We start from the raw sequence: 57,267 nt of genomic DNA, 5'->3' as shown, positions 1-57,267 counted from the left end.
TCTCAGCTCGCTGCGGGCAGACCCGCATTACAGCCGGCGGCTCAGGCTTGAGACGCTGGTGCGGCTGCGCTGGCTGGCGGTCGGCGGCCAGGTGATCACGGTTGCGGCGGTAAAGGTCGTTTTCGGCTTCCCGATGATGCTCGCCCCCTGCCTGCTCTTGGTGGGATTGCTGGCGGTTGCCAATATTCTCCTGACGCTTCTTTTCCCGCCGACGCTCCGGCTCGCGCCGGCCGCGACCTCTTGCCTGCTGGCGCTGGATCTGGTGCAGCTTTCGGCACTGCTCTTTATCACCGGCGGCCTTGCCAATCCCTTCTCCGTGCTGATCTGCGTGCCGGTCACTATATCCTTCGCGTCACAGCCCATACGCCAAAGCCTTATCCTCATTTCCATCGCCCTGGTCAGCGTTACAGCGCTCGCCTTTTCGCCCTTTGCGCTGCCTTGGTACCCGGATCACGCCTTCACCCTGGATTCCGTGATGCGTCTCGGCATCTGGTGCGCCATCGTATCCACCATGGGCTTCGCCGCCTTTTATGCCTATCGCGTTTCCCTTGAAGCTACCCAGCTGGCAGATGCACTGGCGGCGACAGAACTCGTTCTTCAACGCCAGAAACACCTCAGCCAGCTGGATGGCCTGGCAGCCGCGGCGGCCCATGAGCTTGGAACGCCACTCGCAACCATCAGCGTGGTGGCCAAGGAAATGGAGCGGGAACTCGGCAAGGATCCGCATTTTGGCGAAGACGTCCAGCTTCTGCGCAGCCAGAGCGAGCGATGCCGCGATATTCTCAGACGGCTGACGACCCTATCCGCTGAAGAAGAAGCCCATATGCGGCGCCTGCCGCTGTCATCCCTGATCGAGGAGGTGCTGGCGCCTCATCGCCATCCGGGCGTGGACATAAGGGTGGTGGACAAATCCGGGCGGACAGGAGAACCGGTCGGCGTCCGCAATGCCGGCATCATATACGGTCTCGGCAACCTCATCGAAAATGCGGTCGATTACGCCCGGAGCGAGGTCGTCATTACCGTCGAGCACACGACTGACAAGGTGACTCTTGTGATCGAGGATGACGGACCTGGCTATGCGCCCGATATCCTCAGCCGAATCGGGGAGCCTTACGTGACGCACCGGCAGAGGGACGACAGTGCCGGTGGCCTTGGGCTCGGTCTTTTCATCGCAAAGACACTGCTTGAACGTTCCGGAGCGAAAATTACCTTTAATAACAGAAATGACCGGCGAAGCGGGGCGCAGATTGCCGTTACCTGGCGCAGGGATGTGATGGATGCGCTAAACTGACGCCTTTACCCGCTGCAATCCAGCCGTCATACATAACAATTGCCAGGTGACGCCTGGGGAGAAAGCCGCCAATGACACCGAAAAGCACCGCCGCCGACCATTCATCCGCCCCTTCCGGCATCGACCCGGTCGACCCCTCGCTCTTGATCGTGGACGATGACGGGCCATTCCTGCGGCGGCTGGCCCGGGCGATGGAAACCCGTGGTTTCCAGGTGGAGATAGCAGAATCGGTTGCCGAAGGGGTTGCGAAAGCCCGGGCGCATCCGCCCAAATATGCGGTCGTCGATCTGAGACTGGGAGATGGCAACGGTCTCGACGTGATTGAGTCGATCCGTCAGAAGCGGGAAGATACCCATATTATCGTGCTGACCGGCTATGGAAACATCGCCACAGCGGTGACGGCGGTGAAACTCGGCGCCATCGACTATCTGGCCAAGCCTGCGGATGCGGACGATGTGTTTGCCGCGTTGACCCGCCAGCCGGGCGAGCGGGCGGAAGTGCCGGAAAATCCCATGTCGGCAGATCGGGTCCGTTGGGAGCATATCCAGCGGGTCTACGAGATGTGCGAACGCAACGTTTCGGAAACTGCGCGCAGGCTCAACATGCATCGACGGACGCTTCAACGCATATTGGCGAAGCGGGCGCCCAAATAATCCCCTAATCCTTTTCCCCGGGTGCCGGCGGCAGGGTTCCCAACATCCGCTCGGCATGTGTCAGGCGTGCCGTGGCAAGCCTTGCGACGGCGAGCGTCAGTGCCTTGCGCGTCGCCGGGGCGAGCTTGTGCTCTGGTGCTTCCCGCAGCAGATGGGCGCCGTAGCCGTCACTGATGAACAGTCCCGCATCGTCAGGAAAGATCTCGGACGGCACGTCCGTGTGGGTGGCAAAGAAGAGCCGGTCGCAATGGGCACGGTAATCTGGCCATTTCCGGTCCACCCTGAAATCCTCGATCGAGGATTTTATTTCGATGATCCAGATCTCTCCTTTCTCGGAAAGGGTCAGGAGATCCGCCCTGCGGCCACTCGAAAGGGAGACTTCCGGCAGCGCGACATGCCGCAAATCCGTCAGCAGCGCCTGCATTCCGCGCCGCACAAGCAGCGCCTTTTCCGACTGCCTGCCATCGACAAGTGGATTTGTTGCATGAAGAGAGAGAAGAGTCATGGATATCCCCGGATTCCGGGCCTTTGCCTTGTTGCAAAAAAGCAATGGAGAGGTAATTTGCGCGGCCTGACGGGTCTGTTGCTCCGCAACAACTTGCGCACCCGCAATTAATAGAAAATAAACCATGTTCGAAGATGGTGCAAACCATCTGCGAATCCCCTCTGAAAAATCAAGAGCCACCCATGCGCTTCCGCATTGCACTGACCGCACTCGGTTTGACGGCCCTTCTGGCCGCTGCCGGTTGTTCGACCGTATCTTCTTCCTCCCCCGAGGCGACCAAGGTCTCCAAGGTGGAGATCTTCGACAAGGCCTATGAACCGGTGACCGATGCCGGATTTGCGCTGCCGGCCATTCCGATCAACAAGGTGAAGCCGGAATTTCGTCGGCAGATCGTGTCCTACAGTGGCGACGAGCGCCCGGGCACCATTGTCGTGAAGACGCGGGAGCGGCATCTCTATTACGTGCTGCCGGGCGGCAAGGCTGTGCGGTACGGCATCGGCGTGGGCAAGCAGGGATTCGCATGGGGTGGTGAGGCCTATATCGCCTGGAAACAAGCCTGGCCGACCTGGCATCCCCCCAAGGAAATGGCGGAGCGCAAGCCGGAAGTGGCCAAATATGTCGAAAAGGGCATGAACCCCGGCATTACCAATCCGCTTGGCGCCCGTGCCATGTATCTCTTCAACGACAAGGGCCAGGACACGCTGTTCCGCCTGCATGGCACGCCGGAATGGGCGTCCATCGGCACCGCCGCCTCCTCTGGCTGCATTCGGCTGATGAACCAGGACATCATCGATCTCTATGATCGCGTCCGTCCGGGCAAGTCTGCCCGCGTCGTGGTTATTCAGTAAAAGCAGATCGTGATAACAAAGAGGCCGCCGGGCGTGATCCCGGCGGCCTCTTTTTTTGTCCACGGCAAACCTGTTTATCGCCCAAAGCGGGCTTTCGCCTCCTGGCGACGGCGGTGGAGCACCGGTTCCGTATAGCCATTGGGCTGCTCACGGCCGCGGAGCACCAGCTCAAGAGCCGCCTGAAAGGCAACAGAGCCCTCATAGTCCGCCGACATGGGGCGATACAGGGTATCGCCTTCGTTCTGTGCATCGACCACCTTGGCCATGCGCTTCATGGTTTCCAGGACCTGAGCCTCGGTGACGATGCCGTGGTGCAGCCAATTGGCCATGTGCTGGGAGGAAATGCGTAGCGTCGCACGGTCCTCCATAAGACCGACATTGTTGATGTCAGGGACCTTGGAACACCCCACGCCCTGCTCGACCCAGCGGACGACATAACCGAGGATGCCTTGCGCATTGTTATCGAGTTCGCGCTGGATTTCGTCAGGCGTCCAGTTCGGCCGCGGTGCGACCGGAACAGTCAGGATATCGCGAAGGGCGGCTCTTGGGCGGCTCTTCAGCTTGGCCTGAACAGCGGCGACATCCACCTGATGATAATGGGTGGCATGCAGCGTCGCACCCGTGGGCGAAGGCACCCAGGCCGTATTCGCTCCGGCCCTTGGATGGGCGATCTTCTGCTCGAGCATGGCAGCCATCAGGTCAGGCATGGCCCACATGCCCTTGCCGATCTGGGCCCGGCCACCCAGGCCGCACAACAGCCCCACATCCACGTTTGCATTTTCATAGGCGCCAATCCAGGTCGCCTGCTTCATGTCGCCCTTCCGGATCATGGGACCCGCTTCCATCGACGTATGGATCTCGTCGCCGGTGCGGTCGAGGAAACCGGTATTGATGAAGACGACGCGCGCGGCGGCAGCGCGAATCGATTCCTTGAGATTGACGGTCGTGCGCCGTTCCTCGTCCATGATCCCCATTTTGATCGTGTTCGGGGCGAGACCAATAAGCTTTTCGACCCGGGCAAAGATTTCGGAAGCGAAGGCAACCTCTTCCGGACCGTGCATCTTCGGCTTGACCACATACAGGGAGCCCGCCCTCGAATTGGCTCTCCGCCCCTTCGGTCCGATATCGTGGAGCGCAATAAGCCCGGTGATGACGGCATCCATGATACCCTCGGGAATCTCGTGGCCATCCCGGGTAAGAATGGCCGGATTGGTCATGAGATGACCCACATTCCGGACGAGCATGAGGGCCCGGCCGGGAAGGCTGAAAGTGGCGCCATCCGGCGCCGTGAAGGCGGGATCGGCATTGAGACGGCGCGTCACGGTGCGGCCGTTCTTGGACAGCTCTTCCGTCAGATCGCCCTTCATAAGGCCGAGCCAATTGCGATAGACCAGAACCTTGTCTTCCGTATCAACAGCGGCAACCGAATCCTCGCAATCCATGATCGCAGTCAGGGCCGATTCCACGACCACATCCGAAATTCCGGCCGGGTCCAAGGACCCTACCGCAGTTGAAGGATCGACAAGGATCTGAATATGAAGGCCATGGTGCCGAAGAAGGATGCGGGAGGGCGTTTCCGGGGTCCCGGTATAGCCGGCCAGGCATGATGCGTCCCGCAAGGCGGCGGTTCCCACGCCGGTGGTCAACGCCAGCCGGCCATCCCGAACGGCAAAACCGGTGACGTCGCGCCAGTTTGCCCCCTCCAGAGGTAGAATGTCGTCGAAAAATGCCTTTACCCACTCAGCCGCGGCGCGGCAGCGAACCGGATTGAAGGCACCACCGCGCTCGGCGCCGCCGCTTTCGGGAAGAGCATCCGTCCCGTAGAGCGAATCATACAGAGAACCCCAGCGGGCATTGGCAGCATTCAGGGCGTAGCGGGCATTCATGATCGGAACGACCAGTTGGGGACCGGCAATGGACGCAATCTCCGGGTCGACATTTTCAGTCGTGACCGAAAAGTCCGGGCCTTCCGGCAGCAGATAGCCAATGCTTCTCAGGAAGGCTTCGTAGACCCCAGGATCGGAAATGGCGCCGTTTTCCCGATGCCATGCATCGATCTTTGCCTGCATTTCATCGCGAACCGCAAGAAGCGCACGGTTGCGCGGCGCAAGCTCCCCTACGATCGCAGCAAAGCCACGGAAAAAGGCATCCGGATCCACGCCCGTGTCGGGGAGGGCCTCCTGAAGGAGGAAATCGTGCAATGGCCCCTCGATGAAAAGGCCGTCCCGTTCGATGCGCGTCATGTCGTACTCCACTTTGCCGTCGTCGCAGAGTGGATACTGTCAGAGGCCCCCTGCCAGTCAATTGGGCAAAAGTGTAAAGGATTTATTCCGGTCTGGAACAAATCACTCCTCGGCTATGCGGGGTCTGCCGGATGCGGTCGCGATGAAGCGCGCTTCGATCAGTTTGCGGCTTCCCTCCACCTCTGGCGCGTCTACCTCTTCCCGGAGGTCAACGACGGGATCGTCGGCGCCATTTTGCCGGGCTTGCGACAACGCCGCCGTTTCGGCTCGCGCCCGCGCCAGCGCGAAGCTTTCTGCCTCATCTGTCAGGCGCACGCTCGGTCCTGCGCCATTGACGACAAAAATACCTTCATCGGGCGACGTGACAAAGACGGTTACAGAAGCCCGTACCTGACCGACGACGGCACCGATGGCGTTGGCGACATCCGCGTCTGCGGGAACGGAGCAGGTGGCCGATACCATTTCGGCAATGGCTGGATAATAGACGGGAGCCGACGCACCCAGGCCGACAAGCGGGCGATCCAGACCGATGCCGAAGCGGACGATTCCCGGCTTCCGACGAAGGGCCCTGTCGATCTCGATGGAATCCTGCGGGCTGATCCCGGACACCCCGTCATCCATCAGGCAGGCGCCGAGAATGACTTCACAGGACTGCCGTGTCAGCTGGTTCACGATCTTCTCGGCCAGATCCTCTGGGGTCTGTGCGAGCAAACGGCCGGCTCCGTCCTTGCCGCGAGCGGCAAGGGCAAGGCCCATCCGAGCCGCATCGGCATTCCATTGACCCTGGCGTCCGAGGACATGCATGGCATCGGAAGGGGTGATGCCCGAAATATGCACCAGACCGCGCGCCACCAGCCTGTCGAGCGTAGCCTTTTGCGGCGTGGAGACGAGCAGCTGATCGAGGGGAACGGGCGTGGTTCCGATTTTGTCGAACAAAGCCTGTTCCTGAGGCTGGAGACCACTGGCAAGCCGGTCCGGCACTCCGGTCCTCACGGCAAAACGGCCGTCATGACGCCCCACATGGGCTGTCCTCAGCTGGCGCTCGAGCGCAGCGATCACCATCTCGCCATGGCTGTGCGCCAGAAGGCTGAGAGGCAGGAAGCGGCGAGGACCCAAGGTGAACTTCGCCTCCAGACCCCGATCGTTGATCCGCACCTCGGAGTCTCCCCCGAGCCCGAAGGTGCGCATGGCCACCGCTTCCACCATGGTACGATAGCCGCCGACAACAGCGCCCTCGGCGTCCAGACGGGGCCGCCCGTCATCCAGCACGGCGACATCGGTCGTCGTGCCGCCGATATCGGAAACCACGGCATTGTCGAGCCCGGTGAGATAGCGGGCGCCGACCAGACTGGCTGCCGGTCCGGACAGGATGGTTTCAATAGGGCGAATCTTCGCTTCGGCAGCCGAAATAAGCGCTCCGTCCCCCCGCACCACCATCATCGGTGCGCGGATACCGCGCTCCTCGAGAAATCGCTCGCAGGAACCGACCAGGCGGTCGATCATGGAAACCAGACGCGAGTTCAAAAGCGTGGTCAGCGCACGCCGGGGGCCGCCGAGCTTCGAAGAGAGTTCATGGCTGCAGGTGATCGGTAGATGGCTGTTTTCGAGAATATAGTCCCGCACGCGAATTTCATGGGCGGGGTTGCGGACCGCGAAATAGCCGGCAACGGCAAAGGAGGACACGGACTGAGACAGAGCCGGAAGCGCTTCTTCCAGCGCCTCCAGCTGCAAGGGTGTTTCGCTGCCATGCACGTTATGGCCACCCGGCAGGAAGATGACCGGATCTGAGCCAAGGGCCGTTTCAAGACCGTCCCGCTTGAGGTCTTCGGGGCCGAAGCCGATCATGATCAGGCCCGACCTTCCCCCCTGCCCTTCGACCAGCGCATTGGTGGCAAGGGTGGTGGACAGGGAGACCAGACTGATGGCGCTGACCGGAATGCCTGCACGCGCGATCACCGCGTCCACGGCACCGGCAATACCGACGGCGAGATCATGACGGGTCGTGAGAGACTTGGCTTTCGCAACCACACCCTTTTCATCGTCGAAAAGAGCTGCATCCGTATAGGTCCCGCCGGTATCAATGCCGAGAAGATAATGGGTCGCCAAGATCGATCCGCTCCAGATGTGGATGAAGATAGGTTTATGCCCGAAGTGCCGTGCCGCCGCTTGCTGACAAACGGCACGTTTCGGGCGCGAAAAGACCGTTTGAAGACAGGACTGTCAAGCGTCCTTATCCGGTCTTCGCAAACCGCGCGGAACGATCTTCATGGGAAGCCCCCCTTGCGGTTGTGTGGTGAGTTTCTGCACGGGCCACACGGAGACGCCCTCAATCGGTTCGAAGCGGTAGTCCCGCATCAGCATGGCAAGCGCGATCACCGCTTCCTGGAGGGCAAATGTTGCCCCGATGCAGATGCGCGGCCCTGCTCCAAAGGGCAGATACTGGAATCGGCCGATTTTTTCCCGCTCTCCGGGCAGGAAGCGTTCCGGCTTGTATAGTCGGGGGCTATCCCAGTGCAGATGATGCCGATGCAGCGTCCAGGGCATGACGAGGATCGTGGTTCCGGGCCGGATCTCGACGCTGTTTCCCGCCTGATCGGACCACCGGTCAGGCTCTATGGCCTCCCGGTTTATCGACGGAGCCGGCGGATAGAGCCGAAGCGCCTCCTCGAAGGAGGCCCGGACATGGGGCATGCGATCCAGCCACTCGACGGGTGGCGCATCCGTGGCGAGGACCGCGTCGATTTCCGCCTCCATGGTTTCTCGCCAATGCGGCAGGTGGGCAATACAATAAAGCGTCCATGCCAGGGCGCGGGCTGTGGTTTCGTGTCCCGCACCGATAAAGGTCAGAATATTGTCCTCGATTTCCTCCATCGAGAGACCGCCGTCCGGCCCCTCGGCTTCAAGCAGAAGCGTCAGAAAATCGTCCGGGGCAGATGTCCGGTCGGACTGGAGTTTCCTCTTCCTTTGTCCGATGGTTTCTGCAACGACCGCCCGGAACTTGTCCAGCACGCGACGGCCACCGAAACGGGTCAATCGGGGAATCCAGGGGGGTGCCCGCAACAGATCCATGGGGTCCACGCGCCCCATGCGATGCAACAAGGCGTCGACGTCACCGGCAAAGTCGTCCGTTGCCGTGGCAATCTCGCCGGAGAACAGCGTCTGCGAGAGGATCTCGAAGGTGAGCTCCGTCATGTCGACCGCCACATCCCGTCTTTCGCCCGCAGCAGGAATATGACGGTAACGTTCGACAAAATGCTCGGAACAGGTTTTCATCTGGTCGGCAAACCCCCGGGCATGGCGGGGCGTGAAGACAGGCGCCATGGCCTTGCGCGATCGTTTCCAGACCTCGCCCTCTGCGGTCAGCAATCCGTCTCGCAGAATGGGTCGAAGAATGAGTTGCCGGATCACCGCCATCCGGTAATTGGCAGCATTATCGACCAGCACATGACGGATGAGCCCGGGATCGTTTACGATCAGGGTCCGTTCGCCGAAAAAGACCGTATCGATCCACGGTAGCGTATAGGAAGGCTCGCCCCACAATTCCAACGGGTTGCGAAACACCGTCCGCATCACGGTCAGCCACGAGGGCGGCACGGTTCGGGGGATCGGCGCGGGTGCCTCGAAGGATTCGGAATGTATCGCCATGGGTTTCCCGGGAAAGGACATCCCTGGAAACCTAGTGCGCGGTCCCGACTAGAACAATGCCTTCAGCTCATCCAGCTTGTCGTTTATCAGCCAGCCATAATAGTTTTCTTCGGGCAGCACAGTTCCGCCGCCACGATTGCGGGCTGCCAGCGCTTGCGCCCTCTGAAGCGTGTTGCCGAGATTGTAGAGCGTGGCCGTGAGCCCGGGATTGCCGGAGATATCCATTCCGGCGATCTCCTTGTAATCGTCTATGGATTGGCGGATGGCGGCCCCCACGAAGGCGAGCGACTTGTCCGGGTCCATGATGGCATCGTAAACACCGGCAGCGTCGTTCTCGTCGAGCTTCTCGACGCCGGAACGACGGCTCACGAGATCGGAAAGCTTGAGCGCGGTCAGCGGATTGACCTGACCGAGACCAAAGGTCTGGCCGGCATAGAAGGGCTGAAAGAAGACTGCGCTGAAACGATTGTTCGGATAGGAATTGCCCCCCACCGTCTTGCCCCGGAACTTGTCGTCCCACACCGTCTCGCGGCATGTCCACAAATGATAGGAGTCCCGGTACTTGGCACAGGTGGAGAACTCGGGCCGTGCCACGAAATCATCGACCTTTTCGTCTTCATAGGCAAACTGGAAACTATTGCCCGCGTAAGCCGCAGCCTTCACATAGTAGGATTGCAGGCGGTCATAGGCATCGACATTGTAAGTATGCTCCCCCACCAGGGCGCCTGCGATATGGATGGGGTCAATGCCGTAGGCCCGCGCGGTTTCCCTGATCTTCGATCGCAAAGCTTCGTCGTTGGCCAGCAGATCGCGTATCTTTTCGTACTTGTCGTCGAAGGTCGTCTTTCCGGCCTTTGTCCGTCGCATGGAGGCACCGGGAATCGGCGGCTGTTCCGCATGCCGGTTACCCGGCGGGACCCGCGTCATGGCGGCAGCCGGTTCGATTGAGCACCACATGCACAGTGCCGCGCCAAGGGTAGCCAGAATAGTCCGCACGCCGAAATCCTGTTCCTGATATCGATTGTTCCGCCTGTCTGTGCCGACAGAATTTGGCCAGAAGACGCCCGAATCCGCGATAATTCGCTCTTTTGCCTCCTTTAGAAGGCGAACAGGCCGCTGTCGAGCCAGGAAGAGGCCGCCCCCGCCGGGAGCGGACCCAAATCAGAGATTGCGATGCAGGCCGGTCACAGGATGAAGCGGGACAGATCCGTGTTGCCGGCGAGTTCCCCGACATGCTCGCGCACATAGCCGGAATCGATCGTGACGGCGGTGCCGCCTCTGTCCGGTGCATGGAAGGAAATCTCGTCCAGGACCCTTTCCATCACCGTCTGCAAACGACGGGCACCGATATTTTCCACAGAGCTGTTCAATTGGACCGCAACGTCAGCCAGGGCGTCGATCGCATCCTCGGTGAAATCGAGCGCAAGCTCTTCCGTTTCCATCAAGGCCTTGTACTGGCGGATCAGAGACGCTTCCGGTTCCGTCAGAATGCGCCGGAAATCCTCCTTGGTCAGTGGCTTCAGCTCTACGCGGATCGGCAGCCGGCCCTGCAGCTCGGGCAGGAGATCGGAGGGCTTCGAAACATGGAAGGCGCCAGATGCAATGAAAAGCACGTGATCGGTCTTCACCGGTCCATACTTGGTCGATACCGTGGTGCCTTCCACCAGAGGCAGAAGATCCCGTTGCACGCCTTCGCGCGACACGCCTGCTCCCATGCCGCCATCCCGGGCAGCGATCTTGTCGATCTCGTCCAGGAAGACGATGCCATTGTTCTCGACGGCATGGACCGCCTCGCGCTGAATCTGTTCATTGTCGACGAGTTTGTCGGACTCGTCGCGGATCAGCTCCTCGTAGGATTGCTTGACCGTTGTCTTCACCTTCTTTGTCCGGTTGCCCATGGCCTTGCCGAACATGTCGGACAAATTGAGCACACCGATATTGGCTCCGGGCATCCCGGGGATTTCAAAGCCGGGCATGCCGGAACCCGTATCCGCCACATCGATCTCGATTTCCTTGTCGTCGAGTTCGTTGTTACGCAGCTTCTTGCGGAAGCTCTCGCGCGTGGCGGGAGAGGCGGTCGAACCGACAAGGGCGTCGAGGACCCGCTCTTCCGCATTCATGTGAGCGGCAGCCTGAACCTCGGTGCGCTTCTTTTCACGGACCAGACCGATGCCGATCTCCACGAGGTCGCGAATGATCTGCTCCACATCGCGCCCGACATAGCCGACTTCGGTGAACTTCGTCGCCTCGACCTTGATGAACGGGGCGCCCGCGAGCTTGGCCAGACGGCGGGAGATTTCCGTTTTGCCGACACCGGTCGGTCCGATCATCAGGATGTTCTTCGGCATGACCTCGTCTCGCAGGTCGTCCGGAAGCTGCTGGCGCCTCCAGCGGTTTCTGAGGGCGATCGCGACGGCCCGCTTTGCTTCCTGCTGACCGACAATATGCCGGTCGAGTTCGGATACGATTTCACGGGGAGAAAAATTGGACATATCGTTTGCCTCTCTTCAGGGCTTGAATTGCATGATCAGCACGCCGTCTCCGCGGCCTTCCAACTCGGGAACGGTGCGGAAGCCGGCTTTTTCGTAAGCTCGCACGGCGCGCCGGTTTTCGGGATCAGGATCGATGATGATGGTTCCGTAGCCGGAGTCGTAGAGCCTCTCGGCGAAGAGACGGACTGCCGCCGACCCGATGCCGCGGCCGACAAGGCCGGGCTCGCCAATGGAGAGGTCGATGCCGATCGAATCGGCCGGAAAGACGGAGAGCCACGGATGATCTTCCAGCCATTCCGCCGTCTGGTGTTCGCCCACGAACCAGTACTGGATATAGCCGATGGATTGGCCGTCGAGCTGGATGAGAAAAGGCCGGGTCGTGTCACGGCCCTCGACCATATCCCGCACGAGCGCCACCTCCTCGTCAGGCTCGCCCCACCATTCCTGCATGTGCGGTTCGCCGAACCATTGCAGCAAAAGCGGCAGGTCGCCCTTCGTGACCGGCTTGAAATCGATCCTTTCCTCAATGGGCTTCAAGTTTTTCCACCACGATGTTGTGATTGGTATAAACGCAGATATCCGCGGCAATCTGCATGGCGCGCCGGGCAATTTCTTCCGCCGGCTTGTCGCTGTCCATCAGGGCGCGGGCTGCCGCATAGGCGTAATGACCACCGGATCCGATGGCCATGGTGCCATGCTCCGGTTCCAGCACATCGCCGTTGCCGGTGATTGCCAATGTGATTGTCTTGTCGGCGACCAGCATCATGGCTTCGAGATTGCGAAGATATTTGTCCGTGCGCCAGTCTTTCGCGAGTTCGACGGCAGCGCGCATCAACTGCCCCGGATACTGGTCGAGCTTCTTTTCGAGACGCTCGAGCAGGGTGAAGGCATCAGCCGTCGCCCCTGCAAAGCCGGCAATCACATCACCGCCCTTGCCGATGCGGCGAACCTTGCGGGCATTGCCCTTCATGACCGTCTGGCCAAGACTGACCTGGCCATCGCCGGCGATCACGATCTCGTTGCCCTTGCGCACCGTGATAATGGTGGTTGCATGCATGGTGCCGAATGGATTGTGTTCCGTCATTCGTTCGTCTTTCCGATTGGGGCCCTGCGCGAGACAGTTGGACAATAGGCGCAGACCCGAGGCTTGTTGATGGATATGTAAGCAGCCCGCACAGGTTTGCAATCGGTCCCCTCACCCGGCGCCGAAAGCCTGCTTCTCATACGAATTAAGAGCATGGAGCTTCTGGATATTTTGTGTTGCGCCTGTTAAGGAGCGCCTCATGGTTCCCCTGCAGCCGACAGGAAAGACGAGATGGCAGAGACCGCAGGCCGCATAGCGACTGTTTCGCGCACCACCAACGAGACCTCCATCTCGGTAACCGTCAATATAGACGGTACCGGCAAGGCGAAGATTTCGACGGGTGTCGGCTTCTTTGACCACATGCTGGACCAGCTTTGCCGCCATTCGCTGATCGACATGGACATTGCTGCAGAGGGTGACCTGCATATCGACGATCACCATACCGTGGAGGATACGGGGATCGCCCTCGGGCAGGCTCTTTCCAAGGCACTGGGTGACCGCAAGGGCATCACGCGCTATGCTTCCCTCGATCTCGTTATGGATGAGACCATGACAAAAGCCGGTATCGACATTTCGGGACGGCCCTTTCTCGTTTGGAACGTGAATTTCAGCGCGCCGAAGATCGGATCTTTCGACACGGAGCTGGTCCGGGAATTCTTCCAGGCCCTCTCCCAGCATACAGGCATGACCCTGCACGTATTGAACCATTACGGCGCCAACAACCACCATATCGCCGAAACCTGCTTCAAGGCGGTTGCGCGCGTCTTGCGCACCGCGACGGAAATCGACCCTCGGCAGGCGGGGCGCGTACCCTCCACCAAGGGGACTCTGGTTTAAGGGCCTGGAACCCCGCCGGCCCTCACTGCTTGCAGTCCGGCATCTCCCCGAAGGGAAGCCTGGAAAGATCGGGAGCGATATATGGCAAGCTATCTGGTTATGACCCCCCCTCATAGAGCCGATGAGCCGGATTCCGCCCGCTTCATCCGTGACGGATTTTCCTTCCTGGCCTTCGCCTTTCCCCTCTTCTGGATGCTCTGGCACCGGATGTGGCTATACGCTCTCATCTTCTTTCTGATTATCGCTTTTATCGCGGCGCTTGCGGAAGATCTCGATGCACCTGGTGCGATCGTGATGGTTCAACTGGCGCTTTCGCTTCTCGTCGGGCTGGAAGGCGGCGCTCTTCGCGAATGGCATCTGCGTTCAAAGGGATGGACGCTGAAAGCCGCCTTTTTCGCCCTATCGCTCGATCAGGCAGAAGAGATCTATTTTTCATCGGCCGTTGCGCCGTCTACCCAACCGGCTCCGGCAACGGGCTTGGCCTCTGCTCGCGCACCGGCAGGCGGACCGGTTCTCGGCCTCTTTGACTATGGCAAGGGACATTGAACATGCGTGTGGCGATCATCGATTATGGGTCCGGAAACCTGCGCTCGGCCGTCAAGGCCTTCGAACGGGCTGCCCGCGACCATCACATCGATGCGGAGATCGTGCTTACCGATCGTCCCGAAGTGGTGGCGGCTGCCGACCGTGTCGTTTTGCCCGGCGTGGGCGCCTATGCCGACTGCCGGGCCGGTCTCAAGGCCGTGGCCGGTATGGATGAGGCGCTGCGCGACGTGGTCGACAACCATGCTCGTCCGTTCCTCGGCATCTGTGTCGGCATGCAGCTCATGTCCTCTCGCGGGCTCGAAAAGACCGTGACCGAGGGCTTTGGCTGGATTGCAGGAGACGTGGTGGAAATGACGCCCTCCGACCCCGGGTTGAAAATCCCCCAAATCGGCTGGAACACGCTGACGCTCAATCGGCCGCATGCGCTTTTCGATGGCATTGCGACCGGACCGAAAGGCCTGCATGCCTATTTCGTTCATTCCTACCATCTTGCCGCCACCCATGCGGACGACGTGATTGCGGTCACCGACTACGGAGGCCCGATGACCGCGTTCGTGGGACACGGCAACAAGGTAGGTGCACAGTTTCACCCCGAGAAGAGCCAGGCACTGGGCCTTGCCCTTCTCGCCAATTTCCTGCGCTGGAAGCCCTGAGGGCTCGCGCTTATTCCAAGAACGGACTGACTGATGATTCTCTTTCCCGCAATAGACCTCAAGGACGGGCAATGCGTCCGGCTCAAGCTCGGTGATATGGCGCAGGCCACCGTCTACAACCCCGATCCCGCCGCGCAGGCTCTGGCCTTTGAAAATCAAGGGTTCGAATGGCTGCATGTGGTTGACCTCAACGGTGCTTTTGCCGGTTCGAGTGTGAACGGTGCGGCCGTGGAAGCAATCCTGAAGGCAACGAAGAATCCGGTTCAGCTCGGCGGCGGCATCCGCACGCTGGCGCATATCGAAGCCTGGCTGGAGAAGGGCCTCGCCCGCGTTATCCTCGGTACGATCGCGGTGCGCGATCCCGCGCTCGTCAAGGAAGCCTGCCGCCTGTTCCCGGGCAAGGTTGCTGTCGGCATCGATGCCAAGGGCGGCAAGGTCGCCGTCGAGGGCTGGGCAGAAGCCTCGGAACTCGGGATCGTCGAGCTTGCCCGAAAATTCGAGGGCGCGGGCGTTGCGGCCATTATCTATACCGATATCGACCGGGATGGCATTCTGACCGGGATCAACTGGGAATCGACACTCGCCCTCGCCAAAACGGTGAACATCCCGATCATCGCGTCCGGCGGTCTTGCCTCGCTCGCGGATATTGAACGATTGCTGCAGCCAGACGCGCAAAAGCTGGAAGGAGCGATCTCGGGCCGGGCTCTCTATGACGGACGGATCGATCCGGCAGAGGCACTTGCTCTCATCAAGGCCGCCCGAAAGGAACGCGCATGACCCTTAAGGCCCGTGTCATTCCCTGTCTCGACGTCAAAGACGGCCGTGTGGTCAAAGGCGTCAATTTCGTCGACCTCATCGATGCCGGCGACCCGGTGGAAGCCGCAAAGGCCTATGATGCGGCCGGTGCAGACGAGCTGTGCTTTCTGGACATTACCGCCTCATCGGATAATCGCGACACCATCTTCGACGTGGTGGCGCGCACGGCCGATCACTGCTTCATGCCGGTTACCGTAGGCGGTGGCGTCCGCAGTGTGGGCGACATCCGCAAGCTGTTGCTCTGCGGGGCCGACAAGGTGTCGATCAATTCGGCGGCGGTGAACAATCCGGAATTCGTGACCGAAGCGGCCGACAAGTTCGGAAATCAATGCATCGTCGTCTCCATCGACGCCAAGCGGGTATCCGCAGAGGGCGAGATCCCGCGCTGGGAAATCTTTACCCATGGCGGGCGCAAGCCGACGGGAATCGACGCGGTCGATTTTGCCGTGCGCATGGCCGAGCGCGGCGCGGGAGAACTTCTCGTGACATCGATGGACCGGGATGGAACCAAGAGCGGCTATGACATCGCGCTTACCCGTTCTATCGCGGATTCGGTTCGGGTTCCCGTCATTGCATCCGGGGGCGTGGGAACGCTGGACGATCTGGTGGCGGGGATCCGCGATGCCCATGCAACGGCTGTGCTTGCTGCATCGATCTTTCACTTCGGGACCTATTCCATCGGCGAAGCCAAGCGTTGTATGGCAGAGCATGGCATTGCCATGCGGATTGACTGAGGGGGCGCGCATGGCCGGTTTCACTCTTGCCGATCTGGAAACGATCGTCGCGCGCCGCGCAGCGGCCTCGCCGGAGGAGTCCTGGACAGCCAAGCTTGTCGCTGCTGGCCAAGCCAAGGCCGCCAAGAAACTGGGTGAAGAGGCCATCGAGGCGGTCATGGCAGCGGTCACCGGTGATCGCGAGAACCTGATCTACGAAAGCGCCGACCTGCTTTTTCACCTGCTTGTCGTGCTGAAGATTGCGGATGTACCGGTGGCGGACGTCATGGCGGAGCTTCAACGTCGCACGGGGCAGAGCGGGCTGGCCGAAAAGGCGGCCCGGAAGGACCCATGATGTCGGACCAAGGGGATATCTTGAAAACCGCCAAGCCTGCCGCCCCGGAAGCCTCGATGGAGGGTCCGGGGCCATTCCAGCGCGATCTCTATTCGCCCTACCATGTCTTCACGTCGGCGGAATGGGCGCATTTTCGGGCGGATACGCCACTGACCCTCAGCGAAAGCGAAGTCAAGCGGCTCCGGTCTCTCGATGACCCCATTGATCTGGAGGAGGTGCGCCGGATCTACCTTTCGCTCTCCCGTCTGCTTTCCGCCCATGTGGAATCCTCGCAAATGCTCTTCAAGCAGCGGGATCGCTTCCTGAGCCTTGCCGGCAGTTCGAAGACCCCGTTCGTCATCGGAATTGCCGGATCTGTGGCGGTTGGCAAATCCACGACCGCTCGTATTCTCAAGGAATTGCTGGCCCGCTGGCCCTCAAGCCCGAAGGTGGATCTGGTGACCACCGACGGGTTCCTTTATCCGAATGCCGTTTTGCAACGGGAAAATCTCATGCAACGCAAGGGTTTTCCGGAGAGCTACGACATCGGTGCGCTCCTGCGTTTCCTTTCGGAAATCAAGGCGGGGCGGCCGGACGTGAAGGCGCCCTGCTATTCGCACCTGACCTATGACGTCATTCCCGACAAATTCACGCCCATAGACCGGCCCGATATCCTGATTTTCGAGGGCATTAACGTGCTGCAGTCGCGCGACCTGCCCGCCGATGGCAAGGTTGTGCCGATGGTTTCGGATTTCTTCGATTTCTCGATTTATATCGATGCGGACGAGAGACTGATTCACAAATGGTACGTGGATCGGTTCATGAAACTTCGGCAAACGGCATTTCGGGATCCCAGTTCCTATTTTAACCGTTATGCCCAGGTGAGCGAAAAGGATGCGCTTCAGATTGCAGAAGGGCTTTGGGCGAACATCAATCTGAAGAATCTTCGCCAGAATATCCTGCCAACACGCCCGCGCGCGGACCTGATCCTGCAAAAAGGCAACAATCATTTCATCGAAAAGGTTGCCCTGCGCAAACTCTGATCAGGCCTGCCTTGGCACGGCGAAGCGGTCTCGCAACACGAGACCGAGGTGAAGGGCTGTATAGCCGATCACGACCACAATACCGGCACCGAAACCGCGCAGCGCCAATGCAGGCACAAAGAGCGGGAACAGCCATGCAAGTCCATGGACGGCCAGCGGTATCCTCTTCTCTTCGAGGAACAGGAACGCGACCGCCACGCTGAGCGGCACGCTGTCATAGACATAGCCATAGGGCGTGGCCAGGAGGGCGAGAAGTCCCGTCAGAACAACTCTTTTTTCGTGCGAAACAGGGGCCGCGCCAGGCAACCATAGCCACAGGGCCGACGCCATCGCCGCCAGACTGACGACAGCCTGCAAGAGGTAGCTCGCCGGAAGACCCCATCCGAAGGAACGGCCGGCAGAGAAAGCCGTCAGTGCCAGGGTATGGTAACTCTGCGGATAGGGAGCTTCCAGAATGGCCGCCATCAAGGGTGCGGTGACGGTCCGGAAGGAAATCCAGACGGAAGGGCCGAAAAACAGAGCCGTCACACCGACAAGCAACAGGGTGGTGACCACGGCCGAACCAATCGCCTTCCAGTTACGGCTTGCCAAGAGGCAGAGAGGGATCAGCAGTCCCAGATGGGGCTTCATGGTCAAAAGGCCGAACAGGATTCCAGCCAGTATCGGCCGCCGCGGCGCCAGAAAGAGACCGCCCAACAGAAGCGCCGCCGTGAAGGCCCCGTTCTGTCCCACCACCACATTCATCACGACGCCGGGCGACAGAAGGGCAACGACATGCGCGTAGCGGGGCAAGTGGAGCGGTTTCAGTGCCAGATGCAGCAGAGCGAGGGTGCCGAGGGTCCAGACCCCGTAGGCCGGCAAGACCGGAAGCAAGGCCAGCGGTCCTGCAAGAAGCAGCATGGAGGGCGGATAGCTCCATTCCTGGTCGGTCAAGAGCGGCGTATAGAGGGCACGAAGGGCCGCCCGATAGGCTTCCGGCTCAAAAAGAAGGTGGGTCTTGCCGTCCAGCACGAGAACACCAGCCGCCCACAGATTGCTGAAATCCCAGATCGGTAATTTTTGATTGAGCTGGGAGAGGCCATTCTCGTCAAGGGTCCAGAGCGAAACCAGCATGAACAGCGACAGAATGAAGCCGAAGAGAACGATATTGCCTGCAATCAGGGTTTTCAGACGAGCCCTATCCATGGATGCTCCCTGCTTCCTCATGAAGCTCTATTCAACCAGCGGGCGTTACTCGTCGCAGCGTCAGATTGATACGCCCGCCACTCTTAAGAAGTTCTGATGTGTTGGGGTAAATTCGATCGACGCCATGAAAATTCAGCCGTGAAGCCCCGCCAATCAGGACGATATCGCCGCTCTCCAGCCGAAAGGATTGGGTGCGGTCGCTTCTGTTCGGGCCGCCGATCCGGAAGAGGCAACTGTTGCCCAAGGAAATGGAGAGAACCGGCGCGCTGAACTCGGCTTCGTCGCGATCCTGATGCAGGCCCATTTTCGCGGTATCGCTGTAGAAATTCACCAGGCAGGCCTCGGGGTCGTAGGGCAGTTTTGTCAGGTCGCGCCAGAGCGTGAGGATTTGCTCCGGGATTGCCGGCCATTTCACGCCTGTCTCTGGATGGGTCGATTGATACCGGTAGCCTTTTTCCTTGTCGGTCACCCAGCCAAGCGGTCCGCAATTGGTCATGCGGACAGACATGGGCTGTCCAGTACGCGGCATTTGCGGAATGAACAGGGGCGCTTGCCGGACAACCTCCCGTATATCCCCCACCAGAGCTTCCTGCGCCGGGCGGTCCAGATATTGTGGCAGGTGGCGGATGCCTTTCGGAAGTTCGAGCATTTTTCGTTCCCTCAATCTCCCAGTGGCTTGCCGCGCATCTTTTTCACATCCGCACGCCCTGCCTTCTCCTTCAGACGCCGCTCTACGGCTCCCTTGGAAGGTTTCGTCTTGCGGCGCGGTGGCGGCGGCGGCGCGGCCGCCTCGATAATCAACGCCTTCAACCGATCGCGCGCATCCTCGCGATTGCGCTCCTGGCTGCGAAAGCGGCTGGCTTCGATCATCAGCACGCCCTCTTTGGAGGCACGGCGGCCAGCAAGCTTCAGCGCGTTGTCCTTGACGCGCTCGGAAAGGGACGGAGAGTTCCGAATGTCGAAAAACAGCTGCACCGCGGTGGAAACCTTGTTGACATTCTGGCCACCCGGTCCTCCGGCCAGCACGAATTGTTCTGTCAGTTCCCAGCCGGCAATAGTGATCCTGCTGCTGATTTCGAGTGGGTCGCTGGCCATGCTCACATCCTTTCGATCGCTTCCTATGCCATATCGCAGACGGGAGCTGAAACGAAAAAACCCGGCGGTTATCCGCCGGGTTTCACGTGAATCATGGCGGGCCGCTTACTCGGCAGCCGCCTTTACGCCGGGCGCTGCGTCGCGGACAGTCCCGTCCACATGGTCTTCGAACTTCGAAAAGTTGGCGATGAACATGGACACGAGTTTGCTTGCCTGGGCATCATACGCCGCCGTATCGCCCCACGTGGAGCGCGGATCGAGGATTTTGGCATCGACGCTTTCCACCGCAACCGGAACCTGGAACCCGAAGTTTGGATCTCGGCGGAATTCGGCCTTCTTCAGGCTGCCGTTCAGCGCAGCCGTGAGGAGGGCGCGGGTTGCCTTGATGGGCATGCGGTTTCCCGTGCCATAGGCGCCACCGGTCCAGCCGGTATTGACAAGCCAGCAATCCACGCCGTGACGGGCGATCAGATCGCGCAACAGATTGCCGTATTCCGCGGGGTGGCGGGGCATGAAGGGAGCGCCGAAGCAGGTGGAGAAAGTGGCCTCCGGCTCGGTGACACCCTTTTCGGTGCCGGCAACCTTTGCGGTGTAACCGGACAGGAAGTGGTACATGGCCTGTTCCGGCGTAAGCCGGGCAATGGGCGGAAGCACCCCGAAAGCATCCGCGGTCAGCATGATGATCGTCTTGGGATGACCTGCAATGCCCGTGGCCGAAGCATTCGGAATGAAGTGCAGCGGATAGGCGCACCGGGTGTTTTCTGTCAGCGAACCGTCATTGAAATCCGGATTGCGGTTGGCATCCAGAACCACGTTTTCGAGCACGGTGCCGAAACGCTTGGTCGTTGCATAGATTTCCGGTTCGGCCTCGGCTGACAGGCGGATGGTTTTCGCATAGCAACCGCCTTCGAAATTGAAGATGCCGTGCTCGCCCCAGCCATGTTCGTCGTCACCGATCAGCGTGCGGCTCGGATCGGCGGAAAGCGTGGTCTTTCCGGTGCCGGACAAGCCGAAAAACACCGCGGAATCGCCGTCCGGTCCAACATTGGCCGAGCAATGCATCGGCATGACGCCCTTTTCCGGAAGGAGATAGTTGAGCACGGTGAAGACGGACTTCTTCATTTCACCCGCATAGGAGGTGCCACCGATCAAAACGAGGCCGTTGACCAGATCGCAGGCAATCACGGTTTCGCTGCGGCAGCCATGGCGGGCCGGGTCGGCGCGGAAGCTGGGCAAATCGATGATCGTCAACTTCGGCGTAAATACTGCAAGCTTCGCGCGCTCCGGACGGATCAGCAAATTGCGGATGAAGAGGGAATGCCAGGCAAATTCCGATACCACGCGGGAGGGAAGCGCATTGTCGGCATCTGCTCCGCCCACGAGATCCTGAACGAAAAGATCGCGGCCCTTTGCATGAGCAAGCATGTCCGCCTTGAGGACGGCGAAATGTTCGGGCGAGAGCGGTTTGTTGTTATCCCACCAGATCTGGTTTTCGGTGACGGCGTCCCGCACCACGTACTTGTCTTTTGCGGAGCGGCCGGTGTGCTGGCCCGTCAGTGCACGCAAAGCACCATCCGCAGTCAGCTGGGCTTCACCGCGACGGATGGCTTCCTCATAGAGTTCGGCCTCGCTCAGATTGTAGTGGATGCGTCCGGCATCCGTCAGTCCGATGAGGTCGAGGCCAACGGCCGGGTTACGCATACCGGTTTCAACCATGATCTTGCTTTCCTCCGCTTAAGATCAAATTTTTTCAAATTCCACCGAAGGATACGCATAGTTTTAAATTTTTCAAGCGCCCTATATACGAATTAATGAGTGATTTCAATATATTAATCGATTTAAAGGAATATAGTCCGTTTTAAACCGTTTAAATATCTCTGCTTTTGCAGGTCGTTAACCGTAGATTGGCCGTCTCTGCCGCGACATGGGGCCGGCCCTCCGCTATCCTTGCCACAATTTGTTCCACCTTTACCCTCATAAGCGCGGCGAAGCTGAGCCTGGGCTGGGACTATCCAGGAGAGCGCCGATGATCGTGGAGACTATCACTATGCAAACCATCGCCCTCGTCGATGACGACCGGAATATCCTGACATCCGTGTCGATCGCGCTCGAAGCGGAAGGCTATAAGGTTGAGACCTACACGGACGGCGCTTCCGCGCTCGACGGGTTGCTTGCCCGCCCGCCGCAGCTTGCCATTTTCGATATCAAAATGCCGCGCATGGACGGGATGGAGCTTCTGCGTCGTCTGCGCCAGAAATCGGATCTGCCGGTCATCTTTCTGACGTCCAAGGACGAGGAAATCGACGAACTGTTCGGCCTGAAGATGGGTGCCGACGACTTCATCACGAAGCCCTTTTCCCAGCGCCTTCTGGTAGAACGGGTCAAGGCGATCCTGCGCCGTGCCGCAAGCCGCGAGGCGGCCGTGGCGAGTGGTGGCATGTCGAAGCCGGGCGCCGCCCAGCCGCAAGCCCGCTCGCTGGAGCGGGGTCAGCTGGTCATGGACCAGGAACGCCATACATGCACCTGGAAGGGCGAACCGGTGACGCTGACCGTGACGGAGTTCCTGATCCTTCACTCACTTGCCCAGCGTCCGGGCGTGGTCAAAAGCCGCGACGCGCTGATGGACGCGGCCTACGACGAACAGGTCTACGTCGATGACCGCACCATTGACAGCCATATCAAGCGGCTGCGAAAGAAGTTCAAAATGGTCGATGACGATTTCGACATGATCGAAACCCTCTACGGTGTTGGCTACCGCTTTCGCGAAGCCGCGTGATCGAGAGTTTGATCGCGTTGCAGAGGTGCGGGGCGGCTTGGTCGCCGGGCGGAGAAGAGGCCTGAACGGGTGGCAACTGTACCCATGGACAAGGACGGCGAGGAGCTGGAAGGCGTCGGCACGAGGCGCCCGAGCCGTCCGCTTGTCTCCCGTTTCTTCGTGCTGATTCGCAGGCTTTTCGGCAATGCCGTCTTTTCCAGCCTGACGCGCCGAATCCTGTTCTTCAATCTGACGGCGCTTGTCGTGCTGGTGGGCGGGATCATGTATCTCAACCAGTTCCGCGAGGGTCTCATCGATGCGCGGGTGGAAAGCCTTCTGACCCAGGGCGAGATCATCGCAGGCGCCATCGCCGCCTCTGCTTCGGTCGATACGAATTCCATCACCATCGATCCGCAGAAACTCCTGGAACTCCAGGCGGGACAAAGCATAACCCCCCTGCCCTCGGATGAAGATCTGGAATTCCCCATCGATCCTGAAAAGGTCGCTCCGGTTCTTCGCCGCCTCATTTCCCCCACCCGAACCCGCGCGCGCATTTTCGACGCGGATGCCAACCTGCTTCTGGATTCTCGTCATCTTTATGCCGGCGGCCAAGTGCTGCGATTCGATCTGCCCGCTGTGGAGGGCGAGACGGAAAGCCTGTGGGACCGCATTGGCAGCTGGACGAACCGAATGCTTCAGCAGGGTGGACTTCCGGTCTACAAGGAGGTTCCCGGCGGCGACGGTTCGATCTATCCGGAGGTCATGAACGCCTTGACGGGCGTTCGCGGCGCGGTGGTCCGGGTAACCGATAAGGGCGAGATGATCGTTTCCGTTGCCGTTCCCGTGCAGCGTTTCCGTGCCGTTCTCGGTGTGCTCCTGCTGTCGACGCAAGCGGGAGATATCGACAAGATCGTTCACGCGGAACGGCTGGCCATCCTTCGGGTATTCGGCGTGGCAACCCTGGTCAACGTCATGCTTTCGATGCTTCTTTCCTCCACGATCGCCACACCGCTCAGGCGCCTGTCGGCCGCCGCCATCCGGGTGCGCCGCGGGGCGAAAGAGCGTGAAGAGATCCCCGATTTTTCCGCTCGTCAGGATGAAATCGGCAATCTTTCCGTGGCTTTGCGGGAAATGACGACCGCGCTTTACGACAGGATCGATGCAATTGAACGGTTTGCGGCCGATGTGAGCCATGAACTGAAAAACCCTCTGACTTCGCTGCGAAGCGCGGTGGAAACGCTGCCCCTTGCGAAAAGCGACGAATCCAAGGGACGGCTTCTGGATATCATCCAGCACGACGTCCGCCGGCTCGATCGCCTGATCAGCGATATTTCGGATGCTTCCCGCCTCGATGCGGAGCTGGCGAGGACCGATTCCAAGCCCGTGGATCTTGAAGTGCTGCTGCAGGATCTGGTGCATATTTCCCGGGAAATCCGGTCAGGCAAGAAGCCCGTTCAGATTGAGCTTCATGTCGACAGGAAAGCCGGCGTGAAAACGAATTTTCTGGTCAACGGCCACGATCTGCGCCTCGGGCAAATCGTCACCAATCTGATTGAAAATGCTCGCTCCTTCGTTCCACAGGAAGGCGGACAGATCAGCCTTACCCTGTCGCGTACCCGTGGCCGTTGCATTCTGCAGGTCAACGATAACGGTCCCGGGATCCAGGCCGAGAATATCGACCGTATTTTTGAGCGCTTCTACACCGATCGGCCGGAAAGCGAAGGCTTCGGGCAAAATTCGGGCCTGGGTCTCTCGATAAGCCGGCAGATCGCGGAAGCGCATGGAGGAACCCTGCGCGCAGAGAACCTGACCGATCCCGGAACGGGCATGCTCAAGGGCGCGTCCTTCATCCTGTCGCTGCCGGCGGCTCAACCGGCATGAAGGGACAACCCGTGAATGTCCACGGGACAGCCATCGTCATCGGGACGACCGGACTGCTTTTCATCGGGCCTTCGGGATGCGGCAAGTCCGAGACGGCCCACGCTTGTCTCGGTGCGGCCCGCCAACGCGGTCTGTTCGGCAGGCTGGTAGCGGATGACCAGGTTTTCATCGAGGAGAGAAACGGACGGATCATTGCTTCTCGCCCTCCGACCATTGCGGGCTTGATGGAAATACGCGGGAGCGGAATTGTTAAACTTCCCTCCCTGCCCCATGCCCGCCTCCACTACGCGGTGCAGCCCGCGCCTAGAGAGAGCCTCGAACGATTGCCGGAGGAAAATCTCCGTCACGAAATCCTTCCCGGAGCGAGCCTTCCGCTTTTGAAGGTGGCGCGCGATGCGCCCGATGTGCTGACCATTCTGACGCGGTTCATACCTTTTTTGGACCGAAACGCCTGAACCGGACGTCAAACGAAGGCCCTGGCGGCGGAATTTTGGCAGGGAACGGGCTTTTCCATCATTCAGCCATTCGTCCCGGTGGACGAAAGTGCTGCATTGCGATATTTGGCTCTTCTGATCGGTGAGGCTTTAGGAGCATTTTTAAATGATCGGAGTTGTGCTTGTCACTCATGGCAAGCTGGCTGAAGAATTTCGACATGCCGTTGAACACGTCGTCGGACCGCAGAAGCTGATCGAAACGATTTCGATCGGCCCGGAAGACGACATGGACCAGCGCCGTCAGGATATCCTGGAAGCCGTAATGCGCGCGAACGAAGGTCATGGCGTCATCATTCTGACGGACATGTTCGGGGGCACGCCCTCCAACATGGCCATCTCGGTGATGCAGGCCGGTCATGTAGAGGTCATTGCGGGAATGAATTTGCCCATGCTGATCAAGCTGGCCGGTGTGCGGGGCGAGAACAATATGGAAAAAGCGCTGGCCGATGCCTCCGAAGCGGGGCGAAAGTACATCAACGTCGCAAGCCGCGTTCTCAGCGGCAAGTAACCTCACCAGGACAAGACCATGGCCGAACTGCTTTCCCGTGAATTGCTGATCATCAACAAACGGGGATTGCACGCGCGGGCATCGGCAAAATTCGTTCAGGTCGTGGACGGTTTCGATGCCAAGATTACCGTCAGTCGCGATGGCATGACGGTCGGGGGCACTTCGATCATGGGTCTGATGATGCTGGCGGCAAGCCCTGGCTGCACGATTCTCGTCACAGCCGAGGGCGCCCAGGCGCAGGAAGCGCTCGACGCGCTGGACGCCCTCATCGCCGACAAATTCGGCGAAGAAATGTAAGAACGCTTACCACATAAAGACTTCTTTATATCCTTATTGCCATAAATCTCGATTACTGCTACATCGGCTGCCACCAAAGCCGGCACCGCATTCGTGCCGTGCGAAGATTCTTGGAATGCCTTTGCCCGGATAGACGCATGATTGCTCCCGGGCCCTCAACCCGCCTGGAGAAATTTATGAGCGCTGTGAAGGACTACATCGTCGCCGATATCGCCCTTGCCGACTTCGGCCGCAAGGAAATCAGCATTGCGGAAACGGAAATGCCCGGCCTGATGGCTTGCCGGACAGAATTCGGCGATCGCAAGCCGCTGAAGGGCGCCCGGATTTCCGGCTCGCTGCACATGACCATCCAGACGGCCGTGCTGATCGAGACCCTGGTCGCCCTGGGGGCGGATGTTCGCTGGGCATCCTGCAACATCTTTTCCACCCAGGATCACGCTGCCGCGGCAATTGCCGCATCGGGCGTTCCGGTCTTTGCGGTGAAGGGTGAAAGCCTGGAAGAATATTGGGAATATACCGACAAGATTTTCCATTGGGCCGACGGTGGCGTCTCGAACATGATCCTCGATGATGGCGGCGATGCGACCATGTACATTCTGCTCGGCGCCCGCGCGGAGGCCGGCGAAGACGTGCTGAGCACGCCCGGTTCGGAAGAAGAAGAGATTCTGTTCGCGCAGATCAAGAAGCGGCTGAAAGCTTCTCCGGGCTGGTTCACCAAGCAGCGCGACGCGATCAAGGGCGTGACGGAAGAAACCACCACCGGCGTCCATCGTCTCTACCAGCTGGCGGAAAAGAAGCTTCTGCCGTTCCCCGCGATCAACGTGAACGACTCGGTGACGAAGTCCAAGTTCGACAACAAGTACGGCTGCAAGGAATCGCTGGTGGACGGCATCCGTCGCGGAACGGATGTCATGATGGCGGGCAAGGTCGCCGTCGTGTGCGGTTATGGCGACGTCGGCAAGGGCTCTGCTGCCTCGCTGCGCGGCGCAGGTGCTCGCGTCAAGGTGACGGAAATCGATCCGATCTGCGCCCTTCAAGCCGCCATGGACGGTTTTGAAGTGGTTCGGCTGGAGGATGTCGTCGCATCGGCGGATATCTTCATCACCACGACCGGCAACAAGGATGTCATCCGCATCGAGCACATGCGCGAGATGAAAGATATGGCCATCGTCGGCAATATCGGCCATTTCGACAATGAAATTCAGGTCGCCGCGCTGCGGAACCTGAAGTGGACCAACATCAAGCCCCAGGTCGACATGATCGAGTTCCCGAAAGGCAACCGCATGATCCTCCTGTCGGAAGGTCGCCTGCTCAATCTGGGCAACGCAACGGGCCATCCGTCTTTCGTGATGTCCGCCTCTTTCACCAATCAGGTTCTTGCCCAGATCGAGCTCTTCACCAAGCAGGGCGAGTACAAGAACGACGTCTATGTCCTGCCCAAACACCTCGACGAGAAGGTCGCACGCCTTCACCTCGAAAAGCTTGGCGCAAGCCTGACGGAGCTTTTGCCCGAGCAGGCCGCCTATATAGGCGTGGAAACCAGCGGCCCGTTCAAGGCGGAACACTACCGCTATTAACCATAGCGCCCATATCCACAACATCTTGTGGCCGTCGCCTTGACAAAAGGCGACGGCTTCTTTTTTGCCCCGGACTCTTTCCGGCGAATCCCTTCCACAGTATCTTTTTAGGACTTGATTCGGAGGTTTTGCGGCCAAGCGCAGCCCTCTGGAAATGGGATGTCTTGTCGAGATGCGGCACCAAGGACGGAGACAGACCGGAATGTCGGACAGAAAATTTGGCACGCGCGAGCGGGCCGTGGATAGCGCTCGCTCATCTGTGACGGGCGTTACCCTCGTATCGAAATCAGTTGGTAGCAGGCCTGCCCGCCTGAAGGCGGGACTGCGTGGCTTATGGCTTTCGGGAACGGCGCTTGCGGGTTTGACCGCGCCCGTTCTGGCAGCGGAAACCCGTGCGGTGGAAGCACGCCTTTTCACCTCATTCGAAGCGATTGCGTCGTCCCTGGTGATGGGAGTCATATCCGCAGCGCTCTTTTCGGCCGTCTGGCTCATCCGCCAGAAAGGAACGATCGAAAACGAAAGCCGCGAGGTTCGCTCGGCTCTTTCCGATGCACAACAGCGCATTTCCCGCTATCAGGCCCTCATTGCCGACAAGAACCGCCGGATCGTCATATGGGACGAGCATGACAGCAAGCCGGAAATTCTGGGTCATCTGCCACTGGAAACGGGAGCGCCGGAACCAGGCAGCGAATTTCTGGCCTTCGGCCGGTGGTTGAAGAGCCAATCGGCAGCCGAGATCGACCGGGCCATCGACCAGTTGCGGAGCCATGCGCAAACATTCGATCTGGTCGTGGAGACCCATCGCGAAGAAGTGCTCGAGGTCCAGGGGCGGGTATCCGGCGGGCGCGCTTTTGTCCGTTTCGTGGCCCTCAACAACCTGCGGGCCGAACTGGCCGAGCTGAAGATCGAGCATGAACGTCTTTCGAGCTCGATCTCGCTGTTCCAGAAGCTGCTCGATTCCATCGACATGCCGGTCTGGCAGCGCGACCGTGACGGCAACCTGACCTGGGTCAATGAGGCCTATGGAGAAGCGGTGGAGGCCGCCTCGCCCCACCAGGCCGTCGAGGAAGGGCGCGAAATTCTCGGGACCGTGGCGCGGGAGAAAATCAAGGCGACGGCGACGGCTGAATCGCCATTCCACGACAAGCTTTCCACTGTGGTCAAGGGTGCGCGGACGTTCTACGACGTCGTGGATGTACGCTCGGCGCAGGGGGCAGCCGGAATGGCCGTCGATGTTTCCGAAACGGAGCGGGTGCGCGAAGAGCTTCGCCGCACCATTCAGGCGCATGCGGAAACGCTCAATCATCTGGCAACGCCCGTGGCGATCTTCGATGGCAATCGGCGGCTCCAGTTCTACAATCAGGCTTTTGTGCGCCTCTGGGAGCTGGATATCGCTTTCCTGGAATCCGCGCCGGATAATAGCGAACTTCTCGACCGGCTTCGTTCTGCGAAGAAACTCCCGGAACAACTGAACTGGAAGAGCTGGAAGGACAATGCCCTTTCCGCCTATCAGGCGCTCGATACCCAGACCGATCTCTGGCACCTGCCGAATGGGCAAACCCTGCGGGTCTTCGCCACGGCCCACCCGCAAGGCGGGGCAACCTGGGTGTTCGAGAACCTTACCGAGCAGGTCGATCTGGAAACCCGCTACAATACCTTGCAGCAGGTACAGGGCGAAACGATCGACCATCTGGCAGAAGGGGTCGCGGTGTTCGGTCCCGACGGCCGGATCAAGCTTTCCAATCCCGCATTCCGGGCTCTGTGGGGCGTCACCGAGGTACAGACTGCGCCCGGAACCCATATCCGCGCGATCGAGGATGCCTGCAAGCCCAGTTACGACCAACCGGACGGTTGGCGCCAGTACGGAAAAATGATTACCAGCTTCGATGACGAGCGGCCTTCCCTGCAGGGCACTCTGGAGCTGAAATCGGGACTTGTACTCGATTATGCGGTCATTCCGCTTCCCAATGCGCAAACCATGCTCACCTTCGTGAACATGACCGACAGTGTTCGGGCCGAACGGGCGCTTACGGAGAAAAACGAGGCCCTTCGCAAGGCCGACGACCTGAAGAACGATTTCGTCCAGCACGTATCTTACGAGCTGCGCTCTCCCCTGACCAATATCATCGGCTTTACCGATCTGCTGAAAACCCCGGCAGCCGGTACGCTGACACCCAGGCAGGCCGAGTATGTGGATTATATTTCCACGTCCTCCGCCGTGCTTCTCACGCTCGTGAACGATATTCTGGACCTGGCGACGGTCGACGCCGGTATCATGAAGCTGAACTATACCGATGTGTCCATCGACGATCTGCTGGATGACGTCGCGATTCACATCGCCGACCGGCTGCAGGAATCCGGCGTGATGCTGGAAATCGTGGCTCCGGCAAGCCTCGGTTCGATCCTGGCAGACCAGCAACGCCTGAAGCAGATCCTGCTGAAGCTTCTGAACAATGCAGCGAATTTCGCTCCCGAGCGCTCTACCATCACGCTGCGCTGTGAGCGGGATGGCAGCGACTTCGTCTTCTCCGTTTCGGATACAGGCCCCGGCATACCGGCGGACATGCTGAAATCCGTCTTTGACCGATTTGAAACCAATGGTCGGGGCGGCAAGCGAAGCGGCACCGGGCTTGGGCTATCCATCGTCGAAAGCTTCGTCCACCTTCACAATGGTTCGGTCGGCATCGAAAGTCCTGCCGGTGGCGGAACCACGGTCACGTGCCGCATTCCGTCCGGAGAATCGGCCCGGGTGATCGCGGCGGAATAAGATGCAGATTTCCCTGCACCTTGCAGATGAAGCCGAGACACAACGCCTGGGGAGCGATTTGGCGCTCGCCATGAGGCCCGGTGACGTGCTCTCGCTCTCGGGCGATCTCGGTGCGGGAAAATCCACGCTTGCCCGCGCTTTGCTGCGAACGATTGCCGATGATCCGGAACTTGAGGTTCCCAGCCCCACATTCACGCTCGTGCAAAACTACGATCTGCGTATCCCGGCTGCCCATTTCGACTTCTATCGTCTTTCCGATCGTTCGGAGCTGGAAGAATTGGGATTTGACGAAGCCATCCGCGATGGGATCGCAATCGTCGAATGGCCGGAACGCATGCCGGAGGCTCTTCCTGCCGGGCAAATCAGGATCGTTATCAATCATGACGATCAAGGCCGGCGGGCCGACATTTCCGCAGACGGTGCCGCGCTGGCCCGAATCGAACGCAGCCTGGCGATCCGGGAATTTCTCAAAAACCACGGGTTTCCCGACGCGGAGCGCCGATATCTCACCGGCGATGCCTCTGTCAGAGCCTATGAGTATATCCCTCGTCCGGATGGCTCCCGCCTGATCTTGATGGATTGGCCAAAACCCCCGGAAGGGCCGCCTGTCTTTGAAGGCAAACCCTATGCGAAAGTTGCCCATATCGCCCAGAATGCCTGGCCCTTCATCGCCCTGGCGGAAGAAATGGACAGGCAGGGCTTCGCCGTCCCGCAGGTGCTGGCGCAGGATTGCGAGAAAGGCATCCTGCTGCTCAGCGATCTCGGTGCCGACAGCGTGCTCGACGAGGCCGGCGAGCCGATCGAGGAACGGTATCGCGAGGCGATTCTGATTCTGGCCAGACTCCATGCCGCGCCTTTCGCTCGCGAAATCGAGGTGAAGCAGGCCGCCGGATCCTACCATCGCCACGTCATTCCGGATTTCGATCAAGTGCCGATGGCCATGGAGACCCGGCTTTTGCTCGATTGGTATCTCCCGTGGAAGCGGGGGCATGAGGCCAGCCGGCAGGAGCGGGAGTCCTATCAAGACATCTGGCGCCAGTTGATCGATGATCTGGGCGCATCCGAGAAAAATCTCCTATTGCGCGATTATCACTCGCCCAACCTGATCTGGCGGGCGACGGAAAAGGGTATCCGCAAAATAGGCATTCTTGACTTTCAGGATTCGATGATCGGCCCTACGGCCTATGACGTGGCTTCCCTGATCCAGGATGCGCGCGTGACAATTCCGGAAGCCATGGGGGACCGCCTGCTTTCCGCCTATCTGGAAGCAAGAAGGAACACTCCTTCATTCGATGTGGTGCGTTTTCGTCGGGATCTGGCCGTCCTGGAAGCCCAAAGAAATTGCAAGTTGGCCGGACTTTGGGTGCGCCTTTGGCAACGGGACGGCAAAGCCGCCTATATGAAGCACATACCCCGCACCTTGCGTTATCTTGAAAAAGCACTGATGCAGGATGCTCTCCAACCCTTGCGCAACTGGTTTATCGAGGCTCGAATAGGCATCCTCGAATCATGACGGGATGACCATGCCGGATACCAGATCTCCGATAAGTCAGGCCATGATACTGGCCGCAGGGCTTGGAACACGGCTGCGGCCTATCACGGACCGGATGCCCAAGCCGCTTGTTCCTGTCGGTGGCAAGCCGATGATCGATTATGTCCTGGATCTTCTGCTCGAGGCGGGCGTTCGCACGGCATGCGTGAATGTCCACCACTTCGCGGATCAGATGGAAAACCACCTTGCCAGCGAAACGCGACTCCGCATCGTCCTGTCGGACGAGCGGTCCGCTCTGATGAATTCCGGCGGCGGTCTGGTCAAAGGTCTCGAACTCTTGTCCGACGAACCGACGCTCGTCATGAATGCAGACCTTTTCTGGGTGAACGAAGCGACGGGAGAAAAACCTGCGCTTTTGCAGCTGGCCGAAGCGTTTGATGCCCGACGGATGGATATGCTTCTGCTCTGCGTACCGCTGGAGAAGACGACCGGGCATAATGGCAAGAAGGATTTCAGCATCGGGGCAGAGGGGCGATTGAGCCGCTACCAGGAAGGAATGCCATGCCCCGTTGTTTATGCGGGAGCGTTGGCGGTACACCCCGCGCTTTTTGCCGATGCGCCACGCGACGCTTTCAATCTCAACATCTATTTTGACAGGGCAATCCATTCCGGACGGCTCTTTGGCATAGTGCTGGACGCGGACTGGATAACTGTGGGAACACCGGAGGCAATCACGGCTGCAGAGGCCGTTTTGGCACGACGGCTGGAGCGATGACATGGCGAGGAGCTCCCGCCGTGTACTGACCATCCCTCCGGGACTTCCCTTTCTCCCCACATTGGCTGCCGCCATTTGCGAGGGCAAGGTTGTGCCGGATTTCAGGCTTGACCCCGCGGCTCCCGAAAATCTGGCTTCGCTGACCATCTATGTCCCCACACGCAGAGCCGTACGCGTGCTGCGATCGGAATTTGTCACCCTGCTGGGAGGCCGGGCGGCCATTCTTCCGCAGATCCGGCCGCTGGGCGAAACAGACGATGATTCCGGTTACTTCGATCTCGAGCCGCCCGAAGTCCTGGATCTTGCCGAGCCCTTGCCCTCGACAGCCCGATTGCTGGAGTTGGCGCGCCTCATTCTGGCGTGGCGAAACAAACTGCCCGAAACAGTGGCGCGCATGCATCCGGATTCGCCGCTCGCCGCGCCCGCAAGTCCGGCCGATGCGGTCTGGCTGGCCCGCGACCTGTCGGAGCTCATCGATTCCATCGAAACCGAGGAGCGTGACTGGGAGGATCTTCGCCGGCTCGATACGGAGGCCTATTCGGCCTGGTGGCAGCTAACGGCCGAATTCCTGAAGATCGCCAGCCATTTCTGGCCTGCTCGACTGGAAGAACTGAAGGCTTCCTCGTCAGCCCGCCACAGGAACGCGCTGTTGCGTGTCGAGGCGCGACGGCTGGCCGCCCTTGATGGCAAGGCCGATCCGGTCATTGTTGCCGGATCCACCGGATCGGTGCCGGCGACTGCCGAACTGATCGGTGTGGTGGCGGGACTGAAGCAGGGGGCCGTTGTGCTTCCCGGTCTGGACCAGGTCATGAATGACGAAGACTGGAAGGACGTGGCGCCCCTCGGGGCAGACGGTCTTCTTCCTGACCCGGCCCGCCGCTCGCATTCGCAGTATGGTCTGGCTGTTCTCCTGCAAAAACTCGGCGTGCAGCGTGACAAAGTCTTGCCGCTTGCCGAACCGTCCGGGGATATGGTTCTACGACAGAAAATTCTTTCCGCAGCGCTGGCGCCTGCAGAATCGACCAGCCGATGGCGGTCGTGGCGCGACAGCCTCGAGCCGGGAGCCTTCGAGAGCGCCTTTGCGGATGTGAGCCTCATCGAAGCTGCCAATGAACGGGAGGAAGCCGCTGCGATCGCCGTAGCCCTTCGCCTGGCGCTGGAGCGACCTGGCCGGCATGGCCCGTCGCAGGCCGCGCTGATTACGCCGGATCGGGGCCTGGCGCGCCGGGTGAAAGCAGAGCTTGCCCGTTTTGGAATCGAGGCCGACGACACCGCGGGCACGCCGCTGATGGCCACACAGCAGGGGACGCTCACCCGGCTGTTGCTTGAATCTACGCTCCGCCCGGGAGATCCGGTGGCCGTGATCGCCCTCCTCAAGCATCCGCTCGCCCGCTTCGGCATGGATGCCGACACCTTGCCTCAGGCGGCCTCTGCCCTTGAGCTACTGGCGCTTCGCGGCGGCACCGGGGCGGTCAGCCTTTCCACTCTCGATACGCTTCTCGAACAGAGGCTCAAGGAACAGGCCGAAGCCTATCATGTCCCGGAATGGCGCAAATCCCTTGCCGCTGACGCCATCGAACCCGCGCGCGCCCTGGCGGCTCGGATCGCAAAGGCAGTCGCGCCTCTCAGTGAGGCCTTGGAGAGCACCGAGAGAGACGGCACGCCTCGGCAGGCGCTGGCCCTCTCCGCGTGGGCGGAACGCACCGGGCGTGCCCTGGAAGCTGTCGCGTGCTGCCCGTCCAAAGGATTTGGTCCGCTTTGGTCCGATGAGGCCGGAGCGGCTCTGGCGGATCTTCTGTCTTCGATTATCGAAACGGACGGGATCATCGAGGCCGATGGGCCGCAATGGGCTGACATCATGGATGCCTTTCTGGCCGGTGAGCAGGTAAAGCCCCGCGCCATGAGTCATCCCCGCGTCTTTATCTTCGGTACTCTGGAAGCACGTCTCCAAACGGTGGATACGCTGATCCTCGGAGGCCTGAACGAGGGTATCTGGCCGGCCCAGACCTCGGGTAATCCCTTTCTTTCTCGCATGATGAAAACCGGCATCGGGCTGGAGCCACCCGAGCGGCGAACTGGCCAGCATGCGCATGATTTCGAGATGGCGAACGGAACAAGGCATCTCATCTACTCCCGCTCTGCCCGGACCGGATCGGCTCCAGCCGTCGCGTCCCGATGGCTGCAGCGGTTGATCGCCCTGGGTGGCCAGGATTTTGCCGAGGGTTTGCGGGAAAGAGCCCGCGCCTATTGTCACTGGGCGGCGTGCCTCGATAACGACGAGCGGCAGGAGCCCGCGCAACGGCCTGATCCCCGGCCGCCGGCCGAAATGCAGCCCAAATCCTATTCGTTCAGCGAAGTCGGCCGGCTTCGTCGCGATCCTTATGCCATCTATGCCCGACGCGTCCTCAGGCTCGATCCTTTGGAGGGGTATAATTCCGATCCCGGAACAGCGGAACGGGGAATACTCTATCATCGCATCGTGGACCGGTTCATCCGGGAAGGACACAAGGCCGGCACTCCGGGCGCCCTCGATGCAATGAGCCGGATTCTCGAAGAAGAATTCGACCGGGAAAACCTGCCTGCCCATGTGGATGCGGTCTGGCGCCCCCGCTTCAAGGACGTGGGGGCTGCCTTTCTCCGGTGGCAGGAACGGCGGGAAGAGGGAATCATCGGTAGTCTCACAGAAGTTCGTGCACGGCTGGAGCTTCCGGCTCTCGGCATCAGCCTGACGGGTGTGGCGGACCGGATCGATCTCAAGGCCAATGGGCTTGCAGACATCATCGATTACAAGACCGGATCCAATCCGTCCAAAGCGCAGGCGCGCAGCCTCCTGGATCCCCAGCTGGCACTCGAAGCAGCGGCTTTGATGGGAGGTGCTTTCAAGGGTGTGAAAGCCATGGATCCGGATGACCTGCTGTATGTACGCCTGCGCCCCGGCCGTCGTTTCGCCGAAGAAGCCGTCAATAACGACAAGGCGAAAACGTCCTCCTCGGCTCAGGTGAAATCTGCGGCCTATCTGGCACAGGAATCGGTCCACGAGCTGCATCGGTTCGTCGAGGTCCTCAAGCGCGGCGAGCGCGGCTTTATGTCCCGCCTCATTCCCGCCAGCGCCCGAGAATATGCGGGCGATTACGATCACCTCGCGCGGGTTGCCGAATGGGCCACAGCCGACAGCGAGGAGGCCGAAAGCGATGAGTGAATTCGAGCCCCTTCCAGAACTTCGCGAGCCCGGCGCATGGGTTGGCTGGACAACCGTACAGCAGTCGATCGCTTCCGACCCCGACCGTTCAGCGTGGGTTTCCGCCAATGCAGGCTCGGGCAAAACCCATGTACTGACCCAGCGCGTCATGCGGCTGCTGCTGTCTGGTGCGCGCCCGTCTGCCATTCTTTGCCTGACCTATACAAAGGCGGCGGCGTCTGAAATGTCCAACCGCGTTTTTCAGCGACTGTCGGAATGGGCGACGATCAGCGATGATGAACTGAGCCGCCGGCTTACCGAGATCGAAGGTCGTGAGCCGGATTCACTCCGCCTTCTGGAAGCCCGTCGACTGTTCGCTCGTGCCCTGGAGACACCAGGCGGGCTGAAAATCCAGACGATTCACGCTTTTTCAGAAGCACTGCTTCATCAGTTTCCGCTGGAAGCCAATGTGGCAGGACATTTTTCGGTTCTCGACGACCGTTCGGCAGCCGCACTTCTGGCAGATGCGAAGCGCAGTCTGCTGAGCGCAACCCGAAGCGAGGCGGATGACACGCTTGCGGCAGCCTTTGCCCACGTGCTTGAGTTGGCAGACGACACAGGTCTGGAAGACCTGCTCGATACAATCATCGCCTTTCGAAATCCCATACGCCGCTTCCTGAAAGAAGCCATGTTGACCGGGAATGTCGAAAGCAACCTCCGGCGAGCCTTTGGTCTTCCGGAGGGGGAGACGGGCACCGCCGTTCTTGGGGCAGCCTGGCCGCTTCCCGGATTGCGGGGATCTTTGCTGCAGGCCTATCTCGAAGCAGCCAGCACTATCGGAGGCAAGAAGGCGAGCGACAGCGCGGGGTTACTTGAAGCGGTCGTGCAGGAAACCGATCCGGAGCGACGGCTCGATCTGCTGAAATCCGTGTTTCTGACCCAAAAAGAAGAACCCAAGGCCCTTTCCGGCATCCTGACGACAAAGATGATCAATGCCCATCCTGAGCTCGAGGCGGCCGTACTGGAAGCGCAGTCGCATGTGGCGACCCTTGTCGACCGCTGGCGGATCCATGCCATGCTCGACGCCAGCCATTCTGCGCTGATACTCGCCGAGCGGTTGGAGACCGATTACGAGAACCTGAAAAGAAGGCGGTGCTATCTCGACTTTGAAGATCTGATCGTGCGCACCGCCGATCTGCTGACCCGTTCGGACGCGGCGCCCTGGGTGCATTACAAGCTCGATCAGGGGATCGATCATATCCTCGTCGACGAGGCACAGGATACGAGTCCGGAGCAATGGCGCATCATCGGTGCCCTTGCAGACGACTTTTTCTCCGGCCATTCCGCGAGAAGCGTACGACGGACACTGTTTGCCGTCGGCGACGAAAAGCAGTCCATCTACTCCTTTCAAGGCGCCAGACCGGAACGGTTTTCGGAAGAAAGGCGGACGGTGAGCCGCAAGGCGAGCGTCAACGGGCAGTTTTCCTCCATCCGGCTGCCGCTTTCCTTCCGCTCTACGGATGCGGTGCTGAAGGCCGTCGACCAGGTCTTTGCCAGCGCGGAAAATGCGCGCGGCTTGAGTGCGATGGGTGAAGCCGTTCAACACCGCTCGTCACGCATCGGCCATCCGGGTTCGGTTGAACTCTGGAATATGATCCCTGCGGAACCCTCCCCACCCGACGAAGACTGGACGGCTCCCTTCGACTCCACGCCGGAGAGCGCTCCAGCAGCCATTTTGGCCCGCAGGATCGCCCACAGGATCGCGGAGATGGTGGGCAAGACCGCCATCCTGGAGAAGGGCAAAAAACGGCTTATCGAAGCGGGTGACATCCTGGTGCTGGTGCGCAAGCGCGATGCTTTCGTCAATGCCTTGAATCGGGCCCTGAAGCGCCTTGGCTCCATTCCCGTTGCGGGCGCGGACCGACTTAAGCTGACGAGCCATATCGCGATCCAGGATCTGATGGCGCTTGGCCGCGTGCTCTGCCAGGAAGGCGACGATCTTTCGCTTGCTGCAGTCTTGAAAAGTCCGCTCTTCAATCTGGGCGAAGAGGATCTCTTCGAGCTTGCGGCGCGCCGGCCGGACGGGCTGTCTCTCTTCCGTCATCTGTCGTTGATGGCCGAAACCAATCCGCGCTTTGGTCTCGCCTTCAGCGATCTGCTTGCCATGGGGCGGCTCGCTCGGCACGCCCCCGTTCATGATTTTTATGCCCGTGTTCTGGGGTCTTTTGGTGGACGGCGACGGTTCCTTGCCCGGCTGGGCAGCGAAGCTTCCGACATTCTGGATGAATTTCTGAGCTTTGCCCTGGACCATGAAACCACCGGCTTGCCCGGTCTCACCGCCTTCCTGGCTACGCTCGAGATGGAATCTCCCGAGGTGAAGCGGGAGCAGGACAAGGGTCGAGGCGAGGTGCGCATCATGACGGTGCATGCGGCAAAGGGCTTGGAAGCGCCCGTCGTCTTCCTCGTCGATGGCGGGTCTCAACCCTTTAATGCGCAGCACATGCCGAAACTCCGGTTCGTCGACACACGAACCGGGCCAGTCCCGGTTTGGCTCCCCAGCCGTGCCTTCAGCAACTCCGTGACGGCAGCTGATGAAGCCCGATTGCGAAATTCTGCGGAAGAAGAATATCGCCGGCTTCTGTATGTGGGCATGACGAGGGCAGCGGACCATCTTCTCATTTGCGGTTATCGCGGTACACGTGAGGTCGTCGGCACCTGGCATACGCTTGTACGGTCGGCTCTTTCGGAGGCGGCCGGTGAGGTAAGGGAAGCGCGCTTTGTCGGTCCTGACGGCGAATGGGAGGGGTTGCGCTGGGTCGATGCAGGCCGTCTCCCCGAGAGCGACACGGCCCCGATTGCAGAGGCAACCGCAAGCCTGCCGCCGCTTCCAGAGGCTCTGTCCATGCCGTTGCCGGATGAGCCTTTCCTGCCCCGTCCCCTCAGCCCGTCGGAGGCGGGGGTGGTGGTCGAAGAGGAGGAAGGCGACCGTCTCGTCATTTCCCCTCTTTTCAGGGACGGACCGGCACCCAATCGGGCTGCCCAAAGGGGCAAGCTCACCCACCGCCTCCTGCAGGTCCTCCCGGATCTGCCGGAAGCGGATAGGGAAGAGGCAGCGCGCCGCTATCTGACACGCTCGGCCCGCTCCTGGCCGTTGCAGGAACGAGAAGAACTGGTTGCCAGGACCATGGGGCTTCTTGGCGATCCCGGCTTGGCCCGCCTATTCGGCCCCGGTTCCCGGGCAGAGGTTGCCACCATGGGCACCTTGCGGCTGGGAAGGCGGGAATATGCCATTTCCGGCCGGCTCGACCGGCTGGCGGTCTTGGAAGACCGGGTCATCCTGGCGGATTTCAAGACAAACCGAAATCCCCCGGCAAAAATCGAAGACGTACCGCTTCCCCACCGGGCACAGCTCGCCATTTACCGGTCAATACTGAAACCCCTTTATCCGGATCGTTCGATCGACTGTCTCCTGATCTATACGGAAACGGGAATGCCTCTTCTTCTTGACGATGCCTTTCTCGATGCCAGCCTTGCCGAAATCACGCCAAAGTGAGATAGGTCTCGTTGAAAAACGAGCGGCGTGCGCTCACATGTTCATCAACGAAATTCTTCCCAAGGAGTGCTTTCATGGCAACCGTCAAAGTCGATAATGCCAACTTCCAGTCCGAAGTCCTGAATTCCGCCGAGCCGGTGGTCGTGGATTTCTGGGCCGAATGGTGCGGTCCCTGCAAGATGATCGGTCCGAGCCTGGAAGAACTCTCCAACGAATTTGCCGGCAAGGTGAAGATCGCCAAGATCAATGTGGACGAAAACCCGGAGCTGGCCGCGCGTTTCGGTGTACGCTCCATTCCCATGCTCGCCATGTTCAAGGGTGGCGAAGTGGCGGACGTGAAGGTGGGCGCTTCCCCGAAAAATGCACTTAGCGCCTGGATTTCCAGCGCAGCCTGACTTAACCGTTCGATGACACAGAAAACCCGGCTCCAGGCCGGGTTTTTTCGTTAGTGGGGAGGCGTGCCGTTATCGGCGAGAACATCGCCCGCCAGATAAAGCGATCCCCCGATGAGAATACGCGGCGCGGGTTCATCGGCCTTCATGTCCCTGGCAATGGCGTCAAGTGCTTCGCGAACATGAGAAACGGCAGCGGCCTGCAATCCGGCTTCTCCCGCCGAAAGCGCGAGCGCCAGAGGGTCGATAGCGGCATCGGAATTACGGATTGGCACGGTGAAAACCTTGCGGGCAATATCCCTGAATGCTTCGAAGTAACCGACAGGCTCTTTGGTGTTGATCATGCCGATAATGAGATAGAGAGGACGCGGCTGTCGCTCTTCGAAATTGGCCATGGCTTCGGCAATGACCTCGCCAGCGCCGGGATTGTGTCCGCCATCGAGCCAGATTTCGGCCCCTTTGGGGGCCTGTTTGACCAGGGCTCCCTCCTGCAGACGCTGCAGGCGGCCCGCCCATTCCACGGATAGCATGGCTTTGTCCATCATGGCTTCCGTTACGTCGAATCCGGCGGCGCGAACCGCCCGGATGGCAGCGGCCGCATTCCCATATTGATGGCGGCCGGGAAGGCGAGGCAAAGGAATGTCCGAAAGGCCGTCCTCATCCTGGTAGATGAGCCGTCCCATCTCCTCGTGAGCGGTGAAATCCTGTCCATAAACAAAGTGGGGGCAATCAAGACGCTCAGCCGTGGAAACAAGAACGTCCCTTGCGGCTTCATATTCCTGATGGCCGATCACCACGGGAACGCCGCGTTTCATAATCCCCGCCTTTTCGGCCGCAATCAGTTCCACCCGGTCTCCGAGATAGGCCTGATGATCGAGCGAAATCGGCATGATGACCGAAACAGCCGGCTTGGGGATGACATTGGTCGCATCAAAGCGCCCGCCAAGCCCAACCTCGATAATGGCGACATCGGCAGGCTGTTCCGAAAAAAGAACAAAGGTCACGGCGGTCAAGATTTCGAAGACGGTTATCTTTTCGCCGGCATTGGCTTCCGCCACCCGACGAAGCGCATCGGCGAACAGCGCATCTTCCACCAAACGTCCCGGCCCGCCCTTCACGCCGATCCGATATCGCTCGTGCCAGTTCACCAGATGGGGGGAGATGTGGACATGAACGGAAAGACCGGCTGCTTCAAGAAGTGCGCGGCTGAAGGCGACGACCGAGCCCTTTCCGTTCGTCCCGGCGACGTGGATGACGGGTGGAAGCCTGAGGTGCGGATTGCCCAGCCTGGCGAGAAGGCGGGTGATGCGATCGAGCGACAGGTCGAAGCCCTTCGGATGCAGCTCCATGAGCTGTTCGATAATCCTTGCGGCCTCGCTAGTGGTCGGAGCGGTCATGGCAGGTCCCATCAGACAGACAGCGGCCGAAGCCGCTACAGGGTAGGTTCAAACAGAAAAGGGCCGGAACGACAGGCAAGAGCCCCACCGTTCCGGCCCCATTTAACATGGCATTACACGGCAGCCGCTGTTGGCTGGACGGCATTGGCTGTCTGGTTTGCCGGTTTTTTCATCAATATTTTCAGCGTGCGGGCCAAAGTTGACGGAATATCGTGGCGCTTCACGACCATGTCCACCATACCGTGCTCCAGGAGGTATTCCGACGTCTGGAAACCCTCGGGCAGTTTTTCGCGGATGGTCTGTTCGATCACCCGTTTGCCGGCAAAGCAGATTTCCGCCCCCGGTTCGGCAAGATGAAGATCGCCCAGCATGGCGTAGGAAGCGGTTACTCCGCCGGTCGTCGGATTGGTCAATACCACGATATAGGGCAGTCCTGCTTCCTTTAGCATATTGACCGCAACCGTCGTGCGCGGCAGCTGCATGAGCGAAAGGATCCCTTCCTGCATGCGCGCACCTCCCGATGCCGGGAACATGACGAGCGGGCATTTTTCCGCAATCGCTCGCTCGAAGGCCTTTACGATGGCTTCGCCAGCCGCAATTCCGAGCGAGCCGCCCATGAAGTTGAATTCATGAACGACCGCGACAAGCTTGAGGCCCTCGACCCGGCCAACGCCGGCAACGATCGTATCCTCCTGGTCAGTCTTGATGCGGCTGTCCTTCAGGCGATCGGTATACTTCTTGGAATCCCGAAATTTCAGGGGGTCCTGCGCGACCTTCGGCTGTGCAAGCGGCTCGAAGATACCGCCGTCGAAGAGGTCCTTCAGACGCGCCTTGGCCGGCATCTTCATATGATAGCCGGAGGCCGGTATGACCCACTTGTTTTCTTCCAGGTCTTTATGAAAGACCATCTCGCCCGTTTCCGGGCACTTGATCCAGAGATTTTCCGGCACATCGCGGCGGCCGAGCATAGAATTGATGCGCGGGCGGACGTAGTTGGTAATCCAGTTCAAGGTTCAACTCCTTTTTTTCGGATACGGCAGCCGTATCCGGAATGGGTTCACGCCTTATTCGGCTGCGATCGGCCGCGAGGCACGGACGCCATCGGCCAATTCGCGGACGAGGCTGGTAACGGCATCGACCGTGCCGGATGTCGCCTTTCCCTCCGGCGAGAGGCTGCCAGCCACCCGGTTGACGATGGCCGTTCCGACCACGACACCATCGGCAGAGGCACCGATCAGTCGGGCATGTTCGGCCGTCTTTACCCCGAAGCCGACACAAACGGGCAAATCCGTATGCCCCTTGATGCGCTTTACAGCGCCACCGACCAAGGAGGGATCCGGCAGTGCAGAGCCGGTAATGCCGTTCATCGAGATGTAATAGACGAAACCCGAGGTATTTTTAAGAACGGTCGGAATGCGGCGATCATCGGTTGTGGGCGTGGCAAGCCGGATGAAATTCAGGCCAGCCTTGACTGCGGGCAGACAAAGCTCGTCATCCATTTCCGGCGGCAGATCGACAACGATGAGCCCGTCGACACCGGCTGCCAGCGCATCGGCAACGAAGCGATCGACCCCATAGATGTAGATCGGATTATAATAGCCCATCATGACGAGCGGCGTATCCTTGTCCGCTTCGCGGAAAGCGCGGACCAGATCGAGCGTGCGCGGCAGCGTCTGGCCGGCTTTCAGCGCGCGCAGGCCAGCGGCCTGGATCGAAGGGCCATCTGCCATAGGATCGGAGAATGGCATGCCCAGTTCGATCACGTCGGAGCCGGCGCCCGGGAGCGCCTTCATGATTTCGAGCGAAGTTTCGTAATCGGGATCGCCGCCCATGAAATAGGTCACGAGCGCAGGGCGCCCCTCCTGCTTCAGTGCCGCAAAGCGTTTGTCCATACGTGCGGTCATGTTCTTACAGCCCCATTCCGAGAATCTTGCCAACGGTGAAGATGTCCTTGTCGCCACGGCCACAGAGATTCATCACAATGATCTGGTCCTTGCCCATTTTCGGCGCGCGCTTGATCACTTCAGCCAGTGCATGCGAGGGCTCCAAAGCGGGAATAATGCCTTCAAGCTTCGTCAAGAGCTGGAAGGCCTCCAGGGCCTCGTCATCCATGATCGGTACATATTCGGCGCGGCCGATCTGGTGGAGCCAGCTGTGTTCCGGGCCGATGCCGGGGTAATCGAGGCCAGCAGAAATCGAATGGCCTTCCTTGATCTGACCATCCGGAGTCTGGAGCAGATAAGTGCGGTTGCCATGAAGAACGCCGGGCGTGCCCGCGGTCAGAGAAGCGCAATGCTCCTCGCCTTGCAGACCCTTGCCGCCTGCCTCGACACCGACGATGTGCACAGATTCGTCATCAAGGAAGGGATGGAAGAGGCCGATGGCGTTGGAGCCGCCGCCGACCGCGGCCACCACCATATCCGGCAGTCGACCTTCGACGGCCATGATCTGCTCGCGGGTTTCCTTGCCGATGACCGATTGAAACTCGCGAACCAGTTCCGGATAGGGATGCGGACCGGCCGCCGTTCCGATGATGTAATAGGTGTCCTCGACATTGGTCACCCAGTCGCGAAGCGCTTCGTTCATGGCATCCTTCAGCGTGCCATGACCGGAGGTGACGGGGCGCACTTCAGCGCCGAGCAGCTTCATGCGGAATACGTTGGGAGCCTGACGCTCTACATCCGTTGCGCCCATATAGACCACGCAGGGCAGGCCAAAGCGCGCAGCCACCGTGGCGGAGGCCACACCATGCTGGCCAGCGCCCGTTTCGGCGATGATACGGGTCTTGCCCATGCGGCGCGCCAGCAGGATCTGCCCGAGGCAATTGTTGATCTTGTGGCTGCCCGTATGGTTCAGCTCATCGCGCTTGAAATAGATCTTGGCACCGCCGAGATGGGCAGTCAGGCGCTCGGCAAAGTAAAGCGGACTTGGACGGCCGGTATAATGCGTATTCAGATGCTGTAATTCGGCCTGGAATTCCGGGTCGGTCTTCGCCTTGTTCCACTCGCGTTCCAGATCCAGGATCAACGGCATCAGCGTCTCGGCGACGAAACGACCGCCGAAAATGCCGAAGCGGCCGTTTTCGTCCGGTCCGGTTCTGAGGGAATTGGGCTTCACAGACTGGTTCACGCTCTTCACTCCTTGGGCTTCATCCCAGAAAATTTCCTAGACCCGGCGACCGGCGTCCCTGACGGCATCGAAAAATGCATCGATGAGACCGAGATCCTTGACCCCTGGCGCGCTCTCGACACCCGAGGAAACGTCGATGCCGGGTGCGCGCGTCACCGCCATCGCCTCGGCGATATTGTCTTTATTCAGGCCTCCGGAAAGCATGTAATTCACGCTCCCGTCAAGCGATTGCATCAACCGCCAGTCAAAGGACACCCCGTTGCCACCAGGCAGATCCGATCCCTTCGGCGGCTTGGCGTCGAACAGGAACCGGTCGACGATGCCGATATAGGGCTCAATTTTCTCCAGATCAGGGGCTTCCCGAATGGCGAAAGCTTTCATCACGGGCAGGCCGTAGATTGCCTTGACAGTCAGAACCCGATCCGGGCTTTCGCTGCCGTGAAGTTGCAACAGGTCAGGCTTCAGAAGGTCGACGATCTCGTCGAGGTCGTCATTGTCTGCATCCACGGTCACCGCGACGATCTTTGCATGCCCACGCACGGCATCCGCCAGCCGGCCCGCAAGGTCAGGCTCGATGTGGCGGGGACTTTTGGGGAAGAAGATGAAGCCGATATGGGTGGCACCCCGGTCCACGGCCCGTTTCACCGCTTCGGGGGTCTTCAATCCGCAAATCTTGATATCCGGTTTCATGGTTTCGGACGTCGCATGAATCAGGAAAAGAGTCGAGCCAAAAACGATGGACACATCAGCCGAAATCGATAGCGTGGAGAGCGCCGCCATGGCGCTTGAGCCAAGCCTTCGACTCCTCCATGTGGGGACAAAGCTGCTTGCACAGCGCCCAGAATTTCGGCCCGTGGTTCATTTCCGTCAGATGCGCGACCTCATGGGCCGCCAGATAGTCGATGACCTCCGGCGGCGCCATCGCAATGCGCCAGGAGAAGTTCAGATTTCCCGCCGTCGAACAGGACCCCCAGCGGCTCCGGGTATCCTTCAACGTGATCTCCTTGTAACGCTTTCCGGAGAGCGCGGCGTGGTGGGCGACAAGGCGGTCAAGATCGCTACGCGCGAGCTTTTTCAGATAATCCGCCAGTCTGCGTCCGACATGATCTTCCATCCCGCTCACGCGGATCACCGGCTCGCCCCCTTCTTCTCCTGTTTCGGTCAGACCGCGGAGCTTGCCTGTATGCAGGATCCGATGGGGAACGCCCCGCACCAATAGGGTGCTACCGGGCACAGGTCTCGTGTCGTCGGGGTAATCGAACAGCTTTGTCTCGAGCCAGGCCTGATGACGCCGCAGAAAGGCCGAAAGGTCTCTCTCTGGCAAGCCATAGGGGACGGTAACCTTCAATGCCCGGCCACCCGGCTCGATGCGAAGCGTAATCCGTGTGGCTTGTTCCATATGCCGGACGGTCAGAGGAATAGGCCTTCCGTGTACGGGTAATGTCCGGAATTCCTTGCGAACGGGCTTTGGCGCACGCCGCCGGACAGGCTGTTTCTTCACAAGTCGAGCAAACATAGCGCCTTCGTTACCCGATTCTCCTGCTCCAGGCTTTCATAATTTCCCCGTTCATTCAGGGGGATGGGCCTTTGCGCAATCCAGGGGTTCGTATCGATCCTCACCGATCAGGATTGCTCCGTCCTTGGCGATTTCGAACGTTTTCTTGTCTTTCTGAAGATCATCCTCGATCTTGGTTTCCACGCTGACCTTGAGCTGGCTTCCCTTGCGCTTGCCCGTTATGGCGCTTTGCCAGCTCGTATAATAACCCTGCTCGTCATCCTGGACCGTGCCTGTTTCCGTTCCCTTGACCGGACCATTACCCTTCGGAAGGTCGAGGGAGAGAAAGGCTTCCGTGGTTTTGGTCCGGAAAACATAGCATGTCTCCGCAGCTTGCGCGCCAGTAGGCAGAACGGTTGAAATCAGAGCAGCCAATGCTCCTGCAAGAATGAATTTCACGATCCCCTCCCCGTGTTCCCATCGCAAAACGGACTTATCACAGCTCAGGAAGCCCGCCAATGGAGCGAGGGTCGGCGGCCTAAAAAGGTCCGGCATACCCGAAGGTTTGCCGGACCGCCTCTCGGATCACAAACCGGTTGCCGGCGTGATGTCACGGGCAGCGTCGCGATTGTCCCGATCTCGCATGAAGCGGTCGAACTCCTCGCGATCCTTGGCACGGCGCAGTTCGGCGGCGTAGCGATCGAATTCCGCACGGGTCTCGTCCAGCTTGCGGCGTTCAGCCTCAAGGCGATCCAGTTCGGCCCGACGCCATTCGTCGAAAGCGACATTACCGGTTTCATGAAAACGGCTCCGGCAGGAGCCACGACCCCATTCGCCGTTCCAGCGGCGGAAGGGAGATGCATCCATCTTGCGATTCGCCTCACGCTTGAAATCCTGGAGGCGCTCTCCGAAGAGAATATAGGCCAGCATGGCCAATCCCAACGGCCAGAAGACCACAAAGCCGAGAACCATCAGTGCGATGGTGGCCGGGGTCCAATCCGGACGGATATAGGAAGACTGGTTCATTGCGCTTAACCTTCGTTACATCGGCCGGCGGAATGCCGGACCGATGGAATCGATGTGGTTAAGGTTGCAGGACGCTTCAAGAACGAGCACGGAAGTTTCGCAGAAACCGCTGGAAAGCTTGAAGGAATTCGATCCTCAGGATGCTTTTCCGCCTTTGATCACCCGACTGACCGTCGGCTTTCCAAGCTTGCCGTGTTCTTTCATGAAAGCCACGATGCGGGGGGCGATCTCCTTGCGGAAACGGGAGCCGTTGAACACCCCATAGTGGCCCACATCAGGCTGCAGATAGTGCTGGCGCATGGCATCGGGAAGCGACGAGCAGACAGTCTGGGCGGCTCGTGTCTGGCCGGGGCCGGAAATATCGTCATTCTCGCCTTCGACCGTGAGCAGAGCCACGCGGCGAATGGCTGACGGATCGACCGGAGTAGACCGGTGCATCATCTCGCCTTTGGGGAGGGCATGCCGGATGAAGACCGCATCCACCGTCTGCAAATAGAATTCGGCAGTAAGATCCATGACCGCCAGATACTCGTCATAGAAATCTCGATGCTTCTCTGCCGTTTCACCGTCGTTCTTCACAAGGTTCATGTAAAATTCCTTGTGCGCGGTCAGGTGGCGATCAAGGTTCATCGACATGAAGCCGGAAAGCTGAAGAAAGCCGGGATAGACCGGACGCATGAAGCCCGGCATCGGCCACGGTACGTTCATGATCACATTGTCGCGAAACCATTTCAGGGGCTTGTCCTGAGCGAGCTGATTTACGGCCGTCGGATTGATGCGTGTATCGATCGGACCGCCCATCAACGTCATAGACGACGGAACCAGGGGGTCATTGGCGGCTTCCATCACCGAAACCGCAGCCAGCACCGGAACGGAGGGCTGGCAGACTGCCACCACATGGGTGTCCGGGCCGAGGTGATGGAGCATTTCGATCACGTAGTCGATATAGTCATCCAGATCGAACGTTCCGTCCGACAGGGGCACCATACGGGCGTCGATCCAGTCGGTGATGTAGATTTCCGCATGAGGCAACAACGCTTCGACCGTGCCTCGCAGGAGCGTGGCGTAGTGGCCTGACATGGGAGCGACGATCAGAAGCTTGGGATCCTGCGGATGTCTTGCAGGCAGAACCCGTTCGAAATGCAGGAGATTGCAAAAGGGCTTCGACCAGACGATCTTCTCATAGACGGGAACCGGCTTGCCCTGGATCGTGGTTTCCGGAAGACCGAATTCCGGCTTGGCATAGCGACGCGTCGCTCTTTCGAAAACTTCCAGGCCGGCAGACATGGATCGGCCATAAAGGGTGTGCGTCCAGGGGTTCAGCGGATTCTTGAGGGCGAGCCGCATTACTTCAGCCGCCGCACGCACCGGCGTCAGGGCCGCGTGGTTCATTTCATAGAGTTCGTAGAACATGAATATGTGCCTTTCTGCGGCCATCAGGCTGCTCCGGTCCCGGCGCCCGCTGGCGCCCCGCATGGCGAGGCGAGGAGCGAGACTATCACGTTTTTGCTGCAGGGCAACAAACTTGAAGCCTGCAATAAAATTCCGAAGTCCGCTCTTCTGCGTCCAGGCCGCGATCATGAACGCACCGAACCTCCATTCGGGTCCATGCTTCGGGCAGCCGTCACCTCGTTACGGGCGCGGTCCAGACAGGCCCCGTCTTGATAGAAGAAGCATGACAGCGAAGTGTTAAGACCTTGTAATAGCGGCAGTCCGCCTGAGACCCACCGTGGCGACCCGTCTCGCCGACCGCCGTTTTTTCCCCGTTGACAGACTGCGTTTCCCGGACGCCGGGCAACCGGCCTTTTCACCGACGGAACAATGTTCGCCGTTGCCACGCCGCTCATCGCGCCCTCGATGGGGCTCTCCTAATTTCGTCTCAGGCGATCCGTTTTTTGCAGGGCAGCATCAATCCTGGCGGTCTGCAAATTCACACATAACCGCATAGGCAAAATCGGCATCTTCTTCCGTCATTTCGAATTGTCCGGCCTGAAAACGGATCACAAGACGACCGTCGAGCCTTGTTTGCGTGAGATAAATACGGCCGTCATTGTTGATGGCGTCCAGATAGGACTGTACCCGGGCTTCCGGATCACGCCCTTCTTCAACCCTTGGGACAAAGGTGAAGAGCGAGAGAAACGGCGGCGAGGTCGTCTCAAAACGGTGGTCCTGCTCCAGTTTCCGATAGAGCTTCTCCGCCCAATTTATGTGGTTGCGTATCATGGCTCGAAGTCCTTCAAGACCGTAATGGCGCAGGAGGAACCAGAGCTTGAGCGCCCGGAAGCGACGTCCCAGGGGCACAGACCATTCGGAATAGTTGATGAAGCCATCCTTGCCCGACGTTTTCAGGTATTCCGGTTGAATGGCCAGCGTTTTCACGAGGCTGCCGGGATCGCGGATGAACTGGACCGAGCAATCGAATTGCGCACCGAGCCACTTGTGCGGATTGAATACGATGGAATCCGCCTCCTCCACACCGGCCCAAAACTGTCGAAGCTCGGGACAGATCATCGCGGCTCCGGCCCAGGCGGCATCCACATGGACATACAAATCATGGGCGCGGGCAATCTTTACGACGCTGGCTATGTCATCCCGGGCGCCGATACTCGTGCCACCCGTGCAAGCGATCACACCCGCCGGAAGATAGCCGGATTCCCTGTCCTTTCGAATAGCGGCATCCAGTGCCGCAGGGTCCATGCTGCGCTGGGGACCGACAACGGGAATGCGGACCAGATTGGCCTCGCCAATACCCGAAACCCAGATGGCCCGGTCAATGGAGGTATGAACCTGATTGGTTGTATAGATCCGAAGACGGGGCTGGCCAGACAAACCGTCCCGATTACCGGCCCAGCTCAGTGCCTTTTCGCGCATCACCAGAACGGCATTCAGGGTAGCAGAGGATGCGGAATCCTGGATAGAGCCTGTAAATCCACGGGGTAGGCCCAGCGCGTCTCTCAGCCAGCCAATCATGCAGGTCTCGAGTTCGGTGGCGGCGGGCGAAGTTTGCCAGAGCATGCATTGCGCGGCCATGGCAGTCACCAGATACTCGGCTACCACGGAAGCCGGCGCGGCATTGGCGGGGAAGTAGGCAAAGAACCGCGGATGCTGCCAGTGGGTCATTCCTGGCAGAATAATGCTCTCGAAATCTGCAAAAATCGCATCCATCGATTCGCCCTTTTCAGGGGCTTCCGGAGCGATGCGAGCGGCGATTTCACCGGGAGCGGTCTGCGCACGGACGGGCAGGTCCCTCAGTTTTTCGCGATACTCTGCGCCCCAGCGTGCGGCTTTTTCCGACCATTCGAGAAAGCTTTTATGATCCACGCCACCCATCTCCTTCTGTGTCCTGTCTTCGCAGTCTACCCAAGTCCGGGACGGCAAGGAACTGCCCCCGTCGATCCCCATGCAATCATCCGGAGCTCCAAGCGCAGCGGTCATTTTCTTGCAATCCGGTGAGAGGCATCTATCTATCGACAGGAAAGATTTCGGAGACAAGCATGACCGACGCGAACAACCGCCATACGGACAAACCGATCAACCCGCTTTTTCTCGAGAGATGGTCTCCCAGAGCCTATAGCGGGGAGCCTCTGCCCGAGGCGGACCTGATGACGATTATCGATGCGGCGCGTTGGGCGCCCTCGGCGTCGAACAACCAGCCCTGGCGTTTTGTCTACGGGATAGCCGGTACGCCCGCCTTTGAACGGCTTCTTCACCTTCTTGTCGACGGAAACAGACGGTGGGCCGAAAAGGCTGGTGCCCTTGTCTTTGTCATTTCGGTCAACAAGACCGGTCATCCCGGCGACGACATCAGGAGACCGATACCGACCCATTCCTTCGATGCCGGCGCGGCCTGGATGGCTCTTGCGCTACAGTCGCGCATGCTTGGCTATTTTGCTCACGGCATGGCCGGGGTAAAGCTGGATGAAATCCCAGCCGCCTTGAACTTGACCGAAGACATGAAGATGGAAGCAGCCATTGCGATCGGCCGCATGGGGGATGCCGGGTCTCTACCCGACGAACTGAAGGCCCGGGAAACCCCGAGCCAGCGAAAAGCGCTTGCAGAACTTGCCTTCGAAGGCTCGTTCTGAACGAACGAGCGGCATCCGGAGATGCCAGTCAGATGTCCAGATTTGCCACGCTCAGGGCATTTTCCTGAATGAACTCGCGGCGGGGTTCCACCTCGTCGCCCATCAGGCGCGCGAACAGACCGTCGGCGTCCGTTGCGTCGGACACCTTGACCTGCAGCAGCGAGCGTACATTGGGATCCAGGGTGGTTTCCCAAAGCTGTTCGGCATTCATCTCGCCGAGACCTTTGTAACGCTGCATGGAGATGCCCTTGCGTCCGCTGGCAAAAACAGCATCGAGAAGAGCACGGGGGCCGGATATCTGGGTCCGGCCTTCCTTTCGGACCAGTTCCGGCGGTACCGCATAGATTTCCTTCAGCCGCGCGGTCATCTGGTCTATGTAGCGAGCATCCGAGGAACCAATCAGCGCCATATCCAGATAGGCGACTTCCTTCACACCACGCACCATGCGTGAGAAGCGGAGGCCGCCTTCTTCCGTGACCTCCCCTTCCCACCCACGCTCCGTTTCCTCTGCGATAAGGTCAAGGCGGGTTGCCACTTCAGCTGCGGTTTCCGCAGCTCTTTGGCGATTGCTGGTGAGTTCCGCGTTCAAAGCCCCACAAATGGCGGCCTGCTCGATGATGGACCGACTGTAACGGGAGTGCAGGCCATCGACGAGAGCCCGCAGACGCAGGGCATCATTGATGACTTCGCGAAGATCCTGTCCGGTTCGTACTTCTCCCGAGCCGAGCTTCAGGGCCGTATCTTCGAGACCTTGGCTGATCAGATATTCCTCGAAGGCCTTTTCATCCTTCAGATACTGTACCGATTTGCCACGGGTTACCTTATACAGCGGCGGCTGGGCGATATAGAGATGCCCGGCTTCGATCAATGCCGGCATCTGCCGGAAGAAGAAGGTCAGCAACAGCGTGCGAATGTGGGCGCCGTCCACGTCAGCATCCGTCATGATGATGATCTTGTGATAGCGCAGCTTTTCAATATTGAATTCGTCTTTGCCGATCGACGTGCCGAGCGCCGTAATGAGCGTGCCGATTTCCTGACTGGACAGCATCTTGTCGAAACGCGCACGCTCCACATTCAAGATCTTGCCCCGCAAGGGAAGGATTGCCTGACGCTCTCGGGAGCGTCCCTGCTTGGCCGATCCACCTGCAGAATCGCCCTCCACCAGAAAAAGCTCGGATTTTGCCGGATCGCGTTCGGAGCAATCGGCAAGCTTGCCCGGAAGAGAGGCAATGTCGAGCGCACCCTTGCGCCGGGTAAGTTCACGCGCCTTGCGGGCAGCCTCGCGGGCGGCAGCGGCTTCCACCACCTTTCCGACGAGAATCTTTGCCTCGGAAGGATGTTCCTCCAGCCAGGTGCTGAGCGCTTCGTTGACCAGGCTTTCAACTACGGGCCGCACCTCCGACGAGACCAGCTTGTCCTTGGTCTGGGACGAGAACTTCGGATCCGGAACCTTGACGGAGAGAACGGCGGTCAGGCCCTCGCGGCAGTCCTCGCCGGTCAGTGCCACCTTCTCCTTCTTCGTCAAACCTGAGCTTTCGCCATAGGAAACAATCTGGCGGGTGAGCGCTGCCCTGAACCCGGCCATATGCGTTCCACCATCCCGCTGCGGAATGTTGTTGGTAAAGCAGAGCACATTTTCATGATAGCTGTCATTCCACCACATGGACACTTCGACAGCTATTCCATCCTTCTCGCCTCGGATGGATACCGGCTTGTCCACCAGCGGCTTCTTGGCGCGATCCAGATAGGTCACAAAGGCGTCCAGACCGCCATCATAGAGCAGTTCGGTCTGACGGATGTCGGAATGGCGCTTGTCGGTCAGCACGATGCGGACGCCCGAATTCAGGAAGGCCAGTTCGCGAAGCCGGTGCTCCAGCGTACCGTAGTCGAATTCGGTACGGGTGAAGGTTTCCGTACTGGGCAGGAATGTGACCTCGGTGCCGGAATAGTTGCCGGCGGGTCCCGTCACCGCCAGGGGTGCATCGGCAACCCCGTGGGTAAAGCTCATCTCGTGCCAGTGGCCGTCGCGTGCAATCTTCAACCGGAGCATGACGGAAAGCGCGTTGACCACCGAGACGCCGACGCCATGGAGACCGCCGGATACCTTGTATGAATTCTGGTCGAATTTACCGCCGGCGTGCAATTGCGTCATGATGACTTCGGCTGCGGAAACCCCTTCCGTCGGATGAAGCCCGACCGGAATTCCGCGGCCATTGTCGGTGACCGTGCAGGATCCATCGGCATTCAGTGTGACGGTCACAATGTCGGCATGGCCCGCAAGGGCCTCGTCGATGGCATTGTCCACCACTTCATAGACCATGTGATGCAGACCGGACCCGTCATCGGTATCGCCGATATACATGCCGGGGCGCTTGCGAACTGCGTCCAGTCCTTTGAGAACCTTGATCGAGTCTGCGCCATATTCCACGGCGGCCGGGTTGTTTTCCGTTGCGTCGGTCATTCCTGGTCTTTCCAAATTGCTTGGGAAAATTGCGCCCGAATCAGCGCGAATAGTCCACTTCGAATATAGGGATTTTGGCGCCTACCCCCAAGCTTCTGCCCGGGAAATGCGGCATAAAACCGGGGATTACGGGCAGAATCTGCCCTCTATTCCCGCTCTTCGCCAAGAATGGCGTCCATCCGGGCAATGTCTTCCGGAGACAATCCGCGCAAGCGGACGGAAAGGCGGTTCGCAAAGGCGGTATAGGCAGCCGGTAACCCGGCCGTATCCAGGACAACCTTGGGATCGGAGGCCTGGGCGAGCGTGAAAAGCGCCTCGGCCTCGTCCCAGATGATGTTGAAATAGCCGGCAACTCGTTGCAGGAAATCAAAGCTCGGTGTGCCCTTGTGCCCATGTTCCAGGGCAGACAGATAGGCCGGCGACACCCCGATGGCCTGCGCCATGTCCTTTTGCGAAACCCCCTTGCGCCGCCTGAGGGTTCGCATGGCTTCGCCAAAGGGCGTCACGGCCTTTCGCTCCTTGCCCGGGCAAGACGCACATAGAGGGCGCCCTCCCCGCCATGATGATGGGCTGCTGGCTCGTGAGAGGAAATCAGGTATCGAAATTCGGGCTTGGAAAACCAGAGAGGCACCGCACGCTTGAGAGCGCCCTCGCTTCCCATGGAGCGCCCTTTCCCCGTGATGACAAGGACATGGCGCAAACCTCGTTCATGGGCGTGGATCAGGAAATCGAGCAGCAGACCGTGGGCTTCGCTCTGTATCATGCCGTGAAGATCAATTCGGGCTTCGAGAGCAAGCCGCCCTCGCGCAAGCTTGCGCTTGACCGGCTTTTCAAGGGGTTGATGCTGCCTTGCCTCGCGAGAAAGAGATTTTGCCTCTCCTCCCCCGGCAAAGGCTGCTGTCGATACCACGGTTGCGGGCACTTCCGTTTCAGCGGAAGGCTGCAGATCTTGGAAGGCCAGAAGATCTTCCATGCGACCCGGCATGGGTCGGGTCGTCTTCGCGACCTTGCCCCAGAGAATTCTCTCTTCTGTCTTGAGTTCCCGGTCGCGCGCCATCAGCCGAACCTTTCGGCTGCCTGCTTCGGAATGAAAACATGGAAAGACGCGCGGTTTCTGACCGTGCCTGCTTGCTCACCCGCTTCCGGACCCCAACCTGTGAATATGTCTCCTCGAGCCGGTCCCACAATAGCGGTTCCGGTATCCAGGGCGAGCATCAAGCGAGAGAAAGGCCTGCCGCTGTCGAGATGCGTCAGTTCCGGCGCGTGAATGAAGAAGGGGAAACCAAATGTATGGATCAGCCGATCGACTGCCAGGGAGCGTCCCGGTACGAGCGGAACCTTGGCCGCCGCGATCGGCCCCTTGCCGGGATCGGCAAGTTCGGATTCCCGGAAGAAAATATAGGATCGATTGTGCCAATAGACTTCATCGGCCTTTTCCGGGTTGGCTTGCAACCAGGCTCGAATGGCCTGCATCGATATGGCTTCGGGGGCGATTTCGCCGCGATCCAGCAAAAGCTTTCCTATCGGCGAAAAGGGATGGCCGGCCTTGGCGGCATAGGTGATCCGCCGCATCGATCCATCGGGATAGATGAGTCGCGCCGCGCCCTGGACATGGGCGAAGAATACATCGGCTTTCGATTTCGCCCAGGCTATTTCCAGTCCTCGGCCGTCCAGATAACCCTGATCGATGGCCCGGCGGTCTGCATAGGCGGCCACTGAACCATCGTCTTCCCGTTTTCCGAAGGCATAGGACCGGTCCAGTTCGGGTGGCCTGTTGCCCTCATCGAGATCCACCAGATCGCTCGGACGGCGATAGAAAGGGTAGCGGAATACTTCGTCGGGATCGGCTGCAACATCGACTTCCGGTTCATAAAATGCGGTCACGAAGCCGTCCGGCTTCTCATCCGCCAGGATGAGGAAGGGGATGAAATGCCTTTCGAAAAAGGCGCGGGCCTCCTGCGCGGAGTGGATCTCCGCGCACGCTGCGGCTTCGAGCACCAGCGCCAAATCGCTGCTCGTCAGACCGAGAGAACCGGTTCGGTAGGGCTTGACTGTCTGGACATACGCCAGACAGTCGTTCAGGGCTGGAAACAGGGCGCGGGGATCATCGGATTCCCAACCCGGCAGCTGATGGAAATCGGTCTTCTTCAGGCGGAACCGATCCGTCATGGGATTAGTGCTCGGCTTCGGTCGCGATGACAGTCCAATTCGGATCGCGCGAACGCATGTCGCGTGAAAGCGTCCAGATATCACTCACTTCGGCCACCTGCTCTTCGTCTCCATCAACGACCTGTCCATTCTTGTCGAGCGTGGCGGAAATGAACTGCCCGCCGATGGACAAGGTAATCTGAACATCGCTGCCTTTCATGTCGATCTTGAGCAGATCGAGACGCGAGATACCGACGAAATTGAACTTTACCTTTTCGCCGCGGCCTTCACGATCGACGATCGCACCCTGAAAGCTTTCAAAGACATCGGGAGACAAAAGACCGCGCAGGGTCTTCCGATCACCCTCGGCAAAGGCTGTCACGATCATCTCGTAAGCCATTCGTGCGCCCTGGAAGAAGGATTTCGGATCGAAAGCGGGATCGACCTTCATCAGCTCGCGGAGATCGCCATTCGCTTCGCTTCCTGGCTTTGTATAAAGGTCAGCCTGGCTCAGGCGGTCGTCACCATCGCTGATGTCGCGGCGTGGCAGCGTTATGACCTTGCCTGCATCCGGTGCATCCGGCCGAAGCGTTTCCCTCGGACTCATGGGTTCGAACGGTGGTTTTTCGTTCCCTGTACGGCGACCGAGCACGCTTCTGAGCTGCAGAAAAATCAGGACTGCAGCGACAAGGAAGAACAGTGTGATGAAATCGTTGGAGCCCATTTTCGCCGTTTTATCGTTGTTCTCTTTGAGTTGTCGTTCCCATATAGTCTTCCTTGGCCCATCATTCAAATGGCAAGGTCACCCAAACATGCGGCAGGGCGACCGAAGGGCGCCCAACAACAGTGCCGGAGCAAGCCCATGCGTGTTTTATCCCTTTTCCTTATCCTCATTCCGCTCTGCGAAATCATCGCTTTCGGTCTGGTCGTGGAATGGCTCGGCTTCTGGATCGCCCTGCTTCTCGTGCTCCTGACCTCGTTTTCAGGTTTGCTGATCGTGCGGCAACAGGGCTTCGGCATGGCTGCCAAGATTGCCCGTATGGCCCGCACAGGTACGCCGCCGGAAAGCGGGCTTGGAAAGGATGCGATGACGATCCTGTCTGGCCTGCTGCTGCTTCTCCCCGGGTTTCTCACCGATGCTCTGGGACTTCTGCTGCTTATACCCGCAGTCAGGCGGTGGATTGCAGGACGATCGATGGTCAAGACCCGTTTTTCAAACACGTCCGGGACCGTCTATCGCGAGTCCTATCGATATGGACCGCGCGACGAAGAAACGGTTGTCGATCTCGACGCGGAGGAGTTTCACCGCGATGGGGATCCGAGCGATCGCGCCCGGGACCGGATCGGCCCTCGATAGCCGCGCCAGGCGCGAGGGTTGTAAGCCCCGGGACGAAATGCTAATCCACCCCCACTGCTGACCTTCAGAGACAGGGAAATTCTTTCATGACCGATGAAAATTCCAAGGGCGCAAGCCCGAGCCTGACCATTCTTGCCCAATATATGAAGGACCTGTCTTTCGAGGTTCCCGGTGCGCCGCGCTCGTTGCAGTCGCGTGATCGTGCTCCCGACATCAATATCAATGTGAATGTGAACGCGAACCCGCTGTCCGATGCCGACTTCGATGTTGTCCTGTCGCTCAATGCGGAAGCGAAAGACGGCGACAAGGTACTGTTCCATTGCGAACTGGTTTACGGCGGCGTCTTCCGCATCACCGGCTTCCCGCAGGAGCACATGCTGCCCATTCTGTTCATCGAATGCCCGCGGCTGATTTTCCCCTTCGCACGCCAGATCGTCGCAGACGCGACCCGCAATGGCGGCTTCCCTCCGCTGATGATCGATCCCATCGATTTTGCGCAAATGTTTGCGCAGCGCAT

52 protein-coding genes (2 of these 52 only partly in view) are annotated in these 57,267 nt (G+C 59.6%); 25 read left to right on the top strand and 27 right to left on the bottom strand.

The window, feature by feature from the left end; translation table 11 throughout:
• Both ACT54B_RS16190 and ACT54B_RS16185 read left to right on the top strand, forming a co-directional pair.
• Window positions 1–1,291, top strand: partial view of an ActS/PrrB/RegB family redox-sensitive histidine kinase gene (locus ACT54B_RS16190; protein WP_476046211.1) — the 3' portion only. Its footprint begins 5 nt before the window's first position; the window shows 1,291 of its 1,296 coding nt (coding positions 6–1,296); its start codon lies beyond the left edge, outside the window; the stop codon is at window positions 1,289–1,291.
• Between the two features lie 71 nt (window positions 1,292–1,362).
• Window positions 1,363–1,944 carry an ActR/PrrA/RegA family redox response regulator transcription factor gene (locus tag ACT54B_RS16185; protein ID WP_476046210.1) on the top strand — a complete coding sequence of 194 codons (582 nt, stop codon included), beginning with the start codon at window positions 1,363–1,365 and terminating at the stop codon, window positions 1,942–1,944.
• Window positions 1,945–1,948: 4 nt separating this feature from the next.
• On the opposite strand, the gene ACT54B_RS16180 is transcribed toward ACT54B_RS16185, so the two are convergent.
• The gene (locus ACT54B_RS16180; protein ID WP_476046266.1) at window positions 1,949–2,449 is read right to left on the bottom strand and encodes an MmcB family DNA repair protein; all 501 of its coding nucleotides are present in this window, start codon (window positions 2,447–2,449) and stop codon (window positions 1,949–1,951) included.
• Between the two features lie 182 nt (window positions 2,450–2,631).
• Here ACT54B_RS16180 and ACT54B_RS16175 point away from each other — a divergent pair, with 182 nt between their 5' ends.
• A complete protein-coding gene (locus tag ACT54B_RS16175) occupies window positions 2,632–3,297 on the top strand; it encodes a L,D-transpeptidase (protein ID WP_476046208.1) in 666 nt (221 codons plus the stop codon).
• Between the two features lie 74 nt (window positions 3,298–3,371).
• Here ACT54B_RS16175 and ACT54B_RS16170 read toward each other — a convergent pair whose 3' ends face one another.
• The 7 genes from ACT54B_RS16170 to hslV all read right to left on the bottom strand — a co-directional run bounded on the left by ACT54B_RS16170 (window position 3,372) and on the right by hslV (window position 12,761).
• Window positions 3,372–5,540, bottom strand: coding sequence for a malate synthase G (locus ACT54B_RS16170; protein WP_476046206.1), 2,169 nt, complete (start codon window positions 5,538–5,540; stop codon window positions 3,372–3,374).
• A 102-nt stretch (window positions 5,541–5,642) separates the two neighbouring features.
• Complete coding sequence (locus tag ACT54B_RS16165) at window positions 5,643–7,646, bottom strand: hydantoinase/oxoprolinase N-terminal domain-containing protein (RefSeq protein WP_476046204.1); 2,004 nt, start codon at window positions 7,644–7,646, stop codon at window positions 5,643–5,645.
• A 114-nt stretch (window positions 7,647–7,760) separates the two neighbouring features.
• The gene (locus tag ACT54B_RS16160; RefSeq protein ID WP_476046203.1) at window positions 7,761–9,185 is read right to left on the bottom strand and encodes a cytochrome P450; all 1,425 of its coding nucleotides are present in this window, start codon (window positions 9,183–9,185) and stop codon (window positions 7,761–7,763) included.
• A gap of 48 nt (window positions 9,186–9,233) precedes the next feature.
• Entirely contained in the window at window positions 9,234–10,142 is a 909-nt protein-coding gene (locus ACT54B_RS16155) for a DUF1402 family protein (RefSeq protein ID WP_476046264.1), read from the bottom strand.
• A 227-nt stretch (window positions 10,143–10,369) separates the two neighbouring features.
• A complete protein-coding gene (gene hslU, locus ACT54B_RS16150; RefSeq protein WP_476046201.1) occupies window positions 10,370–11,677 on the bottom strand; it encodes an ATP-dependent protease ATPase subunit HslU in 1,308 nt (435 codons plus the stop codon).
• A 15-nt stretch (window positions 11,678–11,692) separates the two neighbouring features.
• On the bottom strand, window positions 11,693–12,214 hold the full coding sequence (locus ACT54B_RS16145; RefSeq protein WP_476046199.1) for a GNAT family N-acetyltransferase: 522 nt from the start codon (window positions 12,212–12,214) through the stop codon (window positions 11,693–11,695).
• Entirely contained in the window at window positions 12,201–12,761 is a 561-nt protein-coding gene (gene hslV, locus ACT54B_RS16140; RefSeq protein WP_476046198.1) for an ATP-dependent protease subunit HslV, read from the bottom strand. The genes ACT54B_RS16145 and hslV overlap by 14 nt, the downstream gene beginning before the upstream one ends.
• A 231-nt stretch (window positions 12,762–12,992) precedes the next feature.
• Here hslV and hisB point away from each other — a divergent pair, with 231 nt between their 5' ends.
• From hisB to coaA, 7 genes are all read left to right on the top strand, one after another.
• Window positions 12,993–13,598: an imidazoleglycerol-phosphate dehydratase HisB gene (gene hisB / locus ACT54B_RS16135; protein WP_476046196.1), complete on the top strand. Its 606-nt coding sequence runs from the start codon at window positions 12,993–12,995 to the stop codon at window positions 13,596–13,598.
• Between the two features lie 81 nt (window positions 13,599–13,679).
• Entirely contained in the window at window positions 13,680–14,144 is a 465-nt protein-coding gene (locus ACT54B_RS16130; RefSeq protein ID WP_476046195.1) for a DUF2628 domain-containing protein, read from the top strand.
• Between the two features lie 2 nt (window positions 14,145–14,146).
• Window positions 14,147–14,797: an imidazole glycerol phosphate synthase subunit HisH gene (gene hisH / locus ACT54B_RS16125; protein ID WP_476046193.1), complete on the top strand. Its 651-nt coding sequence runs from the start codon at window positions 14,147–14,149 to the stop codon at window positions 14,795–14,797.
• Between the two features lie 33 nt (window positions 14,798–14,830).
• Window positions 14,831–15,574 (top strand): 1-(5-phosphoribosyl)-5-[(5-phosphoribosylamino)methylideneamino]imidazole-4-carboxamide isomerase, encoded by a 744-nt coding sequence (hisA, locus tag ACT54B_RS16120; RefSeq protein WP_476046191.1) that lies wholly within the window; start codon window positions 14,831–14,833, stop codon window positions 15,572–15,574.
• On the top strand, window positions 15,571–16,347 hold the full coding sequence (gene hisF / locus ACT54B_RS16115; protein WP_476046189.1) for an imidazole glycerol phosphate synthase subunit HisF: 777 nt from the start codon (window positions 15,571–15,573) through the stop codon (window positions 16,345–16,347). Before hisA ends, hisF begins: the two co-directional genes overlap by 4 nt.
• A gap of 10 nt (window positions 16,348–16,357) precedes the next feature.
• Window positions 16,358–16,681: a phosphoribosyl-ATP diphosphatase gene (locus ACT54B_RS16110; RefSeq protein WP_476046187.1), complete on the top strand. Its 324-nt coding sequence runs from the start codon at window positions 16,358–16,360 to the stop codon at window positions 16,679–16,681.
• A 56-nt stretch (window positions 16,682–16,737) separates the two neighbouring features.
• Window positions 16,738–17,703: a type I pantothenate kinase gene (gene coaA / locus ACT54B_RS16105; RefSeq protein WP_476046262.1), complete on the top strand. Its 966-nt coding sequence runs from the start codon at window positions 16,738–16,740 to the stop codon at window positions 17,701–17,703.
• On the opposite strand, the gene ACT54B_RS16100 is transcribed toward coaA, so the two are convergent.
• The 4 genes from ACT54B_RS16100 to ACT54B_RS16085 form a co-directional block, all read right to left on the bottom strand.
• Complete coding sequence (locus ACT54B_RS16100) at window positions 17,704–18,888, bottom strand: glycosyltransferase family 87 protein (RefSeq protein WP_476046186.1); 1,185 nt, start codon at window positions 18,886–18,888, stop codon at window positions 17,704–17,706.
• A gap of 31 nt (window positions 18,889–18,919) precedes the next feature.
• Window positions 18,920–19,537, bottom strand: coding sequence for an alpha-ketoglutarate-dependent dioxygenase AlkB family protein (locus ACT54B_RS16095; RefSeq protein WP_476046184.1), 618 nt, complete (start codon window positions 19,535–19,537; stop codon window positions 18,920–18,922).
• 11 nt (window positions 19,538–19,548) lie between these two features.
• Window positions 19,549–19,983, bottom strand: coding sequence for an alternative ribosome rescue aminoacyl-tRNA hydrolase ArfB (arfB, locus tag ACT54B_RS16090; protein ID WP_476046183.1), 435 nt, complete (start codon window positions 19,981–19,983; stop codon window positions 19,549–19,551).
• A gap of 105 nt (window positions 19,984–20,088) precedes the next feature.
• Window positions 20,089–21,699 (bottom strand): phosphoenolpyruvate carboxykinase, encoded by a 1,611-nt coding sequence (locus tag ACT54B_RS16085; RefSeq protein ID WP_476046181.1) that lies wholly within the window; start codon window positions 21,697–21,699, stop codon window positions 20,089–20,091.
• Window positions 21,700–22,030: 331 nt separating this feature from the next.
• Between ACT54B_RS16085 and ACT54B_RS16080 the strand changes: the two genes are divergently transcribed.
• The 12 genes from ACT54B_RS16080 (at window position 22,031) to trxA (ending at window position 39,655) form a co-directional block, all read left to right on the top strand.
• Window positions 22,031–22,759 (top strand): response regulator transcription factor, encoded by a 729-nt coding sequence (locus tag ACT54B_RS16080; protein ID WP_476046260.1) that lies wholly within the window; start codon window positions 22,031–22,033, stop codon window positions 22,757–22,759.
• A gap of 84 nt (window positions 22,760–22,843) precedes the next feature.
• A complete protein-coding gene (locus tag ACT54B_RS16075; RefSeq protein ID WP_476046259.1) occupies window positions 22,844–24,619 on the top strand; it encodes a stimulus-sensing domain-containing protein in 1,776 nt (591 codons plus the stop codon).
• Window positions 24,616–25,074, top strand: a complete 459-nt coding sequence (locus ACT54B_RS16070) for an HPr kinase/phosphorylase (RefSeq protein WP_476046179.1) — start codon at window positions 24,616–24,618, stop codon at window positions 25,072–25,074. The genes ACT54B_RS16075 and ACT54B_RS16070 overlap by 4 nt, the downstream gene beginning before the upstream one ends.
• Window positions 25,075–25,219: 145 nt before the next feature.
• A complete protein-coding gene (locus ACT54B_RS16065) occupies window positions 25,220–25,621 on the top strand; it encodes a PTS sugar transporter subunit IIA (protein ID WP_476046177.1) in 402 nt (133 codons plus the stop codon).
• A gap of 18 nt (window positions 25,622–25,639) precedes the next feature.
• Window positions 25,640–25,918, top strand: coding sequence for an HPr family phosphocarrier protein (locus tag ACT54B_RS16060; protein WP_476046175.1), 279 nt, complete (start codon window positions 25,640–25,642; stop codon window positions 25,916–25,918).
• 176 nt (window positions 25,919–26,094) lie between these two features.
• On the top strand, window positions 26,095–27,495 hold the full coding sequence (gene ahcY / locus ACT54B_RS16055; RefSeq protein WP_476046173.1) for an adenosylhomocysteinase: 1,401 nt from the start codon (window positions 26,095–26,097) through the stop codon (window positions 27,493–27,495).
• 202 nt (window positions 27,496–27,697) lie between these two features.
• A complete protein-coding gene (locus tag ACT54B_RS16050; protein WP_476046171.1) occupies window positions 27,698–30,262 on the top strand; it encodes a PAS domain-containing sensor histidine kinase in 2,565 nt (854 codons plus the stop codon).
• 1 nt (window position 30,263) lies between these two features.
• On the top strand, window positions 30,264–31,775 hold the full coding sequence (tsaE, locus tag ACT54B_RS16045; protein WP_476046169.1) for a tRNA (adenosine(37)-N6)-threonylcarbamoyltransferase complex ATPase subunit type 1 TsaE: 1,512 nt from the start codon (window positions 30,264–30,266) through the stop codon (window positions 31,773–31,775).
• Between the two features lie 10 nt (window positions 31,776–31,785).
• On the top strand, window positions 31,786–32,529 hold the full coding sequence (locus tag ACT54B_RS16040; protein ID WP_476046168.1) for a nucleotidyltransferase family protein: 744 nt from the start codon (window positions 31,786–31,788) through the stop codon (window positions 32,527–32,529).
• Between the two features lies 1 nt (window position 32,530).
• Window positions 32,531–35,728 (top strand): double-strand break repair protein AddB, encoded by a 3,198-nt coding sequence (gene addB, locus ACT54B_RS16035; RefSeq protein WP_476046166.1) that lies wholly within the window; start codon window positions 32,531–32,533, stop codon window positions 35,726–35,728.
• On the top strand, window positions 35,721–39,260 hold the full coding sequence (addA, locus tag ACT54B_RS16030) for a double-strand break repair helicase AddA (RefSeq protein WP_476046165.1): 3,540 nt from the start codon (window positions 35,721–35,723) through the stop codon (window positions 39,258–39,260). The genes addB and addA overlap by 8 nt, the downstream gene beginning before the upstream one ends.
• Window positions 39,261–39,334: 74 nt before the next feature.
• A complete protein-coding gene (gene trxA / locus ACT54B_RS16025) occupies window positions 39,335–39,655 on the top strand; it encodes a thioredoxin (RefSeq protein WP_476046163.1) in 321 nt (106 codons plus the stop codon).
• A gap of 50 nt (window positions 39,656–39,705) precedes the next feature.
• On the opposite strand, the gene ACT54B_RS16020 is transcribed toward trxA, so the two are convergent.
• The 10 genes from ACT54B_RS16020 to ACT54B_RS15975 all read right to left on the bottom strand — a co-directional run bounded on the left by ACT54B_RS16020 (window position 39,706) and on the right by ACT54B_RS15975 (window position 50,020).
• Window positions 39,706–41,049, bottom strand: a complete 1,344-nt coding sequence (locus ACT54B_RS16020; RefSeq protein ID WP_476046162.1) for a bifunctional folylpolyglutamate synthase/dihydrofolate synthase — start codon at window positions 41,047–41,049, stop codon at window positions 39,706–39,708.
• Between the two features lie 113 nt (window positions 41,050–41,162).
• Window positions 41,163–42,059, bottom strand: a complete 897-nt coding sequence (gene accD, locus ACT54B_RS16015) for an acetyl-CoA carboxylase, carboxyltransferase subunit beta (protein WP_476046161.1) — start codon at window positions 42,057–42,059, stop codon at window positions 41,163–41,165.
• A gap of 54 nt (window positions 42,060–42,113) precedes the next feature.
• Entirely contained in the window at window positions 42,114–42,953 is an 840-nt protein-coding gene (trpA, locus tag ACT54B_RS16010) for a tryptophan synthase subunit alpha (RefSeq protein WP_476046160.1), read from the bottom strand.
• A gap of 4 nt (window positions 42,954–42,957) precedes the next feature.
• On the bottom strand, window positions 42,958–44,178 hold the full coding sequence (gene trpB, locus ACT54B_RS16005) for a tryptophan synthase subunit beta (protein ID WP_476046159.1): 1,221 nt from the start codon (window positions 44,176–44,178) through the stop codon (window positions 42,958–42,960).
• 36 nt (window positions 44,179–44,214) lie between these two features.
• Window positions 44,215–44,868, bottom strand: a complete 654-nt coding sequence (locus tag ACT54B_RS16000) for a phosphoribosylanthranilate isomerase (RefSeq protein ID WP_476046158.1) — start codon at window positions 44,866–44,868, stop codon at window positions 44,215–44,217.
• Window positions 44,869–44,923: 55 nt separating this feature from the next.
• Window positions 44,924–45,694 carry a M48 family metallopeptidase gene (locus ACT54B_RS15995; protein ID WP_476046157.1) on the bottom strand — a complete coding sequence of 257 codons (771 nt, stop codon included), beginning with the start codon at window positions 45,692–45,694 and terminating at the stop codon, window positions 44,924–44,926.
• Between the two features lie 51 nt (window positions 45,695–45,745).
• Window positions 45,746–46,132, bottom strand: coding sequence for a hypothetical protein (locus ACT54B_RS15990; RefSeq protein ID WP_476046156.1), 387 nt, complete (start codon window positions 46,130–46,132; stop codon window positions 45,746–45,748).
• Between the two features lie 126 nt (window positions 46,133–46,258).
• The gene (locus ACT54B_RS15985; RefSeq protein ID WP_476046155.1) at window positions 46,259–46,699 is read right to left on the bottom strand and encodes a DUF2852 domain-containing protein; all 441 of its coding nucleotides are present in this window, start codon (window positions 46,697–46,699) and stop codon (window positions 46,259–46,261) included.
• Window positions 46,700–46,834: 135 nt separating this feature from the next.
• A complete protein-coding gene (locus ACT54B_RS15980) occupies window positions 46,835–48,112 on the bottom strand; it encodes a polyhydroxyalkanoate depolymerase (RefSeq protein ID WP_476046257.1) in 1,278 nt (425 codons plus the stop codon).
• 495 nt (window positions 48,113–48,607) lie between these two features.
• Window positions 48,608–50,020 (bottom strand): pyridoxal phosphate-dependent decarboxylase family protein, encoded by a 1,413-nt coding sequence (locus ACT54B_RS15975; RefSeq protein ID WP_476046256.1) that lies wholly within the window; start codon window positions 50,018–50,020, stop codon window positions 48,608–48,610.
• A gap of 173 nt (window positions 50,021–50,193) precedes the next feature.
• On the opposite strand from ACT54B_RS15975, the gene ACT54B_RS15970 reads away from it, so the two are divergent.
• A complete protein-coding gene (locus ACT54B_RS15970) occupies window positions 50,194–50,784 on the top strand; it encodes a nitroreductase family protein (RefSeq protein WP_476046154.1) in 591 nt (196 codons plus the stop codon).
• A 28-nt stretch (window positions 50,785–50,812) separates the two neighbouring features.
• Here ACT54B_RS15970 and gyrB read toward each other — a convergent pair whose 3' ends face one another.
• From gyrB to ACT54B_RS15945, 5 genes are all read right to left on the bottom strand, one after another.
• Complete coding sequence (gyrB, locus tag ACT54B_RS15965) at window positions 50,813–53,245, bottom strand: DNA topoisomerase (ATP-hydrolyzing) subunit B (RefSeq protein ID WP_476046153.1); 2,433 nt, start codon at window positions 53,243–53,245, stop codon at window positions 50,813–50,815.
• A gap of 146 nt (window positions 53,246–53,391) precedes the next feature.
• Window positions 53,392–53,751, bottom strand: coding sequence for a helix-turn-helix domain-containing protein (locus ACT54B_RS15960; protein WP_476046152.1), 360 nt, complete (start codon window positions 53,749–53,751; stop codon window positions 53,392–53,394).
• Complete coding sequence (locus ACT54B_RS15955; protein WP_476046151.1) at window positions 53,748–54,302, bottom strand: Smr/MutS family protein; 555 nt, start codon at window positions 54,300–54,302, stop codon at window positions 53,748–53,750. The genes ACT54B_RS15960 and ACT54B_RS15955 overlap by 4 nt, the downstream gene beginning before the upstream one ends.
• The gene (mltA, locus tag ACT54B_RS15950; RefSeq protein WP_476046150.1) at window positions 54,302–55,414 is read right to left on the bottom strand and encodes a murein transglycosylase A; all 1,113 of its coding nucleotides are present in this window, start codon (window positions 55,412–55,414) and stop codon (window positions 54,302–54,304) included. Before mltA ends, ACT54B_RS15955 begins: the two co-directional genes overlap by 1 nt.
• 4 nt (window positions 55,415–55,418) lie before the next feature.
• Complete coding sequence (locus ACT54B_RS15945; protein ID WP_476046149.1) at window positions 55,419–56,117, bottom strand: Tim44/TimA family putative adaptor protein; 699 nt, start codon at window positions 56,115–56,117, stop codon at window positions 55,419–55,421.
• Window positions 56,118–56,255: 138 nt separating this feature from the next.
• On the opposite strand from ACT54B_RS15945, the gene ACT54B_RS15940 reads away from it, so the two are divergent.
• Complete coding sequence (locus tag ACT54B_RS15940; protein WP_476046148.1) at window positions 56,256–56,750, top strand: FxsA family protein; 495 nt, start codon at window positions 56,256–56,258, stop codon at window positions 56,748–56,750.
• Window positions 56,751–56,836: 86 nt separating this feature from the next.
• Window positions 56,837–57,267: the 5' portion of a protein-export chaperone SecB gene (gene secB / locus ACT54B_RS15935; protein ID WP_476046147.1), read on the top strand. Its footprint extends 37 nt past the window's final position; the window shows 431 of its 468 coding nt (coding positions 1–431); the start codon lies at window positions 56,837–56,839; the stop codon falls past the right edge of the window.

It is taken from the genome of Gellertiella sp. DMC107 (assembly GCF_056313605.1).
The sequence above is the reverse complement of the archived record's forward strand: the minus strand, read 5'-3'. Positions and strand labels throughout refer to the sequence as shown.

Coding starts and splice junctions, on each gene's coding strand:
- ACT54B_RS16085 (WP_476046181.1), bottom strand. CDS start 21,699: ATGGTTGAAACCGGTATGCGTAACCCGGCCGTTGGCCTCGACCTCATC.
- addA (WP_476046165.1), top strand. CDS start 35,721: ATGAGTGAATTCGAGCCCCTTCCAGAACTTCGCGAGCCCGGCGCATGG.
- hisF (WP_476046189.1), top strand. CDS start 15,571: ATGACCCTTAAGGCCCGTGTCATTCCCTGTCTCGACGTCAAAGACGGC.
- ACT54B_RS16170 (WP_476046206.1), bottom strand. CDS start 5,540: ATGACGCGCATCGAACGGGACGGCCTTTTCATCGAGGGGCCATTGCAC.
- ACT54B_RS16000 (WP_476046158.1), bottom strand. CDS start 44,868: ATGAAACCGGATATCAAGATTTGCGGATTGAAGACCCCCGAAGCGGTG.
- mltA (WP_476046150.1), bottom strand. CDS start 55,414: ATGACGGATCGGTTCCGCCTGAAGAAGACCGATTTCCATCAGCTGCCG.
- addB (WP_476046166.1), top strand. CDS start 32,531: ATGGCGAGGAGCTCCCGCCGTGTACTGACCATCCCTCCGGGACTTCCC.
- ACT54B_RS16185 (WP_476046210.1), top strand. CDS start 1,363: ATGACACCGAAAAGCACCGCCGCCGACCATTCATCCGCCCCTTCCGGC.
- ACT54B_RS16075 (WP_476046259.1), top strand. CDS start 22,844: ATGGACAAGGACGGCGAGGAGCTGGAAGGCGTCGGCACGAGGCGCCCG.
- trpA (WP_476046160.1), bottom strand. CDS start 42,953: ATGACCGCACGTATGGACAAACGCTTTGCGGCACTGAAGCAGGAGGGG.
- ACT54B_RS16130 (WP_476046195.1), top strand. CDS start 13,680: ATGGCAAGCTATCTGGTTATGACCCCCCCTCATAGAGCCGATGAGCCG.
- arfB (WP_476046183.1), bottom strand. CDS start 19,983: ATGGCCAGCGACCCACTCGAAATCAGCAGCAGGATCACTATTGCCGGC.
- ACT54B_RS16180 (WP_476046266.1), bottom strand. CDS start 2,449: ATGACTCTTCTCTCTCTTCATGCAACAAATCCACTTGTCGATGGCAGG.
- hslU (WP_476046201.1), bottom strand. CDS start 11,677: ATGTCCAATTTTTCTCCCCGTGAAATCGTATCCGAACTCGACCGGCAT.
- ACT54B_RS15980 (WP_476046257.1), bottom strand. CDS start 48,112: ATGTTCTACGAACTCTATGAAATGAACCACGCGGCCCTGACGCCGGTG.
- gyrB (WP_476046153.1), bottom strand. CDS start 53,245: ATGACCGACGCAACGGAAAACAACCCGGCCGCCGTGGAATATGGCGCA.
- ACT54B_RS16095 (WP_476046184.1), bottom strand. CDS start 19,537: ATGCTCGAACTTCCGAAAGGCATCCGCCACCTGCCACAATATCTGGAC.
- ACT54B_RS16110 (WP_476046187.1), top strand. CDS start 16,358: ATGGCCGGTTTCACTCTTGCCGATCTGGAAACGATCGTCGCGCGCCGC.
- ACT54B_RS16060 (WP_476046175.1), top strand. CDS start 25,640: ATGGCCGAACTGCTTTCCCGTGAATTGCTGATCATCAACAAACGGGGA.
- hslV (WP_476046198.1), bottom strand. CDS start 12,761: ATGACGGAACACAATCCATTCGGCACCATGCATGCAACCACCATTATC.
- ACT54B_RS16040 (WP_476046168.1), top strand. CDS start 31,786: ATGCCGGATACCAGATCTCCGATAAGTCAGGCCATGATACTGGCCGCA.
- ACT54B_RS16065 (WP_476046177.1), top strand. CDS start 25,220: ATGATCGGAGTTGTGCTTGTCACTCATGGCAAGCTGGCTGAAGAATTT.
- hisA (WP_476046191.1), top strand. CDS start 14,831: ATGATTCTCTTTCCCGCAATAGACCTCAAGGACGGGCAATGCGTCCGG.
- ACT54B_RS16020 (WP_476046162.1), bottom strand. CDS start 41,049: ATGACCGCTCCGACCACTAGCGAGGCCGCAAGGATTATCGAACAGCTC.
- ACT54B_RS16155 (WP_476046264.1), bottom strand. CDS start 10,142: ATGTGGTGCTCAATCGAACCGGCTGCCGCCATGACGCGGGTCCCGCCG.
- hisH (WP_476046193.1), top strand. CDS start 14,147: ATGCGTGTGGCGATCATCGATTATGGGTCCGGAAACCTGCGCTCGGCC.
- ACT54B_RS16080 (WP_476046260.1), top strand. CDS start 22,031: ATGCAAACCATCGCCCTCGTCGATGACGACCGGAATATCCTGACATCC.
- ACT54B_RS15995 (WP_476046157.1), bottom strand. CDS start 45,694: ATGTTTGCTCGACTTGTGAAGAAACAGCCTGTCCGGCGGCGTGCGCCA.
- ACT54B_RS16070 (WP_476046179.1), top strand. CDS start 24,616: ATGAAGGGACAACCCGTGAATGTCCACGGGACAGCCATCGTCATCGGG.
- ACT54B_RS15955 (WP_476046151.1), bottom strand. CDS start 54,302: ATGGCGCGCGACCGGGAACTCAAGACAGAAGAGAGAATTCTCTGGGGC.
- ACT54B_RS16160 (WP_476046203.1), bottom strand. CDS start 9,185: ATGGCGATACATTCCGAATCCTTCGAGGCACCCGCGCCGATCCCCCGA.
- ACT54B_RS15985 (WP_476046155.1), bottom strand. CDS start 46,699: ATGAACCAGTCTTCCTATATCCGTCCGGATTGGACCCCGGCCACCATC.
- hisB (WP_476046196.1), top strand. CDS start 12,993: ATGGCAGAGACCGCAGGCCGCATAGCGACTGTTTCGCGCACCACCAAC.
- ACT54B_RS15970 (WP_476046154.1), top strand. CDS start 50,194: ATGACCGACGCGAACAACCGCCATACGGACAAACCGATCAACCCGCTT.
- trxA (WP_476046163.1), top strand. CDS start 39,335: ATGGCAACCGTCAAAGTCGATAATGCCAACTTCCAGTCCGAAGTCCTG.
- ACT54B_RS16050 (WP_476046171.1), top strand. CDS start 27,698: ATGTCGGACAGAAAATTTGGCACGCGCGAGCGGGCCGTGGATAGCGCT.
- ACT54B_RS16175 (WP_476046208.1), top strand. CDS start 2,632: ATGCGCTTCCGCATTGCACTGACCGCACTCGGTTTGACGGCCCTTCTG.
- ACT54B_RS16100 (WP_476046186.1), bottom strand. CDS start 18,888: ATGGATAGGGCTCGTCTGAAAACCCTGATTGCAGGCAATATCGTTCTC.
- ahcY (WP_476046173.1), top strand. CDS start 26,095: ATGAGCGCTGTGAAGGACTACATCGTCGCCGATATCGCCCTTGCCGAC.
- ACT54B_RS15940 (WP_476046148.1), top strand. CDS start 56,256: ATGCGTGTTTTATCCCTTTTCCTTATCCTCATTCCGCTCTGCGAAATC.
- ACT54B_RS15945 (WP_476046149.1), bottom strand. CDS start 56,117: ATGGGCTCCAACGATTTCATCACACTGTTCTTCCTTGTCGCTGCAGTC.
- tsaE (WP_476046169.1), top strand. CDS start 30,264: ATGCAGATTTCCCTGCACCTTGCAGATGAAGCCGAGACACAACGCCTG.
- coaA (WP_476046262.1), top strand. CDS start 16,738: ATGGAGGGTCCGGGGCCATTCCAGCGCGATCTCTATTCGCCCTACCAT.